The sequence below is a fragment of the Streptomyces africanus genome, from assembly GCF_030816955.1.
In the GTDB taxonomy this organism is placed as follows: Bacteria; Actinomycetota; Actinomycetes; order Streptomycetales; family Streptomycetaceae; genus Streptomyces; species Streptomyces africanus.
In genome coordinates this window covers 8,990,094-9,044,953 of record NZ_JAUSYP010000001.1, presented here as the reverse complement: position 1 = coordinate 9,044,953, position 54,860 = coordinate 8,990,094, and the positions used below count along the sequence as shown (strand labels likewise).

Here is a 54,860-nt window from a genome sequence, read left to right as displayed (position 1 = left end):
GGAGTTCCTTCCGCCGACCGGCGACGACCACCTTGTTGCCGGCCTCGTGCAGACGCAGGGCCAGACCGAGGCCGATGCCCGAGGTTCCGCCGGTGATCAGGATCGTGTTGCCGGTCATCTTCATGGGGGTCTTGCTCCTTCGGTACGGCGGGCCGGTGAGCGCCCGCGGTCTCGACCGTAGGGGCGCCCGCGCAGGGGCGGGAGAGGAAGGTTCATCCATGGATCGGCGGTCCCTGGCTGAGCCGTAGAGGACGCCACAGCCGGTCAGCGCCTCCAGACCAGGCGCAGCGAGCCGCCAGTAGGAGACCCTGGTGGCCAGAATCAAAGTGTGCAGTAACGGCGGATCCGTCGTTGACCCGCAGGAGCCGCGCGGACCCAGCCGGCTCCAGCGTCCGCGAGCCTCCGCAGCAGCACTGCTCCCGCGTGATCAGCCGGCGTCGTCCCATCGGGCCGCCACCGACAGCCCATGGCCCCACCCAGTACGCCTGACCACCAGAAAGGTCTCCTGACCCTGTACCGGATACGAACTCGACGCTCGGATCCCTTTCCGAGCAGGTACAGGCGAGATGACAGTCGGCACAAGCCGGGGCCCTGGAGACGACGCAGGAAGGACCGTTCGAGACGGTCGGCGTCGGCGGACGACGGCGAGGGCGTGACCGAACCGCCCAGCGCCTCCATCGTGGCCGTCAGCTGAACACCGCGTTGCCTGCCGCGGGGCTTCGAGCCGGATGGTCATCGAGTAGGAGACGCTGGGCGTGCTCACGGGAAGGGTCCTCATCTGTCCTGGTGCACGGCGGCCTGGAGGATGCCGCTGGTGGGTGAGGTGTATGCCGTCGAGGGGTGTCCGCACTCGACGGGCACGGCTACTTGCCGACGCCGACCTTGGCGGTGTCCGACTCGGCCTTCGGCGGCGTGGTGGTGCGGGATTGCAGAACCTTGCGGGCCTGTTCGGTGTCGAAGTCGTTCTCCCATTTGCCGATCACGATGGTGGCGACGGCGTTGCCGAGGACGTTGATGAAGACGCGGCCCTCGTTGAGGATGCGGTCGATGCCGACGATCAGGGAGAGGGCGGCGAGCGGGATGTGGCCGAGCGCGGTGACGGTGCTGGCGAGGACAATGAACGCGCCGCCCGCGATCCCGGCGGTGCCCTTGCTGGTGAGCATCATGACGCCGACCATGATCAGTTGCTGCTGCCAGGACAGGTCGATGCCCATGGCCTGGGCCAGGAAGAGGGAGGCCATCGTGAGGTAGACCGCGGAGCCGTCCAGGTTGAAGGAGAACCCGGAGGGGATGACGATGCCGACCACAGGTCGGCCGATGCCGAGGATCTCCAGTTTGCGTACCAGCTGGGGCAGGACGGCCTCGCTGGAACAGGTGCTGAGGGCGACGAGCAGTTCGGCCTTGAGGAAGCGGATGAGGCCGAACAGGCTCAGGCGACAGGCCCGCATGATGGCGCCGAGGACGACCAGGACGTAGACGATGCAGGTCGCGGTGAACAGGATGATGAGGTAGCCGAGCTGTTTGAGGCTCTCGGCGCCGTACGTGGCGACCACGGTGGCCAGGGCGCCGAAGGTGCCCAGGGGCGCGAGCCGCATCACCCAGCCCACGATGCGGAAGACGACGTCCGACAGCGCCTTGATGCCGCGGGTCAGCGGTGCCCCTTCTTCGCCGGCCATGTTCAGGGCCACACCGAAGACGATCGAGACCATCAGCGCGGCCAGGATCGCGTCCCCGGTGATCGCGCCCAGCAGGGAGGCAGGGATGAGGGAGGAGACGAAGCCGGTGAAGGTGGCGTGCTCGGTGGCGGTCTTGGGCACGTCGTCGGCGTTCAGTGACGAGGGGTCGACGTGCAGGCTGGAGCCGGGCTGGAAGATGTTGGCGACGACCAGCCCGATCAGCATGGACGCCAGGGACAGCACCAGGAAGTACCCGATCGCCTTCACACCGATCCGGCCGGCCTTGCGCAGGTTGTCCATGGAGGCGATGCCGGTGGTGACCACGCAGAAGACGACCGGGATCACGATCATCTTGACCAGCGCGATGAACCAGTCGTTGAGCGGCTTCAGGTCCTCACCCAGCCCGGGCGCGAGGATGCCGACGGCGATGCCGAGGACGGCGGCCACTACGACCTGGAACCACAGCTCACGTATGAGACGGCTCAGCCGTGACCGCTGCGGGCGGCCGGCGGTGTGGGTGCTTGTCATCGTTGGTGCTCCCTTGCACGACGATCGTGTGTAGCCCTGCCCCGTGGGGGTGCGGGGGACGCGACGCGGCTCGCGCCCCCTGTCTCGTGTGTGGCGCCTGTCTCGTGTGTGGCGCCTGTCTCGTGTGTGGCGCCCGTGTCCGGCGGTGCCGACCGACGGCGCCCGCCCGGTGACGGGCGCGTCTGCGGTGGGGTGGCGGTCAGCTGTGCAGGGCGCGCAGCACCTTGTAGAAGGCGGCCTTGCTCTCGAAGCCGATGCCGGGGGTGTCGGTCAGGCCGACGCGGCTCTTCTCGACGACGGCGTCGTCGGCGAAGCCGCCGGTGGGCTGGAACTCGCCGGGGTAGGACTCGTTGCCGCCGAGTTTGAGGGCGGCTGCGATGTGCAGGGAGAACTGGTGCCCGCCGTGCGGGATGCAGCGCCTCGATGACCAGCCGTGCTGGCGGAGCATGTCCTGGATGCGCAGGTACTCCACCAGACCGTAGGAGAGCGCGGGGTCGACCTGGATGGTGTCGCGGTCGGGGCGCAGGCCGCCGTAGCGGATCAGGTTGCGGGCGTCCTGGAGGGAGAAGAGGTTCTCGCCCGTGGCGATGGGGCCGGTGTAGTGCTCGGCGACGGTGGCGTTGAGGTGGTAGTCGAGCGGGTCGCCGATCTCCTCGTACCAGAACAGCCCATAGGGCTCGATGGCCCGCCCATACTCCAGGGCCGTGGTGAGGTCGAAGCGGCCGTTGACGTCGACGGCCAGCCGGGAGCCGTCGCCGTCCAGGACGTCGATGACGGCCTCGATACGGCGCAGGTCCTCCGCCAGGTCGGCGCCGCCGATCTTCATCTTGACGACGTCGTAGCCCAGGTCGAGGAAGCCGCGCATCTCGTCCTGAAGGTCGGTGAGGGTCTTGCCCGGGGCGTAGTAGCCGCCGGCGGCGTAGACGAAGACGGAGTCGTCGGGCTGCCCGTCGCCGTAGCGCTCGGACAGATACCGGTACAGCGGCTTGCCCTCGATCTTGGAGGCCAGGTCGAACAGGGCCATGTCCACCACACCGACCGCGACCGAGCGCTCGCCGTGCCCGCCGGGCTTCTCGTTGTTCATCATCACCTCCCACGCCTTGGCGTGGTCCAGGCCGCCCTGCTCGTCGAGCAGGCTGCCGGGCTCGGCCTCGAGGAGGCGGGGCAGGACTCGGCGGCGCAGGATCTCGCCGGCGCTGTAGCGGCCGTTGGAGTTGAAGCCGTAGCCCACCACGGGCTTGCCGTCCCGGATGACGTCGCTCTCGATCGCCACGATCGAACAGTCCATGGAACTGAAGTCGATCCAGGCGTTGCGGATCGAGGAGCTGATCGGAACGACGCCCTCATAGAGGTTGATGATCTTCACTACGGAAACCTTCCTAATATCTTATAAGATGCAACGCCTGTTAGACTGGGCCGGTCCGATGCGGGATGTCAAGGGGTGGGGAACCTCGGGAAGGGAACGGTCAGGGGGCTATGGCAGGACAGAACCTGTTCTTCAGCAAGAGCGACCTCGCCTACGCAGAACTTCGCGATCGGATCCTCTCCGGCACTCTCCCTGCCGGGTCACGGCTCGCGCAGTACGACCTCGCCGAGTCCCTCAACATGAGCATCACGCCCCTGCGCGAGGCCATCCGCCGCCTCAGCAGCGAAGGACTCGTCACCGTCGAAACCCACCGCGACGTCCGGGTCTCCGTCATGAACTCGAACGAAGCCCGCCAGCTTTTCGAGGTCCGCCTGTCCCTGGACCCCACCGCCGCCGAACTGGCCGCCCAGCGACGGACCGACGACGACATCGCCACCATGCAGGCCGCCGTCGACAAACTCCTCCCCGTCACCCGCCAATGGGGGGAAGAGGCACTCACGGCCCACCGCGCCTTCCACCAGGCGCTGTACCGGGCCTCCCACAACGACGTCCTCATCCGTCTCCTGGACGACCTGTGGGACAAATCCGACCGCTACCGGCGCCTCGGCCTCGAACTCCCGCCCGGTGACGAACCCCGCACCAGGGACCTACAGGAACACCACCAACTTGTCTCCCTGATCGTGGACGGCCGTGCCGCCGAAGCCGCCCAGCTGATGCGAGGTCACATCACCCACAGCCTCACCGCCACCGCCATCAGCGCCCTCGAAGACCGCGAGGGCCTTCGCGTGACGTGACGCGCGGCGACCGGCCCCTCTGACGTCACCGGGCCAGGTGCGTGTCCACTCGCCCTCCGGGCGAATACTGCAGCTCTCGAATACCGACACTCCACCAGTGAGTGCGCGAGACCACCGAGGCGATCGTCGGCGCGGTCACCGGCCCCCTGGCCGCGCCCAGCAGTCTGCTGCTCGGCAGGTACGACGATGGCCGCCTTCAGTACACCGGCCGCACCACCACCCTCGCCCAGGCGGCGAGCAGCACGGTCGCCGGGCTACTCGCCCCGGCGTGGCGCGGGCATTCGTGGACGGGCTGGTCGTTCTCCGCCGGGTGGGGCAGCCGGGAGACCCTGGACGTCACGCTGGTGGAACCCGAGCTGGTGATGGAAGTCGGCGTCGACGTCGCCCGCGACGCCTCCGGCCGGTGGCGCCACCCCGCACGCCTGCACCGCCCCCGCCCTGACCTCTCCCCCGCCGACGCCCCGCTCTGGACGTCACCGCCGCACTGACGGTGGCGCGGGCGTGGCGGCCCCGCCGACGCGCAACACCGTGAGCGCGCCCTGATCCCCGGCTGCATCCGCGCCGCCCATCCCGCCCTCCCTCCTCCTCAACTCCAGCCAAAGCATGGGCGAAGGGGGGCGCAACGGGGATGTCAGCGGCCCGACCATACCGAAACCGCGTGGTGACCTGCACGGATACTGGGACGGTCCGCCGGGGTGCGCAACAGTAGGCGCAACCTCTAGCGCAACCCTTGCCGCAACCCCGGCTCATGGCGGCGTGCGGCGTCCGGGCGCGGATGGTCGTGACAATCTGACTTATCGCTCGTCAGGGTGACGGTGCTCCCGGTTCCCGGGCGCGCCGCAGCGCAGGCTCGCTACGAAGCGTCACGACCTGCTCGTGCTCTTCGTCAAGGAGCCGCCGTGCGCCCTGCCCTCACCGTCCTGACCGCCGTCCTTCTCGCCGTCCTGCCCACCGCGATCGCTCCGGCCGCGCAGGCCGCCCCGGCCGCCGACACTCTGCCGCTGGCCGCAGCGGTGGCCCAGCTCCCCGTCGCCGCGGAGGCCCGCACCGGCTACGACCGCGAGCAGTCCTTCGGCGGCTGGATCGACGCCGACCGGCGGCCAGCCCTGGGTGCGGCGTGCCGTGGACGGCAGCGTGAAGGACCTGCCCTCCGCGATCCGTGACCGCGGCAGCTCGATCCGCAACAACTCCGACCGCACCGCCCGCGTGTATGAGAAGCGCAACCACAGCGGCCGGCACGTGTGCGTCACCCGCAGCGGCGGCTCCATCCACGACCTGCGCGGCTACAACCTCAACGATCAGACCCTCCCTGAAAATCAACCGCAACGACTGCGGCTGACCTGCCCCCGCCCACCGCCCCAAGGCGTGCACTGGCGCCCGGGGCGGTAGCTCAGGTAGCGAACGTGTGCGGTGTACTGAGCCTCCGCCAACTTGAAGTTGCAGGTCAAAGGGCTGGTGTGCCGGTCCTCCGGGGTCCTCACGCTGGTCGTGGGCGGCAGTCTGCGGAGTAGATCGTCTGTCAGCGGTTGACTTCGAGGTTCGTCAGGACGAGCAGGGCGCGCAGGAGGCGGGTCGCGCGGGCGGGGTCGGTGCGGAGTTTGGTGAGGGTCCGCCAGTTCTTGAGGTCGGCGAAGCCGTGCTCGACCGGTGCGCGTCCGACGGCGAGGACGCGGTTAACTTCCTTCTGGCCGGTGGTGAGCTTGTGGGCGCGGCTGGCTGTGAAGCCGGTGACGATCACGGGGTCGCGTACGTCGTTGTCCAGGCCGCGGAAGCCGAGGTCCGCCAGCGCCCCGAGGCCGGCGGCGCGCAGGTGGGTCAGGATGTGGTCGCGGCGGGCGGCGGTGATGTCATGGGTACGGCCGGGCCGGGCGGCAGATCAAACACAAGGCACAAGCAGCCAGCCAGAGTACGAGTCAGGCCACGGCCGGAACGACACGGCCATCATCCTCACAGCGGGAGTAGTTCCGCCGGTCGGCTCTTCCGGTGCGGCGCTGGGTGGGGATGAGGGTGCCGCCGATCAGGACCACCTCGCCGCCCCGCTTGGCGACCTTCTTCAGGGCGCGGTCCAGGCGCGGTGCCTGTGCGGCGAGCAGCGCGATCAGCTCGTCGCGCCAGCGGCGGACGCTCGGACACGTTGTTGCCGCCGGCCATGTCGGCCAGGACGATCACCGCGATCTTCCCGTGCGGCAGGATCCGCCACCGGGACCGTATCGCCTTCAGGCGGCGTCGCAGTAGATCGGCGAGGTGGTTGACGGTGTGCGTGGACAGCGGCAGACGGCACTGATAGACAGGCGGGCAGGTGTCTCGGCCCGTTCTTTGGTTTTCGTCACACAATTCCAACGGCCGCCGGGGGCACCATGGTTACGCCCACCCTGCACCGCCCCGAGACGGCTACGTCGCTGCTCACAGGCGGGTAGTGAACCGGCCGTCGGGCAGTTTGCGCAGCCAGCGCGGTCGGCCAGTCTGACCAGCTTTCCGCGCAGCGGTTCCAGCTTGGCACGCACGCTGACGTCCACTCCCAGCATCTCGCCGACCTCGCGGGCCATGACCGGTCCGGCGGCCTGCCGCACGGCGGTGAGGATGCGCTGGTAGTCCGGCGGAAGCTGCGTCTCCTCCACGTCCGGCGTGCGGTGCGGGATCAGCATCACCGCTCGTCCGGCCACATGTCCGGGCGTCGCGGCCGAGGCGCGTTCGTCGGCGAGCTGCTCGCTCATCCGCTCAGGGACTCGTTCGGCGACGGCGAGTTCGTCCCGTTCGGCCCGTACCTCCGCCAGCTGTTTGGCCAGCTGTTCTTCGAGTTCGTCCATTTCCGCGCGCCGCGCGGTGATTCGTTAAAGTAGCTCGGGGTCCATGTACGGGATCATAGAAGGCCGTTGGGTACCTCCTCCGGATCCTCCGGCCAAGTGCATGGGCCGGAGGATCGGTAGCCGCGTCAGAAGACCACGGTGATCTTGCCTGCCAGGCCGCCCTGAAGAAACCGCGCATGGGCGGCTTGGATCTCTTGGAGGCTGAAGGTGGAGTGCACACGCACCTGCAACGAGCCGCTGTCGACGAGCTTGGTCAGCTCGTGCAGCCCCGCGCCATCCTCACGCACCTGGTTGACCGTGGTACGCACACCGCGGGACGCCAGATCGGGGACTGGACCTGCTTGGGTGGCGATCGACGCGTACCGGCCGCCATCGACCACCGCCTCGGTCACGAACGCCCCGAAGGTGTCGAAGACAGCGTCATAAGCGTGCCCTTCGAGAGCACGGCGGTCGGTGGTGACGAGATCGGCACCACGATCGCGGGCGAAGGCGACCTGCGCATCCCGGGAGACCAGCGCATCGACCTTGGCTCCTCGTGCCCGCGCGATCTGCAGCGCGAGTCCGCCCACTGCACCAGCGGCACCAGCGATGAGCAGCCGCTCGCCGGCCTTGACCGCCAGCCAGTCCAGCGTCTGCCAGGCCGTCAGCCCGGGAAGCGGCAATGCGGCTGCCTCTACCAGACTCATCGAACGGGGTGCAGCGGCGACTGCTCGTGCGGGAAGCGCGACCAGATCGGCCCAGGTCCCCCGGCCGGAGCCGAGTTGGTGCGACATGGCGATCACGCGCTCACCGGCACGCAGTCCGCTGTCACCGCCGTCGACCACGATGCCAGCGAGGTCCCAGCCGAGGATCATCGGCAGGGGCGGCGTTCCTTCGCCGATGGCGCCTTCCCGCGTCTTGTCATCGACGGGATTGATACTGGTCGCCACGGTCCGGATCAGCACCTCTCCAGCGCCCGGCTCGGGCTCGGGAGCATCGACGATGCCAAGGACATCAGGGGTGCCGAAGCGATCGATCTGTATGGCGCGCACGAAAAGCCCTTCACAGTACGGATGCTGACAGCAGGGCCCAACACCGCTAATGATCTAGGGATTCCCATTGCGGCGACGGCTCGCGCATCGGGCCCGTCGGCGGTTGCTGTCGTTGTCCACGACAACCGAGTGAGGGCCCAAGAGCATCTTGACCGCTCCTCAAGGACCCCCCATACCCAGCAAGCAGGAACCGGCGAGCCGACCGCTCCGACAGACGATCTACTCCGCAGACTGCCGCCTACGACCAGCGTGAGCACCTAGGAGAACCGGCACACCAGCCCTTTGACCTGCAACTTCAAGTTGGCGGAGGCTCAATAACCCACGAGCCGCGGCTGGGCGCCCTTGCACATGCGCGGCTGCCGGTGCCCTCATAACCTGGTGTTGCTCGGGGTAGCTCCGGAGGTCTGCCATGCCCCGAAACATCTGGAGCGGCGCGATCAGCTTCGGGTTGTCACGAGACCGAACGAAATGGCGCCTGACCAGATGGTTCGGGGCATGGCAGACCTCCGCGACTACCCCGAGCAGCACCAGCCTACGAGCGGCACGCGGCTGGCGCACCACACCGTGCGTCCCACCCGGCGCGGCAGCAGGCTGAGGTCATGGCCAGCGCGCAGCCCGTCGTGATCTACTCGCCTGACGGGGAAGGCGGCCGTCGGGTTCGCATCGACGATGCGATCGTCGGCCGGAGGTTCTCCGCGCAGGACGTCGCCCGGTTCATGCAGGAGACCGGGTTGCAGGAGTTCGACGAGATGGACGTGGTCCGATCCGGACTGATCGAGTGGCGCGGTGGCGGACCGGACGTGTGGGCGCACTGAGCTGTCCTGCTGCTCTCTGGCTTCAGGAGCATTCCCCAGGCCGACAAGCGAACGTGCGTGGATTTTCGGGAACTCGATTTCGTGGATGTTCGATTCATCCGAGGCGCAGCCGGGTGACCGTAACTACGGCGTGCCGGGTCGTCCCGGCCAGGACCTCAACGACCAGCCCGAGAGCGGCGGGGATGTAGGTCTCCCCCGCCTGGGTGCGTGCGCTTTGCGGTGGATCGCTGGCCGCGAAGTGCACCGCGGCCTGGGCGGCGAGCGGCGCCTTCAGGGACTGAGTGAGCGCGATCCGGCCGTCCGGGAGACGGACCGCGAGTGCGCGGCCGCGCGGTCGACCCGGTGTAGCCGACGACGTCGGCGTCCACGGTTTCGGCATGTCGGATCTTCTTCCTTCTCTGCACCAAGTCAAGCCAGGCGAGCCGTGAAGGCGGAGGCTGAATGAGGGGGACCCGGGTGCTGCTGAAGACCAAGGTCGATCGAAGGCAGCATTGATCATCATGCGGTCGATCCGCTGGATCATGAACGCCCGCCGCAACGTGGGGGATCACGAACGGCTTCTCCAGCACGCCGAAGCACATCTGAACTGGGCGTTCATCACCCTCATGGCCCGGCGCCTGACCCGCACAGTCCCCTGCACCGACGGCGGGACGAAGAAAACCAGGCCCCCCGCCTGATCACGCGACGGGTAGTACCGAAGTGTTGGTGAGCAGCGCCAAAACGGCCATCAACGTGACTACACCCGCTTCGACCTCGACCTTTGCGGCAGCGAGCCTTCCGGCCTGTCCTGAGGAGAACCGGTACTGTCCATCTGCCTCCAGGCCGGGAAGATCATCGGGCACAGCGTGGCAAGCAGATACACACCGCCAACCGCCAGCAGCGTGAGAGACAAGCCGACCGAGTCCACGAGGAAGCCCGCGGCCAGTCCGCCCAGCGGAGTGACCAGCTGGACCGAGGCCGTTGTCGCGCTCAACACGCGGTTGCGCAGTTCCTCCGGCACCGTCTCATACGTCACGGTGGCCATGATGGGGTTGAGGACACCGAAGGCGAGGCCCTCAACCGCCATGATCACGGCCAGCGGGGTGAAGGTGTCGGTGAAGGCGGCCACCACGAAGCGCGGCAGGCCCCCGATGAGAAAAGCGATCGTGAACACGGGCCACCGCCGAAAGCGGCTCCCGACCGCCCCGTAGACCAGCGCCCCCGTGAGTGCGCAGATGCCGAATGCCGCGTTCAGCAGACCGAGACCGACGGCACCATCAAGCTCCGCACGGGCATGCACGGGCAGGAGCACGGCGCTCCACCCCTGGTCGAGGCCCCTGGTGACCAGTGTCATCAGGCACAGGCCCAGCAGCAGCGGCGTGGCTGCTACGAAGCGATACCCTTCCGCGAGTTCACGACGGTAGGCACGCAGCGACATCGGCTCGGCCCGTCGTTGAGCCTGCGCCTCTGGCAGGCCGCGCATCCCGAACGCGAACAGTGGCGCGGCCAGGGCGAAGGTCGCGGCATCCACCAGCAAGACGTTCTCGGCTTCGAGTACGGCGATCAGCACACCTCCGAGAGCGGATGCCGTCAGCGCCGCGCAGCGTGCCGCACCGTCGTACAGCCCCGCAGCCCGGGTCAGCGGCATTCCGGCGCGTTCGGCGAGCCTGGGCAACAGCACGCCGCGAGCGGTTTCACCCGGCGCACGGAACAGCCCTGTCAGCGCCATCAGCACGCACAGCATCCAGAACTGCAGGATGCCGGCGAACTGCAGCAGTGGGATCGCCGCAACGGCGACCCCGCAGGAGAGATCCGAGGCGACACTCACCCGCCGTCGCCCCATCCGGTCGATGACCGGACCGGTGACGAGCGCAGCGAGCACGGCCGGCAGCAGTGTGCAGAACGCGACGATCCCGGCCTTGGCGGCGCTGCCCGTGCTCTGCAGCACGAACCACGGCACGCCCATGTAGGTGAGGCAATTCCCTGCGATCGAAACGAGGTTGGCAGCAAGAACCATTGCCAGCGGACGGCGATCAACCGTCCCGAAGTCTTCGGACACTACGGTGGTCTCCCATAAGGGGAAGCGCCCACCGTGAACGAAGCAGGTCAGCCGGTGGGCGAAGCGAAGTGGTCAGCGTCTGGCGCGCACAGCGAGGCGCACCGCGATGCGGTGTTCACAAGCAGCGCCTCCAACACTTCGCCGGGATGACCACCCGGCACTTCCACGCATTGTCCCCTCGGGCACCGGCCCTCCGCAACGGCGATCCGTTCATTCGGGAGTGCCACTGCCGGCGTCCGACCCTGGTCGTCATCTGTTCGGGGAAGGGACGGCTGGGATGCCGAGGGTGACGGGGGTTCGGCGCGTGAGGCGGGACGCGTCGGCTTGCTTGGCGCGGACCAAGGTCAGGGTCAGGTCGATGCCGTCGATCTCGCCGAGCCACCGTTCCTCTCCGCTCGCTTGCGGCGGAGGAGCAGGTCCTTCTCGATCTCCGCGAGCCTGGGCAACAACTTCGGGTTGACCTGCAGCATCGGGCATCGGGCATCGGATGCAGGCGTGTTCATGCTGGCAGGGCGTCCCGTAGGGGCGAGCGCAGTTGCCTAGCTCGACCTTCCGCTTGTCGAAGTGTTCCTCGAACTCCGCCCATTCCTCGGAAGTGACGTCGCCGTACTCGTCCTCAGGACGCAGGGCCCGGCGGTGGTTCAGGAATTCCTGGTAGGGCTTGACGATGTCCTCGGCGAAGACCGCGACATACCCCTGAGTGGTCTGGAGATTCACGTGGCCGAGCAGGGCGGCGCCGATGTGGATCGGCAGGCCGCCGTTGACGATGTCGGTGGCGAAGAGCCTGCGGAAGTCGTGCGGGGTGAACGTCATGCCAGCGAAGGCGTCGTTCGTCTCAGCGATCTTCTTGCAGGTACGGCGGAGCATTCCCAGGACGGTGGCAGCCGCCATGACACCGCGAATGGTGCCGATCTTGCGTTGAAGCAGGAACGGCATGGGTTCTGACCAGGTCTTTTCGTGAGGGTCATGGCGGCTGACCAATGGGATCGGCTGTCCGCCAGGCGTCTGTCGGCGGACGATCTGCGCGACGGCGTGGAAGAGTTCGGCAGACATCGGGATCACCCGCTCTCGGTCGCTCTTGGACGGTGCCACCACCAGCAGAGCGATGGCCTCGCCGTTGGGCCGTTGGTACTGGCGGATGCTGAGGTGGGTCAGTTCTGTGAGCTCCTCGACCCGGATGCCGCTGTGCCGCAGGAGCTCGACGGTTGCCCACTCCCAGAAGGCGACGTCCTCGGCCATGGTGACGTCGATCGTCTTCCCCGTGCCGTGGTCGACGACTCTGACGGCGGGATCTTCGAGGAGCCGGGCCTTGCGCCGATCCGTTTCGGAGTGGGTGCGGTTATAACAGCGTCCGTCGAGGGTGAACGCGCCGCCCAGCGGGACGTTGCGGCCGGCGCGCAGGAGAGCGGCCAGGTGTTCGCGCCGTGCTTCGACATGCCGGTTCCCTTGAGGAACGGGTGTGAGTAGTTGCAGTACAGGAAATCCCGGTGAGAACGATCATGGTCATGAGCTGAGCGCCGCGGCGTCCGGTCGGCGCCGGGGGACGTCTGCGTTGCGGAGGTCGGCGAAGTCGGCGTGGGCCTGCTCGACGGCTTCGGGGTATGCCTCGCGCTTGGCGTGCTCGGCGAGCGCCCGGTAGATGCTGGCCACCGAGGGGTTCTGTCCCTTGCGCTTCCGGCCTGCGGTCGGGCGGGGTCGGCACCCTCAGCGCCTTCTTCAGGCGTGGGGCACCAGGGTGAAGCGGCGGGTGTGGTAGGCGGAGGTGACCACTCCTGAGCGCGAGCGGCACGGCGATCCGGGCTGCGTGTCGCACTTCGGGCAGGCGTGCCGCTCGACATCGTCCGCGTCCGACTGCTCGGACGGGGAAGGGGTTGGGGGGCCCGTCATGGACCCGGATTTTCGCACAATGCAAGTCTCAGAAGGGGGCCCATCCCGCTTTTGAGTGAGAACGGGTTGTGAGAACCAGTCGACGGTCGGGCGGGGTCTGGCGACCCGTTTTTGATCACGCTCGCGCAAAGGACCGTTTGTGAGAGTCGGGGTGACCGCTACGGCGACGATGACGGATCAGCACCCCGACTGCCCCGCCAATGGGACCGTGCCAACGTGAAGTAGCTGGTCAGCCTGGTGGCGGGGCAGGGTTCGCGGGTGCTCGTGCCGGTCGGGTGCGTCGGTCTGCGTTCATGATCGTCTGCCACCGGCCGGCTTCGAGGTTGGTGAGGACCAGCAGTGCGCGCAGCAGGTTCGTAGCCCGTGCCGGGTTGAGCCGGAGTCGGGTGAGGACGCGCCAGTTCTTCAGCGCGGCGAGGCCGTGCTCGACGGGGGCGCGGGCGGTGGCGATGATCTGGTTGGCCTGCTTCTGTCCGGCGTATCAGGTGACGGATGCTCAGCGATGCCTGAGCCCGTCGGTCAGTCGATGCCTTCGATGATGCGGAAGTCGCGCTCGACGCAGTCGGAGAGGACCACCAGCGCCTTCTGGTACGCCTCGCTCTCGTATGCCGCGACGGCCTGATCGAAGCTGTCGAACTCGATCAGAACGACGCGGTGCGTGTTTCCGGCTTCGTGGGCGACGACTCGGCCGCCACTGGACAGGACCCGCCCGCCCCCGGCTTGGACGGCCAGACCGGCCAGCTTGTCGTAGGCAGTCAGCCTCTCAGGGTCGGAAATGGCGCGGTAGACACTGACCCAGTAGCCCTTGGCCATGGAAACCTCCTGTGTTCGGCCGGACATGTCCGGCTGCGAATTGACGCTCAGATTGCTCGATCCCGGCGACAGAGCACCGGTCATTTGTGAGGACGTGCTGATCCGGCCTGGTTCGGCTCTGCCACCCACGGCTCTGCCGGTTCGCGTCCCGGCGAAGTCTTCCTCGGCGCCCGGCGCCTTCGGCGACGGGGCGGGAACATGCCGGAGACGGAAACGAGGGCCTCCCGGTCGACGGGGTCGGCCATGGCGGGCATTCCAGCCCGTCCACGCAGGAGGAGACACGGCCTCATCCGAACCTCGCCGGGTGTCCGCCACCCGCTGGTGCCGTCGGCGTCAGCAGCAGAGTGAGGTCGAACGCCGGCGCGCTGTGGGTGATGGCACCGACGGATATCGCGTCGACTCCGGTCTCCGCGACGGCCCTGACCGTGTCCAGCGTGATGGATCCAGACGCCTCGAGTCGGGGTCCGTCCGACCCTCGCAGTGTCACGATGTGCCGCATGTCTTCGACGGACAGGTTGTCCAGCATGATCCACTCGACCCCGGTGCGCAGAGCCTCAGCTGCCTGGGCCACCGACTCGACTTCGACCTCGACGGCGATGCCGGCGGCGTTGCGTGCGCGGATGGCTGCGACAGCGGCGCCGACCCCGCCCGCCACGGCGATGTGGTTCTCCTTGAGCAGCACCATTGCGGCCAGGTCGAGGCGGTGGTTGCTCGCCCCGGCGGTCGCGACCGCGTACTTGTCCAGGGCGCGAAGCCCGGGTGCCGTCTTGCGGGTGTCCAGGATTCGGACCGACAGTCCGGCCACCGCGTCCACGAACGCCGCGGCGTGGGTAGCGATGCCCGACATGCGCTGCAGGAAGTTCAATGCGGTGCGCTCCCCGGTGATGATCGCGCGCGACGGTCCGGTCAGTTCCGCCAGGCTCTGTCCTGCCTGAACACGTTCTCCGTCCTTTACGCGCACACTCACCTCGACGTCGTGGCCGAGCTGTCGGTAGACCTCACCGAGAAGCGGGAGGCCGGCGACCACGCCGTCCTGTCGGGCCAGGATGCGCGCGTGCGCACGCGCGTCGGCGGGCACCGCCCAGAGTGTGGTGACGTCGTCGCCGGCGCAGTCCTCAGCCAGCGCGGTTCGCACCGCCGACTCTCGGACCTGCGTATCGATTTCGTTCATCGGGAGCCTCCGGTAGGGAAAACGCGAAATTCGTGCATCCGGTGAAGTGGGTGCAGCGGTGTCCCGAGGCCGGCGACTGCCGCCACGACCAGGGCGATGAACATGAAGGAGGGGCTCAGCAGCCGCGCCTCGGAGTGTTCCCGGGTAGTGCTCATCGGCTGGTCCCGGTCGTGATGAGGAAGAAGTCGGCGAAGCGAGGCGCGCCGGGCTCGTGCGGCACGCGCGTGGCGCGCGCGGCGAAGCTGACGGCGTGGTACCACCCGCACAGCAGAAGCAGATCGAGCAGCTGGAGCTCGTCGAAGACCGACACGAGCTGTGTCCACAGCGCGTCATCGATGTCGGAACGCTCGTGCAGCGCGTCGACGGCGAGGATGAGCAGCCGTTCCCGTTCGGACGTCCAGCACTCGTCAGCGGGGCCGCCGTGCACCAGGGATGCCGCCTGTTCGCGGGTGAGCCCGACCCGTTCGGCGAACATCCGGAACAGCCCGATCGGCGGCACGTCCCCGGGCATCATGCGCGCGAGCAGCGCGTCGGCCTGGTCGGCGTACGGCGGTTCCAGCAGGGCTAATCGCGACATCGGCGCTTCCGTTGCTAGTGCTTCTGTTTTCGAATCACTATGCTGCTTCGAGAAGCGAAGCGCAAGGAGGAGAGGGGAACATGGGAGGCGGAACACCGCGGCCCGGCGTACCGGTGCGGGGGTCCTCATCGGGACGCCCGGTCATGGCCGCACTCGATCTGCTGGGACGGCGCTGGACGCTGCTCATCCTGTGGGAGCTGAGTCAAGCCCCGGGCGGTTTCCGTGAGTTGCAGCGCCGGTGCGAGCGCATGTCCTCCAGTGTGCTCAGTACCCGGCTCGGCGAGCTGACCGATGTCCGCCTGATCACTCTGCGCGAGGACGGATATCACCTCACCCAGCTCGGTGGGGACCTTGTCGACGCCCTCCAACCGCTGTTCGCGTGGAGCCGGCGGTGGGCGGAGGAAGCGGACGCCGGTCCGGCACAAGGATCCCGGCACTGCGATGAGTAGATACGGTCTGCCCGTCACGATCGTCCGCGCGTGTCTGCGCGACGGCCACGGCGGTAGTCCCACCGCGGTGCTGGTCGAGGAGCCGTTGAGTGACGATGAGCGTCGTCGTGTGCCGGTTCTGATGGGAACGTCGCATGCCGTCTTCGTGTCGGTGCACGACAGCCGACGGGGCGGTCCGGTCGTGTCCCTCCGCTTCTTCACCGCCGAGGGAGAACTGCCTGCGTGCGGTCATGGGACGGTTGCCGCTCTGGCCTTCATGGCCGAGCGCGCCGGGGGCCGGGAGTATCGAGCCACCGTCCATGCGGCAGGGCGTGTCTTCCCTGGTTGGTCCGTACGGGAGAAGACGCATGTCCATGCCGCCTTCGACCCCGGTCCTGTAGACCTCCGCAGGCCCACAGCGATCGAGTGCGACCTTGTCCTGCCCGCACTCGGTGTCACCTCGGGCACACTCGCTCCCGGTGCCCGCGTCGCCTCAGTGGGGCGGTCGCGGTTGCTGGTTCCCCTTACTACGCGGTCCGCTCTCACCACCCTCAGCCCGGACTTCGAACGGCTCCGTGCCGCCTGCGACCGTCTCGGTTTCCTGGGCTGCTACGCCTACTCGGTGCCGACGCCCACCGGCCGCGTCGCGGCCCGCATGTTCGCCCCGTCGATCGGCGTCGCGGAAGACATCGCCAACGCCAACAGCACCGCCTGCCTCGCTGCGCACCTGGCCGGCCAGGGCATCAGCGACATCGCAGTCGACATGGGTGACTCCCTCGGCAGTCCCTCCACGATCACCGCCACCGCACAACCCGACGCGTCGGGGCTGCGGGTCCTCTTGGGCGGCGCCGCGGATGTCATACGCAGCATCCGCATGCCATAGCCGGTCCGAAGCTCATCAGCGGCCGGCACGTCAGACGATCTCCACCGTGGACACCGGCCGACGACCAGCCCGAGCATCCCGCCCGCCACCACATCAACCCTCGTGGCCTGCAAGCTTCACGACGCACACGGCTCACTGGTCAACCGTCGCGGTGGCCCACGGACTGACCCACTTCGGCACCGCAGCCGGGAACCCGCCTCACTCGGCGTCATCGTCCTCGTCCGGCTCGGTGGCGTCCGGATCACGCAGGGGGCGCAGCCCCCGGCCGGGGCCGCTGGCGGTGATGTTGAACAGGTAGCGGCCCAGGAAGTTGATGTGCCGGTCCTTGAGCGGGGAGATGCGGGCGACGTCCTCGTCCTTGATGTCGTGGCCCTCGGCGCGGAGTTGGGCGACGGCGGCGTCGAGGTAGCGGGTGTTCCACAGGACGACGGCGTTGAGGACCAGGCCGAGCGCGGCGAGCTGGTCCTCCTGGCCCTCGCGGTATGCCTGACGGATCTGCCCGCGCCCGCTGTGGCAGATCGCGCGGGCGAGCCGGTGGCGGGACTCCTGCACGGTGAGCTGCCGGTTCATCAGTCGCCGGTAGGTGTCGTCGACCGGGTCGACCACGGCGAGCAGGTGCATGGTCTTGTCGATCCGGCCGTACTCGGCGAACGCGGCGCCCAGCGGGGTGGGGTGTCCCTCGCGGCCGAACATCCGCAGCAGGTCGTACGCGCGCACCTGGTTGGTGATCAGCGATCCGGCGACGCGGAGCATGTCCGGCCAGTGCGTGACGATCCGCTTGAGGTTGACCTTGTTGCAGGCCACCGCATCCAGCGGCCCGTACCCCGACGACTCGTCGCCGTCGGGGTAGTCCGCGCGCCAGAACCGCTGGTCGTTCAGGTCGCGGAAGCGCGGGGCGAAGCGGAAGCCGAGCATCTTGTACAGCCGAACGCCGTGTCGGAGTATGAGGCGTTGTCGGTGGCGACCATCTCCGGCTTCACCCCGCCGTCCAGGTTCAGCAGAGTGTCCAGGGTGTAGAGGCTGTCGCGCGGGGTGCCGCGTACGACCATCGCGCCGATCCCGGCGACCTGGTCATTTACTGCGTTGAGCCAGGTCACGCCCCTCTTGTAGCCGTAATACTTGGGCGAGGGGCCGGTGTTGATGCTCTTGACGGGGACGACGAAACGCAGGCCGTCGACGGAGGCGAGCAGCCCGCCGCCCCACATCTGGGCCAGCTCGATGCGGGACTGGGCGGCAATCAGCGCGGCGTTCGCCGCGGCGATGGTGTCGGCCCGTACGTAGTTCTGGTCGACGTGGGACAGGCGCGAGCGGGTCAGGGCCTTGTTGTCCGGGTCGATGACCGGGGTCAGGCCGATGTTGCAGCTCTGCGCCACCAGCAGCGCGACCAGGGAGACGAGCAGGCCCTCCATGCGGGTGCACCGGTCGGAGACGTGGCCGAACGCGTCGAGGAACCCGGTCCAGGAGTGCACCTCGAAGAGCAAGTCGGGTATGTCGATCCTGGGGAGCATCGCCTCCGTGGTGTTCTTCAGCCAGGTCAGCGACTCCGGCTCGCCCACCGCGCCGAGCTTGTCCACCGACAGCGTGGCGCGTCCGCCGCCCTCGGGGACGACGATCTCGACCTTCGCGTCGTCGCCCGCCTCCTCCATGCGGTCGGCCATCTGCCGCCACGCCACATCCAGCCCGCGTACGAGGTCGGCGAGGTGTGCGGCGGCCTCCTCGGTCAGGGACAGGCCCGCGAGCACGTCCGGGCGCATCGCCTCCCACCGCGCCCCGTCCAGCAGCCTCGCGCGCGGATCGGCCCACCGGTTCGACGGGGCGGCGAACACGTCGCGCCGGTTCAGTGCGCGGTGCAGCTGCTCCAGGACGCACACCACGTACGCATCCCGGTCCACGGAGCCCTGGGGCAGCTTGGCGTTGGAGAACACCGCCCGCTTCCACATCGCGGGCACCGGTTCGGCGTCGACCTCGCGGGGCAGCAGCGGCCGGTCCTTGACCCTTCGGCGCGAGAGCGCGGGGAGCCGGCGCACCGCCTTGAGCAGGCGCCGCCCAGCGGGGGCCGCGCCCAAGGCGTCCGACTCACCGAGCAGGGCGAGGAAGGGGCGCACTGTGTTGTAGCGCAGGGCCAGCTTCTCGCGCATCGCCGCCTCGGCCGACCCGTCGTCCTCCGGGACCAGGGCCTCCACGGTCGCGACCGCGGAGGAGACCGCCGTCCGCGGCACCGCCTCCTCCACGGCCGCCCACGGCGCGGCGACGTCCAGGTCCGCGTCGTGCTCGACGACCAAGTCCAGCTCCTCGGTGAGGATCTTCGACGCCTTCGCCAGGACCCGGGCCGCCTTCTCCAACTGCGGCAGCATCGCCAGGCGTTCCCGGTCCGAGGCCCGCCGCGCGGGGCTGATCAGCCGGTTCGCCATCAGCACCGCGAACAGGTCGAGCGCGTCGTCGACCGCCTGCGCCTCCAGCTGCCGCACCACCGCCGTGAGCAGCGCGGTGCGCCGCGGCTCCGGCGCCCGCTCGATCGTCTGCGCCTTGCTCAACTGCCCGTACCGGGCCAACGCCGAGAGCCGGTTCACCGGCACCCGGGACACGCCGCGGGTCCGGACGCGGATCGCCGACCCCCTGCTCCTGGCCGGCAGCGCCGTCGTGGTCGGCGGCGGGTTCGCCCTGTTCGCGGCGGCCCGGTCGGACCTGGCCGAACTGTTCGCGGCGATGGGCGTGCTCGGCTTCGGCGTCGGCGGCTTCTCGGCCGCGATGCCCGGCGTCATCCTGGCCGTCACCCCCAAGAGCGAGACGTCGAGCGCCATGAGCTTCAACTACGTCGTCCGCAGCGTCGGGTACTCCCTGGGCAGCGCCATCGGCGGCCTGATCCTCGCCGCGGGCACCGGCCCCGGCCACCTCTTCCCCGACGACAGCGCCTATACCACCGCGGCGCTGGTCGGCATCGGCGCCATGGCGATCCCGACGCTGACAGGCCTCGCTCTCGCCCGCCGACGCTCGTCCGAGACCAACTCGTAAGTCAGATGCACTCATCCCAACACTGGAGGTTCCATGCCCAAGGGCTACTGGGTCAGTGTCTACCGCACCATTTCAGACCCTGAGAAGCTGGCTGCTTACAACAAGCTGGCCGCTCCGGCCGTCAAGGCCGGGGGCGGTCGGACCTTCGCCCGTGGCGGTCGGGTCGTGGCGCATGACGCCGGAATCGCCGAGCGCACCGTCCTGATCGAGTTCGACAGCTTCGAGCAGGCCGTCGCGGCGCACGAGAGTGCGGCCTACCAGGAGGCGCTGGTCGCCCTCTCCGACGGCGTCGAGCGCGACTTCCGCATCGTCGAAGGCATCGACTGACCGAGGTCCAGTCGGATCTTCACTGAAGATCCACCATCTTGGTTTTCGCTGGTGCGGCTGCTGGTGTGGCGGGGTTCGTGGGTGCTCGTGCTGGTCGTGGGCGGCTGTCTTCGGTCTTGATCGTCTGTCAGCGGTCGAGTTCGAGGTTCGTCAGGACGAGCAGGGCGCGGAGCAGGTTGGTGGCGCGGGCGGGGCTCGCCTCGATCACGCTTATGACCTGCAGGCTCACCTGGCCCGCCGTCCAGCCCAACGCATCCATGCCCCGATCTGCCGAACCCGTCCACGCTGCTTGAGGCGTCCCAGGCATGACGCCGACCAAGCTTGGTGCCAGCATGTTTGCCTGGGTCATGCCCCCAGATGCTCCGTCACGGGCAGGCACTCGGCGAGCAGGTCGACGACGTCGCGCCAGGCTCGCTGCGCGTGCCGCGGGTGGTAGCCGACGCCGGGGACAACGGGGTGGTCGACCGGCGGATGGTGGAAGGCGTGCAATGCGCCGCCGTAGACCGCGAGGCGCCAGTCGACGCCCGCGGCCTGCATCTCAGCGGTGAACGCCTTGCGTTGTGCGGGCGGCATGATCGGGTCTTCCGACCCGACCCCGGCCCACACTGGGCAGCGAATGCGCGCTGCCTCGCCCGGTCGGCCCGTGGTCAGTGCGTTGACTGTCCCGATCGCGCGCAGGTTGACGCCGTCGCGCCCGAGTTCCAGCCCGACGGCGCCCCCGGTGCCGTAGCCGACGGCGGCGATCCGGTCGGGGTCGGTCCGCGGTTCGTTGCGCAACACGTCGAGCGCTGCATGGCCGATGCTCCGCATCCGGTCGGGATCAGCGAGCAGTGGCATGCAACGGGCCAGCATCTCTTCGGGGTCGCTCAAATAGCGCCCGCCGTGGAGGTCGAAGGCCAGCGCTATGTATCCCAGCTCGGCGAGAGCATCGGCCCGGCGGCGTTCGACGTCGCTGAGCCCCGTGCCCTCTGGTCCGAGCAGTACTGCGGGCCGGCGGTCGACACCGGCCGGGAGCGCGAGGTGCCCGATCATCGTCAGACCGTCGGCCGGGTACTCGACCGTACGCGTCGTAATCGTCGTCATGAGACTGGACTGTAGTGATCGTCGAGCCCGGTCCGGCCGCTGTTCTGCCGCTGGCAGAGCAGCGCGGGTATCCCCCTGAAATACGACGAGGGCTCACAAGAACCGTCACAAACCTCGTCCCCACGGCAGCTATCCATCCCGTTGCCCCTTTGACCCGTATCTCGGTCAGAGCTCTCACCGGTTTGAAGATGGGTTCTCAACCCGCCCCGGTGACCGGCCGGTCGGCTGCCCCCGAAGAAGGAACCGCTCGTGTGTGAAACCGTCTCCGGCAAGCCGTCCGTGCTGTTCGTGTGCGTGCACAACGCCGGACGCTCCCAGACGCCGCCGCCTTCCTCACGCACCTGTCCGCCGGCCGGGTGGAGGTCCGTTCGGCCGGGTCCGCCCCGGCCGAGACCGTGAACCCGGCGGTCATCGAGGCGAGCCGAGGCCGGGATCGATCTGTCCGCCGAGGTGCCCAAGGTGCTGACCATCGAGGCGGTCCAGGCGTCCGACGTGGTGATCACGATGGGGTGCGGGGATGCCTGCCCGGTCTTCCCGGGCAAGCAGTATCGGGACTGGAAGCTCGACGACCCGGCTGGTCAGGACGTCGAGGCGGTCCGCTCGATCCGGGACGAGATCGAGGCGCGCGTCCGCACTCTGCTCGCCGATCTCCTTCCCGTGCAGTGACGCCTCGCCGGTACGTCAGCTGCAGGAGCCGATGGTCTGGCCGCCGCGGGGAACAGCAGCGAGGCGGGCCCCAGTTGGCGTGCCGGTAGCGGCCTGAGGACTGCGCTGCCGGATGATCTCTTCGTGCTGGGCGGCGATGCGGGACAGCGCGAGGATCTTGAACTCGCTCAGTTTCTCGATCGCCTCGCTCTGACGAGCCGCACGTTCCCGCAGGGCGTCGATCTCGGCTTTCAGACGGGCGATCTGGGCATCCCGGGGGTCCGGGGGGGGGTGCCCGCCTCGTGCAGTGCCTTCAGGCGGCGTACGAAGTCCTCGGCAAGATGCTGGTACGGGCCCTCCCGCACAGTGCCGTTGGGGTTCTTCTTCGAGTAGAACCCGGTGCGGTTGATCCCGGCCTCCGCGGCCAGCGTCTTGAGGTCGCAGCGTCCGCCGGGCGGAAGCTCGCCGCGCAGGAAGCGGTCCATGGCGGCCCGGATCGCTTCCTCGTTGCGCCGGCGTTCGCTGCTACTGATCTGTCCCATGCATCTCTCCGTGGTCCGCGGCGTCGATCCCGGCGACGATGCGTTCGGCGTGCTCGGCCTCGACGACCAGCCGGGCTCGCTCGGTCTTCTGGCCGCGTCCGATCTTGCTGATGAAGGCCCGGCTGGTGGCTGCCGAGTTCGCCCATACCTCACGGTGGCAGGAGTGATGGGTGGCCTGCGGGCAGCGGGCCGAGTCGCTCATCCCGGCCAGCGGCCGGTCTCGCTCGGCGCTGCGGGCGAGGGTGAGACACACGGCCTTGCCCGGGTCGAGGAACCAGCAGTAGTTCGCCAGCCCCAGGTGCAGGGCGCCGACCCGTCTGGCCAGCAGGTTGAGCAGGCCTGTGCTCCGCCGGGACGGTTCGTATACCCCTCGGTGGTGGTGACGGACAGGTGCTTGAGCTGCAGCTTCGCCGCGAACAAGCCCCCGGGCCGGTGGGCGAGCTCGACCGCCAGGGTGCGTCGCAGGATGCGCGGGGTCAGGACATCGTCAGGCAGATGGGGCAGCCCCAGGCGCTGTCCCTCGCCGCCGTTGGCCCACTCCCGCAGCTCCCGGTGGCGGCGGCACAGATCCAGGTGGGCGGGGAACGTGTGCGCGGCGCCCGGGTCGGCGAGCTCGCGCGCGATGCCGGCAGCCTCGTACGCCTCGGGCACCACCACCCACTCGTCCCGACTCCCGCCGTGGCCACGGTGCTTGATGACCTTGCTCTTGAGGCGGTGCCGCACCCGGTTCGGACCGTAGGAGCAAGGCGCGAGCCGGCAGTCGAGGGGGAGTTCGATCAGCTCGCTGGTGCGCATGCCGCTCAGCGCCGCGATCGTGAGGATGCAGGCCGTACGGACGTGGCTGAGCAGTCGCGCCAGGTGTTGTCGGCGCTCATTGCAAGGTGGCCGGCCCCTCGGGCTGTGGGCGCGCATCACTCCCGGGTGGCGACTGCCCGGTCAAGCGGGAGGGGGATGACTGCGGCGCTGTTCGTGGTGTGCTCGCGGAGTGCGGCGTTCTCCGAGAGGAGGGTCATGATGACGGTCGCGGCGGCGTCGACCTGATCTTGGAGTTGACGGCACTGTTCGCGGCTTTTGCGGAGCTTGCTGCGCAGCTCTGTGAGTTCGGCGTCGCGTTGTTGTTCCCGAAGGCCGGCGGGGCTGGTCCCGACGCGACTGTCCCAGTCCGATAGCACATCAGTGGCCCGGTTCATCGTTGCCCGGCTGACCTGACCCTCGCGGCAGAGATTGTTCTTCGTCAGCTTGCCGTCGGTGCGTTCTGGGGTGCTGGCGAGGAGACGCTCCATCGCCTCGCGAAGAGCCCGTTCGGTCTTGGGGGAAACGGTCACTGCTCGACCTTCTTGATCATGAGGTTGACCTCGTGGAGCTGTGCGTCGAGGTGAGCCCGGCGGTTCCCGGGCAGGGATGTGTCGTCTCGCAGGCGGTTCAGGGACGCTCGCTCGGCCTTCCAGATCGGCAGGTGCTCAGGGGCAAGGATGCTGTTGGCGCATCGGGAGGGCTGGCAGCGGTCCAGCAGCGGGCCTCGATGTCCTTCGGGGACGATGGTGTTTTCGACGCACTTGGCGCCGGAGGGATCGTCGTCGTTCATGGTGCAGTGGTTGAGCTTGCCGAAGCGGATCGAACGTCTTCATCTACTCCCAGCTCAAGAACTGTTCCTCCTCCGAGGTCGCGGCCATGATCGAGGTCCTGCTGCGGCACTGCACGGACGCCGAGATCGAGTCGAACTACGTCGACACGCACGGCGCCTCCGTGGTCGGGTTCGCGTTCACCGAGCTGCTCAACTTCCGCCTGCTGCCGAGGCTGAAGAACATCGGCAGCATCCGCCTGTACCGGCCCGACGACGACCCGCCCGGCTGGCCAGCGCTTGCCAGCTCCCTGACCCGCTCGATCCGCTGGGACCTGATCGCCCAGCAGTACGACCAGATGGCCAAGTACGCCACCGCCCTGCGCCTGGGCACCGCCGAGGCGGAACAGGTGCTGCGGCGCTTCACCCGCGGCGGCCCCAAGCACCCGACCTACCAGGCCCTCGAAGAACTGGGACGCGCGGTGCGCACGATCTTCGCGTGTGACTACCTGGCCGGCCCCGGCCTGCGCCGGGAGGTCCACGGCGGGCTCCAGGTCGTGGAGAACTGGAACAGCGCGAACACCGTCCTGCACTACGGCAAGGACGGCGCCCTGACCGGTCCGGACAAGGAACACGCCGGGACCTCGATGCTCGGCCTGCACCTGCTCCAGAGCAGTCTCGTACATATCAACACCCTGCTGCTTCAGCGGGTACTCGCCGAGCCGGCCTGGGCGAAGAAGCTGAGCGACGAGGACCGGCGTGGGCTGACCGCGCTGTTCTGGTCGAACATCAGCTGTACGGCACGTTCCGCCTCGACATGAACAAGCGCCTCGACCTATCGGGCGTGACCATTCCCGGTCAGCGTGCCGCCGTGAGCGAGCGAGCCGAGGCGGACCCCGCCACCCGCTAAGCAGAATGATCACTCACCCAATGAGTAGACAGTGTCTACGAATGCACGGTAGACACTGTCTATGACTGATGAGAGCTCCCTTCGGGAGCGGTTGATCGATGTCGGGGTCGACCTTGTGCTGACCGAGGGCTCCGCGTCCGTGGGCCTGCGGGAAATAGCCCGTCGAGCGGGGGTGTCGCACGGGGCGCCGCGTCGGTACTTCCCCACGCACCACGCGCTGCTCTCGGCTATCGGCCGTCGCGGCTTCGAGGATCTCGCAGCCATGTTCGCGGCCGCGGTCGCCGGCACGACCACACCGCGCGGCCAGTTGGAGGCTCTCGCGCGGGCGTACGTCGGGTACGCACTGGAACGCCGCGGCATGTTCGAACTCATGTGGCGGCACGACCTGCTCGACGGCGCGGCGCAGGCATCGGACCAACCGAGGCTGCGCGAGTCGACCCTCCCGCTGTTCGGACACTTCACCGGACTCGTCGCCCGATGCCGATCGGAGCGGGATGCCGCGCGACGCGCCGACGGGCCGAACGTGGCCGGACCGCCGCCTGCGGTGACCGCCGCCGCCCTGTGGTCAAACCTGCACGGCATCGCCCAGCTGTGGGCCTGGGGCAGCTTGCAACTCGCCCTCGGCGCCCCACCGCTGGACGGCGACCCCGACGACAACCAACGCGACCGGCTCATCGCGGCAGTTCTGGACGCCCACCTCGGCCCGGTGACCTCATGACCGCACCCGCACAGCGGCATATTGCACTTCTGGTCAGCGTGGTCGGCGCGGTGATCGTCGCACTGGACGGAACCATCCTGCTCATGGCGCAGCCCGGCATGCAGCGTGATCTCGGCGCGAGCGTGGCGCAGATCCAGTGGACGAGCACCGGCTATCTGGTCGCCGTGGCCGCGTTACTCGTGATCGCCGGGCGCCTCGGGGATCGGTACGGGCACCCACGCCTGCTGTTCGTCGGCGTCCTCGGTTTCGGGGCTGCCTCGGCCGGGATCGCGCTCGCGCCGACCGTCGGCTGGGTGATCGTCCTGCGCGCGGTGCAGGGCGGGTTCGCCGCGTTCCTCCAACCTGCGACGCTCGCGCTGCTACGGCTGTCGTATCCCGCGGGCCGGCTCGGCAAGCCGATCGCCATCCGCACCAGTGCGATCGCGGTAGCGGCAGGGTCCGGTCCGCTCCTGGGCGGTGTTCTCGTGGCTCATCTGGGATGGCGCGCCGTCTTCTGGGTCAACGTGCCCCTCGCGTTCGTCATCGCCGTCCTCGCCCTCGCCGTACGGAGGCCGGCACCTCAACGTGCCAACTCTCCACGGCTCAACCTCACCAGCGCGGGCCTGCTAGCGGTCGCGCTCGCAATCCTGGTCCACGCCTTGGCCGACGTACCCGCGCGGGGGTGGACCGCCGCGCCGACGCTGCTCGAATGCCTCGCCGTCATCGGCATCGCAACGGTGATCACCTGCCACGAACGCCGCACCACGCACCCGATCGTTCCGCCGGCCGTAGCGCGGTCCGTACCGGTGACCGCGTCGATGGCGATCCTGCTGGTCACCACCGCCAGCCTGTTCGGCGCACTGTTCAGGGCCACCTTCTACCTCCAGGACGTACTTCGACTCGACCCACTCGCCAGCGGTCTGCGCGTACTCCCGCTGACCGTGCTCATGGTCCTCGGCTCACCCGCCGCGGTTGCCGCACTGCGCCGGTACGGTGCGCGCCGCACCGCGATCGCCGGTACGGTCCTCGTCGTGGTCGGCATCGCAGGGCTGTCCCGGCTCGGTCCCGCCAGCACATGGATGGCCATGGCTGCAGCCTTTGCCGCCATCGGTGCCGGGTTCGCCACCGTGATGGTCACCGCCACCGGGACCGTCGTCGGTGACGCGCCGCCCGGGTACGCCGGGGTCGTCAGCGGACTCAAGCAGACCGCCATGAATATCGGGCCGACCCTCGGCGTCGCCGTCGCGGCCAGCGCGACCGGCACGGCTGCTTCAACCATGAGCTCCACTCTGCTGATCCTGGCCGCACTCGCCGCTCTCGGTCTGCTGCCCGCGTCGCGGCTGCCCCGGCACCCGGCCCACCAAGAAGGAGACGACACGACCGCCTCACGCCCGGCGCACGCACCAACACCACAGGCAGCACCCGCTCAACACTCAAACAGTTGAGCAACCGCCGAACACACCCAGGCTGATCCGGTCATGTATCAGACCGATCTTCAGTGTCGGCAGACGATCGTCTGCCGACACTTGGGGACGTGATCACGAACCCGCAGGTGGGCACTGTCGGAAACTCGCGTCGGAAAACAACGTCGGTGAACGGTGCGGGTCCGAGCGCGTGATCGGCGGGCTCGCCGGAGTGGGCCGCCCCCTTTCGAGTGCTCCAGCAGCGTGCTGGTGGGCCGGCACGGCCGTGGAGTCCACCGAAATCGTCCAGTCGATGTCGTCATCGGCGTCCGCCGCCAGGACGGCGGCGAGGATCATCTCCCAGGTGCCGTCGACGGCCCATCTGATCAGCCGCTTGTGAAAGGTCTGGAATGAGCCGAGCTCGTCGGGAGGGCCCCGCCAGGGCGAGTTGGTGCGGTACTTCCACGCGAGGGCTGAAGAGTGCGGCGGTGGTCGGCCCATCGCCGCCCGCGAATCGGATCCGCCCGGCATCTGCGGCTCGATCCTGCTCCACATCGCATCAGTGATCACCAATCGAACGGACACGTCCGATCAACCGGTCAACCCATCGCAGAGACCGGCGCTAGAGGCCGACCCCGGCTCGGGGACGGTTCCGGGGGCGGACGGTCATCCGCAGGGTGCGCGGCCGTACGGTGAGCCGGGCGACCTGGCGAATGGCCTGGCCCTCGGCGAGTTCCAGCCGTACCGAACGCAGCATCGTCGCGATCGCCGTGACCATCTCGGTGAGGGCGAGACGGTCCCCCATGCACTTGTGCTTGCCGTCCCCGAAGGGCAGGAACGCGCCCGGCGGAGGCTCCTGCGCGGGGTCGGTCCACCGGTCCGGGTCGAAGGTGAGCGGGTCGGGGAAGCGCTCGGGGTCGCGGTGCAGGGCGTGCTGGCAGTAGGCCAGTTCAGTGCCGGCGGGCAGCGTCCACTCGCCGAGCCGGGTCTCCTGGGTGGTGCGGCGGGTGACCAGCCAGCCGGGGTGGTGCAGCCGCAGGGTCTCGGTGATCACCTGGTTCAGGTACGGCAGCCGGGTCATGTGGTCGAGGGCGACCGGCCGTTCGCCGAGGACCTCGTCCAGCTCGGCCAGGACCCGGGCCTCGATGCCGGGGTGGCGGGCGAGTTCGTACAGGGCCCAGGACAGCACCGAAGCGGTGGTCTCGGTGCCCGCCACGGCCAAGGTGAGGATCTCGGAGCAGATCTGATGCCCGGTCAGCGGCTCGCCGGTCTCCTCGTCGACGGCGCGCAGCAGCATGGAGAGCATGTCCCCGGTGTCATGCCCGGAGGCCTGCAGTTCGTCGACGGCGGTGTTGATGGTGGCGCGTACGCCGGCCCGGGCCCGGTCGAAGCGACGGTTGAAGGGCAGCGGCAGGCGCTCGGCCCAGTCGGGCAGCATGACGCGCACACCGACGTCGTTCAACACCACCGACAGGTCGCTGCGCAGCCGGCGGAAGACGGCGTCGTCCAGGCTGCCGGCGAACACCGTCTTGGCCAGCATGTCGAGGCTGAGCCCGACCATCGCCTCGCGTACGTCGAGGGTCCGCCCGGGCTCCCAGCCGGCGACCGTGGCCGTCACCTCGGCGCGCATGAGGTCGACGTACCGGCTGATCTCGGTGTGGGCGAACGCCGGTTGCAGCTGGCGGCGTTTGCGTACGTGGTTCCGGCCGATGGCGGTGACGACACTGTCGCCCAGCAGCTGGCCCAGCTTGTCGTAGAGCCGGCCCTTGTCGAGGGTGGGCCCCAGGGCCTTGAGCATCTGGTGGATCAGGGCCGGGTCCTGGACCACGATGGTGCGCGTCCCGGGTTGCAGGACGATCTCCACGAGTGGTTCCCGTGTCTCGCGCAGCGAGTCGATGAAGCCGAGGTTGTCGCGCATTTTCAAGGCGTGGCCGATGAACGGAAGCGATCCTGCGGCTCGGGGTATCGGAGGAGGCGCAGTGGAGGTCACGGGTCATCCCTTCACAGCAGTCACGGGCGCCCCTATGACTTCCCTGAGCTTCCCCCAGCGCAATCCTGTCATGAACGTGTCCTGCGCCACGTGGGACGAGCTGGTTGGAGGAGGGGGGAGAAGTTCCTCCCCTCCTCTTTCGGATGGCCGGGGTCCCAGAGCGAGCCTCAGGGCTGCGACAGCGTCGGCGATCACCCTCCCGGTGCCGTCCGCCACGGCTGCCAGCAGCGGGGGCGTGCGAGCCGACATCCGCGGCGATGTGAACCGTGACGGTACGGTCGATGTCACCAGTGATTCCGCTGCCGTGGGCAAACCCGTCTTTGAACCTGCTTGCGGGCAGCAGCGTTTGCTGCGGGTTGCCATGGGTCTCGTGCGGCAGGATGGGTTCTTCAGCCGGTGGCGCGCGGCCGGCATCTTCAACCTCATCCGCGACCCGCTCCGGCGCCAGGTCCGCCGCGCCCTGGGGCCTCCCCGCATCCCGCGGCCGTGTGATCGATTCGCAGTCCGTCAAGGTTGCCGCGACCGTCCCGAGATCCACTTCCGGATTCGACCCGGGCAAGAAAATCCCGGGCCGGAAGAGACATATCGTCTGTGGCATAAAGGGCTGCTGCTGTTCGTCATGGTGACGCCAGCCGACACCGGATCTCGGGATCCCCCTCGTGCCACTGACCAGCGGAGATGAGCCGATCGACGACCTCGCGCAGCTGGACGGTGGTGACGAGGTCGGCGCCCGGCTGAAGACGGATCGCGTCGAGCACCGCGGTCCAGGAGGTGCGGCCGGTCTCCAGCGCGGCCACGACCGAGTACGGCCAGCCCGGAATCATCTGGTGCTTGGCCTCGCCCCGGCCGTAGGTGTGGCAGAACGAGCGGCCCGGGCCGGTCTCGGCGTCCGGCCGCAGCCACGGCGAGACGTCGACCGCCAGGACCAGGCGGCCGTCGGCGGCCCTGGGCAGCGGCAGCCCCGTGATTCTCCGCAGTCGGCCGAGATCCACATGCCCCTTGTTCAAGCCGCCGTACAAGACACCGTGCCCACTGCGGTGTCCGGCGCCAGAGCGAGGTCGACCAGTGTCCTGACCGGCCCGTCCGTGCACAACAGGGCGTCGGTGAGCTCCAACAGCGCGTCAGCCCGTCCGTTCAGGCAGTCGTAGAAGTCGCCACGGAAGCGTGACAGCGTCGCGAACGCCTCATGCCGGTTCCCCTGTTGCAGGACACTCTTCTCCACGGCCTCGGTCTGGTCAGGTGTGTCCTGGTCGGAGCACATGATCAGGCCGAGGCCGCCCGCGCGTCCCGCGAATGCCCAGGCGAGCGACCCAGTTCGAGGCACGTTTCGACCTCGTCAGATAAACGACAAGGTGAGAAGCTGCGTCAGAACCGGTGATCTGTGACGTTCTGTAATTGGTGGGCCTGTTGATGTCCGCAGTCGCGTGCACGGATGAGTTGAGGGTTCATCGCCGAGGGCGGGCAGTGTCGACTCTCCAGACACTTGAAGCCGCCTGGTCTACGGTTAGTTTGGCTGTAGTCGAGGGCACCCCAGGGCTTCCGGATGGCCGATGGAGCGGAACAGATGCGCGATCTCCTGTACCTGTCCGAGAACAAGATGCGGGTCCTGAGCCCGCAGGTCCCGCGACAGCTGTGGAAGAAGGCCGGCTTCGAGGCAGGGGTCAACGTCGGGATCGCGTCCGTCAAGACGACGCTCCCCAACGACGTTCCCCAGTCGTCGGTCGCCATGCTTGACCCAGTCATCGAGATGATCGAGCAGCAAAGGACGGTCAAGGGGGCTACGCACGAAGGCGTGCGGGTGGGTGACTGGGTCCAGTTCCAGGACAAGTTCTTCTACGGCGACGCGGCGCCCGGCGGGACGGGGCGTGAAATTGAGGAGGTGACGGCCACTGACGTGGTGTACTTCGCTGCCCAGCGTAGGGTCAGGGAAACACCTTTCGTCCTGATCGGCTCGTCGGCGAACGTGGTGGACCGCTGGCAGTCGCCGGACTCGCACGTCAAGGTAGTGGGCACCTACTACATGGAGGCCGTGCGCGCGTACGCGGCGCGTCTCGCCCGACTGCCGGACGAAGGAGCGGAAAGCGAACTCACCGCTCCGCGCTCCAGCGACCACAACCTCGCGCAAGCGCTCAACTACCTGACTCCGATTTCCAGGTCGGTCGAACCGCATTCCGGGTGGGCGGCGGGGCCGGTGACGCTCAGGGGGCACGCTCGGGTCCTGGCAGCGCCGGGGGACGACACCTGGGGGCGTGCCGTCCTCGCCACGCCCCTCTACATCGAATACACGCCCGACCACGAGTGACCTATCTGAAACAGCTTCTCCGACGTTTCTCCGGGGCTCCGCGAGCATGCGGTTCGAGTTCACGCAGCTCAGAAGCGGTCGGTATGAATATAGCGGGTGCAACACCTGCGGTGCATGGAGCCTGGGTCAAGATTCACTCGGTGATCTGCTCGGGAAGACCTCACTGCCTACGCTGGTGACACCGGGGCGCAGGCGCCAGCGTCCCGCTGACCTCGGCGGGGGTCATCCTGAACCTGAGGGCTCCCTCCCCGTTCGGCAGGGCGACGCCGATCCCCGGTGCCACCTCATTGTGCCGTCGGCGCCGACGGGCCGGTCAGCGGGGTGTCGGCGGATTAGGAAGCGCCGCGATCTTCTCGCTGTTGTCGGCGGCCAGACGTACCAGGCGCTCGTACTCCTTCAGGGTGAGTGCGCGGTCGGAGGTGTGGATCTCGCCATGGTACTGGCCCCGGGTCGCCCCGGACCCGACGGACGACCCGGTCGCGGTGCACGACAGGTCCTCCGACTCGCCCGGCTTGATCAGGAGGGCACCCGAGCACTCCGGGTCCAGCTCCACCGGCGTCCCGTCCCGGTCGATGGCCCACGAGTAGGTCACCGGGACGGCCTTGGAGGCGTCCGGGTCCGAGGTGGACCCGAGGTACGTAACGGTCACCCGCGCGGTGAAGACGCAGGCGGTGGGGGCGCATTCACCCTTGTAGTCGCGCAGGATCTGGGTGGTCACGTTGATCCGGGGGTCCACCGAGTCGCGGATCAGAGGGAGCTTCGACCGGAAGTCGGTGGAGAACCGCTCCACCTCCTGCCTGGACATCGCCTTGATGTCGAGCACGACCGTCCCCCCGGAGAAGCTGATCCGGTCGACGACCCGGGCGCCGCCCACCCGCTCGTCGCTCAGGCAGATGGTGGTGTCGTCGGCGTGGATCGGGGTGCAGGTGTGGTCGCCCACAGTGACGGGCTTGCCGACGGTGATCTTCTCGTCGGGGACGTCCTCCGCCAGCACGGTCTTCGCCAGCGCCGGAGGCGCCAGGGCCGTGGCGAGGTCCTGGGAGAAGAACATTCCCGGCTGCACCATCGAGGGGTGCTCCGCGAGCACCTTCGACTTCTCGGCCATGCCGAGCGACCGCCACGCCTCGGTCTTCCCACCCAGGAATGACTTGCCGTCGATGCCCACGTAGTCCAGTGCCGGACTGTCGGGCATGCTCAACGTGCCGAGCGCGTCGGCGGGGTTGCTGACGATCAGGTCCACTCGGGCGTCCTCGCCTCCCTGGGCGCCTGTGATGCCCATTGTGCCCGTGTAGTGCAGCGCCGGGGCGTCACGCAGCAGGGCGGCGGCGCGCGTCAGGTCGGCGCGCGGCGACGAGTTGCGGTCGTCGTCCGCCCCGTTGGCCCCGTTGTCGCTGCCGGGCCCGTTGAAGATCCACAGGAGCAGGCCGGCGACGATGAGGAGGAGAAGGAGAAGCAGGGCGAGCAGGAAGGCCCGCCGCCGTGAGCGACGGCGCGCGTCCGGGTCCGGGCCCGGACTTGGGGTCGGACCCGACGCCGGACCCGGCGTCAGGGACGAGGAGTCGTCGGTCATCGTCCCTCACCGGCCTTCCCCTTGAGCGGAGTGAGACAGGTCACCGGGATGACCGTGGGCCAGGTGTACGACTTCTCCGCGACGACCTTGCCGTCGATGGTGATACGGCAAGTGGTCGTCCCGGTCCCCTCGATGTCCTCGCGGCTCGGGATGGCCCCGGTCTCGCAGGAGTCGCCTCCGGTCGCCCGGCCGAGACAGCCGGTCCCGTTGGCCATCAGGCTGACCCACACGTCCTTGCCGTCCACCGTGAGCGTGGTCTTCCATGGCGATTCGGCTGACAGTTCCCCGTCCTTCTCCCCGAGCACCTTCATGCCGTCGGGGCCATCGGCGTGCCCGAAGTAGTTGATCGCGACCGGTCGGCCGTAGTCGGAAGTGACCTCCAGGACGACGGCGTGGCGCTCGCCCGGTTCCTTGCTCGGGGCGGTGGCGCCTCTGCCCTTGTCGCTGCCTTCGCCGTCTTCGTTGCCTCCGCCGCACGCGGTCAGCGCGAGCGCGCCGCTCAGCAGCAGAACCGTGATGCGTCGCCTCGACAAGCTGGGGGTGATCGTCATGTGTCCGTTCTCCGGCGGGGTCGGGTCGGTTGGGTCAGTGCCTGGGTATTCACTATGACTTCGGCCGGATCGCCCCCTTTTCGGCGAGCCAGTAGAGCATCGCGTCCACCGAGTCGATGGCGTTCCGACGGGCGGTGCCCGCCGCCTTGGCTGTTGTGGTGCTCGGCCGCGTGGCGAGGGCCCGGCATGTGCCGACCATCGCCCGGTGCCGGGTCAGCACACGCGCCCACATTCGCTGTCCCGCCGCGCTGGGCACGCTGAAGTACGTGTTCGCCCGCCGCGTCGCCCGGTCCATCTCCCCGCAGGTGCTCTTCATCCGGTCCATCACCTGGAGGAATTCGGCGTCGGTGGTGGACTTTCCTCCGGCCGTGAAGGCGGCGCTGTACGTGCGTTCCGCGGCCCGCAGCGCCTGGATCCGTTCCAGCCCTCCGGCCGCTGCCCACGCCTGGTGCTGGAGCCGGGACACCGCCGCCGAGGGCGCGGGCGTCGACTGGTCCAGCATCAGCGCCGCCGGCCGGGAGGACCGTCCGTGCGACTCGGATACATCCACACTGAGCGCCGTGGCGCCGACCCCGGCCACGACGGCTCCGATCGCCGCCACGCGGACAGCGCGGCGCCACACCGGACGGAGTGGACGCTCCCCGACAGGCGCGAGCCGCGCCGCCGATCGCGGCCCGGCCCGGCGCCCGGTGATTAGCCACCGCCAGAGCAGCCCGGTGCCCCGGCCCACGAAGGCGGCCAGGCCCGCCACCAGCGTGCCCAGGGCCACCGCGTAGGGAAGTTGGACGTCCTGCGACAGCGACCACGACACCGTGTCCGGCCCGGCACTCGCGTCCGCCCGCATTATGGCGTACGTGGCTCCCACGCCCAGTAACGCGGTGATCCCCGCCGCCCCAAGCCCGGCCGTCAGCCATCCCGAGTCCGTCAGTGCGGCGACGACGGCGGCAGTCAGGGCCATCGCGGCGCAGATCACCAGGACGGGCCCCATGATGTGCGCGAGTCGGAGCGGTCCCGTCGTGCCCACGGCTCCCAGGTCCGCCGTACGCAGCCGGGCCAGCGCCACGGCCAGCCCGGCCGAGCAGACGACTCCGCCTGCCAGCCCGGCGGCCAGCAACCGCCCCGGCCCGTACGGAGCCGGAGCCGACGCCATCGCGCCCGCGCCTGGCAGCGTACGAGCGAGCCACCTCGGGCGTTCCACACCCAAGCCGCCGCCCAACCTGACGCCCGAGCGGGAGGCGACGACCAGAGCGAGCAACGGCAGCGCCCACAGCAGCACCTGCGCCCACCACAGAGTCCCGGCACGCGAGAGCGTGCCCGGCAGGAGGCCCACCACCGCGACGACATGCCACAGCAGCCCGATGTCCGAGGGCGGGGGCGGCAGTCCGGGCAGGTTGTACGAGGCCAGTACCCCGGCCGTCGTGAACGGCCAGCCGTCCGTGAGGACCTCGCCCAGGAACCACCACCAGTACAGGACGGAGGCGTACGCGAGCACGGGCACCGTCAGGCCCGCGAGCATGACCGGACCCAGCGAACGCCCTCGCCAGGCCCGCAGCCACCACTCGGCGTTCTGCGCGGTCCACGTCATCACCAGGACCAGCGCGGCCACGAGGATCAGCAGTGCCTCGGGGTGCGCGGGCAGCCACTGGTTCATCGCGGCGCGCGGCCCGGTCAGTTCCCCCACCACGACGCCGAGCCCGAGCCACAGTCCGACGGACCACCCCGAAGGGACCGGCCGCCCTGCCAGGAGCGCATATAACACGGCACGCCACAGCGCGACGCCGCCGATGCCCACGACTAGGCCCGCGACGAGAACCGCCTTGAGCCACAGGAGTTCGTACGGCAGCGCGCCCAGGTGCCAGACGAGGATGTCCGCCGCCAGCCCGGCGAGGAGAAGAGGCAGCGCCTTCAGCGCGAACAACACCTTCGGGTCGGTCAGGGAGGCCCGGCGCAGCGCCTGCGACGGGTGCGTGTGCCATAGCCCGGCGAACCGGACGAACAGTTCCCGCCACCCTCCCTCGGAGCGCTGCCGGGCAGCGCCGCCTTCCCACGGCTCCGCGCTCGCGCCCCAGCGGGCGGCCATGAGGTCGGCGTAGATCTCGCGGTGGCGCACGATCTCCAGGCGGGAGAGATAGACCGCCAGTACGAGCAGACCGCCGAGCACCTGGGCGTGCGTGTTGAACGGGGCGAACATGCCGCGGACGTCCGCCGTCCCACGGAAGAAGAGGATGTCCATGCCCACGGCCACCCACGGCAGCAGCACCAGCACGAGGAACACCCGCCACAGCGCGACGGTGGCGTAGGTGATGCCGATGTCCTTGTTGTGCAGATGCGCCAGCTCGTGCAGCACCACGGCACGGAACCGTGCCCGCTCGGTGTCGGCGGTGACCACCAGACCGCCGTCCAGGCGGATCACGGGCCGGCGCGGGCGGCCGAACGCGATGGCGCCGGTCGTCCGCGACGCCGGATCGACGACGAAGCTGGGCGTACGGTCGAGCCCGGTGACGGTCACCAGCTCGTTCAGCAGCGGTCGAAGTCCGCCGTGTACGTCTATCACGTCCAGCGGTACGACCTTGGTGCGCCGCGTCCGCCACACCGGTAGCAGCCAGTAGACGGCGAAGGCTGCGGCGAGCGCCACGGTCCCGACACCGAGCGCGACCCCGGTGAAGTCCTGCGCGAACCGCGCCGTGCACTCTGCCAAGGCGGCCAGCTGGTGCCTGGACTGGACGAAGCTAGTGTTCATCGACACGCTGGGATCGATCCCCGCAGCCAGGGAACAGGCCGCCGCCATGTCGGCCTTCTCCGAAGACGCGAGGAGGTGCCAGACGGTCCGGGGAATCATGCTCGAGCCGGCCGCCGCCAACAAAGCCAGCAGCAGGACGAAGCGCAGGGTCGTACCGGCCGCGAGGACCCGCTCGTCGAACGGGGCGGAGGCGGCGGGCGGCTCCGCGGTTCCGGGAGCGGTATCCGTGGGTACGACGCTCATCAGAGCTCGTCCGGCCTGTCCGGCCGTTCCGGTCCGTCCGGCGTATCCGAGCCGGGCAGTTCGGGTGTCCCATCGGCCTCCGTCTCGACCAGCACCAGCCTGGTCACCACCGCGTCGGCGATCACCGCCGCGCGCTCCGCCTCCAGCCCGCGCTGCGCGGCCATCGTCAGCACCGACTCCCGTACGAGCGCGAGCTGTTCACGCGTCAGCGGCGGAATCACCACCGGCTCGGACACTGGCCTGCGGAACAGCCTGCGCAGGGCGGTACCCGTCCTGGTGATCCCGTTGTCCATCCAGGTCCCCACGATCCGCTGCGCGGCCTGGTCGACCGCCAGCCACACCACCGGGGTCACCAGCGCGGCGGCCTCCCCGAGCCCGAATCCCAGGGTCTCCCGCCGCCGGTCCCTGCCGCCCAGCCGCCGTACGGCCCCGGCGTCGTCGAACCCGGCAAGACCCGCCACCAGCGGCAGTTCCTCCGGAGCCACCTCGGTCACCACATCCCGGACCAGGTCGCGTACACGAATCGCTTCGACGTCCATGACACCTCCGGGGTCGGGAACCGAACCTTGGACCTGCTGAGGCCGTCGCATGGGGAGGGGAGGTCGGGTTTCGGCGGCCGCGCGGCGCAGCCGCTCCTCCGGACAGCCGGAGCCGGCCCGGCGCGACGCCATCAGTCGGCCCGTACGAAGCTGAGCAGCACGCCGGTGCCGAGCCACGGCTCGACTCCACAGCATTCCCAGCCTGCGCCCTCTACGGCCTGGATCACTTCGTCGACTCCGCGGTCCACCCGCCTTACGGCCCGTTTTCCGTACGCCGGCCGATTGAGGTAGAGCTGCATCGTGTGCGTCATCTCCCCCGCTTCCCGCGCCCTGCGGGCCTCTCGGGCCAGGCTCCACAGGTGGCGCCGCTTCATGCTCGTCATGTGGTACCTCTGTGTCGTCTCGGCGGGCTGGATCCGTGCGGGGTCCTCCCATTCGGCGTGATCGGCGACCGCGCACACCGCCGCGTTCCGGCTGGGCAGGTCGGTGGCGACCAGGACCTGACACCCGTCGTGCCGCCGCGCCCAGGCGCTCCAGGCTCCCGCGCTGCCTTCGACCCGGCCGACGACCGAGCCGCCGGCAACGCAGATCCGGCAGCTGCCGTCGTCCAGGCCATACAGAACGAGGCCGCAGCGGCCCAGGAGCAGTGCAACCTCAGGGGTCATGGCACCTCCATGGGTCGGGCGCGCGCGGCGACGCCGGGTTGCAGGCGGCGGTGCCTGTGCCGTCCCCCGTACGGCACCACAACGACCGCGCTTCCTGCTCTGACTTGCCAACCGTGGGGGACGCCGCTGCAATAGCGATGAAATTCTGGTGATCCGTGATGACGGGGGGCCTGATGGCAATGGGGGCGTCGGAGGAGCTGCACGTCGCGTTACTCGGCCCCGTGCAGGCATGGCGAGGCGGCCGGGAGGCGGCTATCGGCCCGGCCCGCCGACAGGCGGTGCTGGCGGCGCTGGTGCTGCGCGGCGGCCGGCTGGTCAGCTACGAGCAGCTGATCGACGGAGTGTGGGGCGACCAGCCGCCACCGACGGGCCGGCGCGTCCTGCCCAGCTACGTATACGCGCTGCGGCAGGCCCTGGACATGCCGGGTGCGGGGCAGGACAGATCGGTGATCCGCGGCGGGTCGGGCGGTTACCGTTTCGCCGCGCCGGTCCGCCTCGACACAGCACGCCTCGCCGAACTTTCCGTGGGTACAGACGGGCTGCTGGCTGCCGGTGACGTCTCGGGGGCACTGGCCGCCGCTGAGCAGGGCCTGCGCCTGTTCCGCGGGGAACCGCTGGCGGGGCTGCCCGGCCCGTATGCGCTCGGGGAACGGCAGCGGATGCTGATCGAGCGCCAGTCCTTGCAGCAGAAGCGGCTGGAGTGTCTGCTGCAGCTCGGCCGCGGCAGCGAGGTCCTCGCGGACCTGGCCTCCCCGGAGGCCGCCCATCCGCTGGACGAGCCGGTACTGGCGCTGAGGATCCGGGCACTGTACGGCACGGGCCGGCAGGGCGAGGCGCTCGCCGTGTACGAGGGGCTGCGGCGGCGGCTGCGAGAGGAGTTGGGGGCCGCACCGTCTGCGGCCCTGCGGGATCTGCACGCGGCAGTGCTCCGTCATGACGACACGGCCGTCCTCGGCGGCTCGGCCGCCGCCGGCGGCTCTGTCTTCCCGGACGCAGTGCCCGCCTCGAAGGCCCCCACGGCAGCTGCCTCGCGGCGTCCCAGGGCATCGTTGCCGCCGGTGTCGGCGCAGGCCCGGCCGCGTCGCGCGGTAAACGAACTGCCCGGAAACGCAGGTAAGTTGATCGGCCGCGTCGCGGAAGTCGCCACACTGACCGCGCCCGCCCCCCACGATGCCGTCACCGTCGCGACGGTGGACGGGCCTGCCGGTGTCGGGAAGACATCGCTGCTGGTGCACGCGGCGTGGACGCTTCGCCCGCAGCACCCGGACGGCGTTCTCTTCCTCGATCTGCTCACGCACCGCTCCCCGGTGGGCGAACGCCCTTTGATGAAGCGGCTGCTCCAGCGGCTGCTGCGCACGCTCGGCACGGCCGACGCGGACGTTCCCCAGGACCGCGACGACCTGATCGCCGCATGGCGCAACGCCACCAGCGGGCTGCGGCTGCTGCTCGTTCTCGACGACGTGGGAAGCGCCGCGCAGGTGCGGCCACTGCTGCCTGCCGGTCCGGGCAGCCACGTGCTGGTGGCGGGACGGCGCAGGCTGACCGGACTGGACGCGGACCGGTGCGTGACCCTGGAGCCGCTGCCGACCGCCGACTCGATTGGTCTGCTGCGCCGCCTGATCGGCGAGGCGCGCACTGACGCCGACCTCAAGGCGGTCACCGACCTGGCGCGGCTGTGCGGGGGTCTGCCGCTGGCATTGCGGATCGCCGGCGCGCGGTTGCAGCACCGGCTGTCGTGGTCGCCGGCTCACCTAGCGGCGCGGATGGCGCGGGAGGAGCGGCGACTGGGCGAGCTGAGCGCCGGGGACCGCAGCGTGGAGGCCGCCTTCCACATGTCCTACGAGCAGTTGAGTGAGGCTCAGCAGCGGGCGTTCCGGCTGTTGGGCCATGCGCCGACGCCGGAGTTCGACGCGTGGACGCCGGCGGTGATGCTCGGGGTGGGCGTCGATGAGGCGGAGATCATGTTGGAGGAGCTGTACGACGCAAGCCTGGTGCTGCAGCCAGACCCGGGGCGGTACCGCCTCCACGACCTCGTGCGGGTCCACGCCCGGAAGCTGGCCGACGCCCGGCCCGAGGAGACGGCGCAAGCCCGCCGTAGGGTATTGCAGCTGTACGTCCATGCGGGCCGGCTCACCGGTGACGACGGCCGGGCATCGGACGGGGATCCACAGCGGTTCGACTCCGCGCGGGACGCGGCGCGGTGGCTGGACGAGGCGGGGGCGGACCTGGCGGATGTACCGAGGTACGCGGCGGAGCACGGCGAGGACGTCCTGACGGCGCAGCTGGGTGTTGCGCTGCGGGACTACTTCCTCCACCACGATCGCTACGACGAGGGCCGCGCGGCGTTGACGACGGCGCTGCAAGCCGCGGAGCGGAGCGGAGACCCGGCGCTGCGGGTCCTGGTGGCGGCGTCCTTCGGGTTACTGGACTACCAGCAGGGCCGGCTCGCGCAGGGTGGCGACTGGTTCCGGCAGGCGCTGAAGTCCGCCCGCGAGAACGGCGACGAGACGATGGCGGCGCTGCCTGTGACCGGTCTGGCCATCCAGGACTTCTTGCAGGGGCGGTACGACACGGTGACGGCCACCATGGATGAGGTGCTGCCGGTCCTGAAACGGGCCGACGACGAGTGGGGAGTGTCGCTGGCATTGGCGCTGCGGTCGATGAGCCGGTTCATGCAGGGTGAGGTGCGCACAGCGTTCGCCGACGCGCGGGCGGCGCTCGCCGCGGCAGAGCGCAACGGCCGCCCCATTCCGGTCAGCCAGCGCCTCATCTCCCTTGCGGACGGGCATGCGGGGCTCGGCGAACGGGCGGAGGCACGGGCGGTGCTACTGCGCGCTGAGACGCTGCTGCGGGAGGCCGGTGACACGATGCTGCTGGCGTTGACGTTGACACGGCTGGGGTCGGTCGCGGAGGACCTTGCAGAGGCGCAACGCCGCCATCGCCAGGCGTTGGCGCTGCACGCAGGCATCTCGCAGCGTTCGGAGCCGCACCGCACGCGGCTCGAGATGGAGATCCGGCGCCGCCTGGGTCAGTCGTACGCGGCGGCAGGTGCGCGGGCGCGGGCACGAGGCGAATTCCGTGCGGCACTGGCCCTGGAACGAGCAGCTGAACACCCGGACCTACAGGAGACGTTGCGGGCTTCGCTGGCGGAGGTGGACAGGGAGTGAGTCGGCGTCACCGGCCGGGCGCCGGGCGTCACCAACCGGGAACTTCGACGGTGCGCATTCACGCGTCACTTCCTCGGTTGATCTGGGTCATGAGCTCACGGTTGTCGCCGGCCTGGTCGATCCGAGCCTTCATGAGCATGCACTCACCCTCGTCCTGGTCGGCGTCGACAGCCCCGGCTCCGGCCTGCTGCGCGAAGGCTGCCGCGACGCCGCCACCGGCCGGTGGACCCTGCCGCCCGCCTCCCCGCGCCAGGTGAACGGCCTGGAGGCCACCACCCAGACCGAACGGCGCTTCGTGATCAGGTTCTGGCCCTCCAGCCAGTTCAGGAGATAGACGGCCGCCCGCAGATGTTGCCGGGCGACCGTGAGCTGGCTGTGCGTGATGTCCTTGCCGCGGCTGCGTCGGTGAAGCCGGCGCAGGAGGTGCCACGTCGCGTATCGGTGCAGGATTTTCCGTCCCTCAGCCGTCGCATGGGAGGTGACGAGGTCCTTCACGTGTCGTTCGAGGCGGACCATCTGCTCGTCCCGTTTCGGCAGGGCGCCGGTGGCGACGAGGACGCTGCGGATGTGTTCGACGACATTGCGTTCCGGGAGCTCGTCCAGGGCCTCGTGGGTGAGAGGGCGGCGGCCGGAGCCGAGATCGGACAGGACGGTGGAGACGATGCCCTTGGAGAGCCAGCGCATCGCGGTGCCGGCCCGTTCGGTGCCGACCAGGGCGTTGTGGAGGGGGTGCAGCTTCGGGGGGGACGGCGCCGGTGCCATCGGCGAGGAGTTCGTGGAGCCGCTGCTGGAGGGTGCAGGGCGGGCACGGTCGGAGCGGGCGGGGCCGGCGGGACGGGCGCTTGGTCGGGCTGGGCGCTCATGGCTCGTCCAGGCGGGGTCTCATCCTCACGGTAAGCGGAGCGCGCGGCGGCGGGGACAGGCATGTGGTGATCCCTTTTCCGGTTCATCGGGTCTCACACGACGACGGCCTCGCGTCGTTGCTTCAAGCCGGGGACAGGTGACGACCTGCGGAGACGATCAGTTCGTCGGTCTTGGCGACGACGCTCTCGCGGCGGCGCTGCGGCTTCAATCGGCGGGGCTCGCCAGTGGAAGCGGTCAGCCTTGACTCGGTCTGCGTCGCGCCGGGCGGAGTCGCCGTGCATCTGTTCTGATCCGTTCGGATAATGGAACTGTCTCCCGGGGGGGCAGGTGGTTAGGAGGCAGCATGACCACTGACTACAGGAGGCGTCGCGTTGTCTGCGTAACCGGCGTCTTGATGCTCGCCCTCGCTGCTCCGACCACTGCAGACGCCGTTTCGGCGGAGTCGCAACCCAGTCGGGGGTCGACGAGGGCCCCGGCCACCTGCGCGACGGCCACTACAGGCGTCCCTATCGCGCCCGGTTACGAAGGGCTGTACACCCACTACGCCGACATGATGTCCGGGTGCTCAGTGGTCAAGAACGTCGGTAGCCTGCCTCTCCAGTTCTGGAGCGACAACGGCAGCCTGATCGATGCGCCTGTGCATTCTGCGACCCCGGAGGGATGGGCTGCCGAAACCACCGCCCAGCAGATCAAGCGATGGATCCCGCCGGGCAGGGTGGTGGTCCTGCCGGGAGAATCCGCCGTGATGTACCAGCCGCCCCCCTCGTACACCGTAGATGTGGTCCCCGTCCACGTTGCCCGACAGGCCGAGTTCGCGGCGCAGTACACCAGATTGGCCCAGGCTGCGTACGACGCAGGCCAATCTGTACCGCTGAACAACCGCTTGGGGATTTCTATCAACGATTGCGCGGAAGCAGCGAGCGATACCTTGAATGAGCTGGGGCAGGGCACAGGGGTGGAGTCGCTCGCGGATACCTTCGACCGGGCGAAGGGGTTCAACTCATGCAAGAAGGCCTACGACATCATCGATCCCAGTTCCGCAAGCCCTGACAAACCCCCGGGCTGGGAGCGATGGCGCCAAAGGGCCACCGGCTTCAATGTCGAGTGGAACAAGCAGCTGACAGAAAAGATCGTCGCGCGCGCCGCCAGGATCCTGGGAACGGTCCGATAGCGGCCGCGTCAGCGGCCCAACGGGCACAGCGATAGCAACGACACGGCCACGTCAACGCGCAGCACCCCAGGCGTCGGCAACCTCCGCATGCGCCGGGAGCATCATGGCTCGTTCAACTCATTTATGACTGCGCTCGACGAGCACGTGCGCGTGGGCGACGAGTTCCTCGATGAGCCGGCGCCCTTCCGTAATGGCGGGGTCCGCCGGCGGATCGGCGGCCGGTGGAGGCGGTGCAGTACGGACGTCGCGGACAGCCTGGCGGACCACCGCGCGCACCGGGGCCTCATCGAGCGCCTGGAGGCCGCTGTGGGCGAGCGTGGCGGGATCCCTCCGCGACGTCGCCGCTGCGGCTGGAGACGGCGATCAAGGCGTGCTGGGACAGGCCGCAGTCGAGCACGGCCGCGGTGGCCGGGCCGGTGTCTCGCGTGCGGGACGTCTCGGTGCCCGCGACGACGGCGGCGTGGATCGCGGCGAGGGAGCGGGCGACGTCCAGGAGCCGGTACACCTGCCTACGGGATGCTGAACTCCGCGTCGCAGTACGACTCCCAGATGCTGTGCCCGAGGGGTGCCCAGACACGGGCGGCCCTCCTGGCCCCGCATCGCCAGTGCCGTCCGCGACGACCTCCGGCGGGTCCCGGCCGGCAGCCCCGTCACGTTGGTGGCACACAGCAACGCAGGCTTGTTTCTCCCGGCGATTCGCTCGGGCCTCGACCATCCGGTGGCCATTATCTGGCTCGATGCATGATCGACAAGACGCTACCTAAGGGCTGTCCCGTAATCGATCTTGAGGTGGAGAGCGGTCCGACCGCGGCGACCTGCTCCGAATGGCTGCTTCGATGTGCCCGGCCGACCTGACCTGCTTAGCGTCGTACTGCCGTGCCGCACAGGCTGCGGCGGACCGAGGCGATGGAGAGGAACTCCCATGGCAGTCGTGATGACCTTTGTGTGGCCCGAGCTCACGCCAGAGGCGTACGACGCGGCGCGTGACCGGGTGGGCTGGGAAGACGACGCTCCGGACGGGTTCGTGATGCACATGGGCTGGTTCGCCGACGACGGCTTCCACGCGGCCGACGTCTGGGAGACGGAGGATCACTTCACACGGTTCATCGCCGACAGGGTCGCACCCGTGGTCAAGGGGGAACTGGGCATCACGACCGAGCCCCAGGTGACGTTCGCCCCCCTCTACCGACGCTTCATCGCCCCGGACGCCAGCGGCGCCGCCTGAACTGACCTCGAACTTGTCCGGGCGATCACGTTCGGAGCCAGATGACGAGGGTTTGCGGCGGTTGCGGTGCCGAGGTAGACGTAACGACGCTTGTCGTAACGGGTGGCCACGGCCCGGTACTGTTGCTCCACAACCTCACCGCCGTGCCCCAGCAGTTTTGTGTGCTCCCGTCGGCTGATTCTCACTCCTCCTGAGTGATGACATGGATGCGCCCGGCGGTTGACGCCCGTGGGAGAAGTAGCGAATGAGACTTGAACTCCGTTGTTTGAATTGGGAGTTCAAGTGGATCGATGGGATCGGGCTGGGCGGGTCGCGGCGTATGGGGCAGCGCTGGCGCTGACGCCCTACTTGCTGATCAAGGTGTCGTGGGTGGTCGGTTCGCTCTTGGGGCTGCTGCCGGTCGGGACCGGATTCGGCAAGGCGGAGTGGGTGGTGCTCAACAGCGCCACGATCGGTATGGCAGGGATCGGGATCGCGGTGGCGCTCGCGCTGGTGCGGCCGTGGGGGATGCGCATACCGGCAGCGCCGTTGGCTTTCTGCGCTTGGGTTGGGACGGGGTTCCTCGTCCCGGTGCTGCCGTACGCCGTTCTCAGTTCGCTGCTGGGCTCGGAAGATGGCAATCCGAAGAGCGGGAGTGACGCAGGCCCGTCGATGCCGGTCTGGGAGGCCGCGCTGGTTCAGATCGGGTTTGTAGGCATGGGGCTGGGTCTGGCCATCGCGCTGCCCACGTACTTGCGGCGGCGCTGGCCGGACGCGTTCGCGGGTCGGCTCGGCGACCGTGGGGAAGGCTCGCTAAAGGCGCTGCCATGGATGACGGTGGTCGGCGCCGCAGTCGGTCTCATCTGGCTGTACTGGGCGGTGGGCGGCACCGCAGGGGTCGCCCACCGCGGCGAGCGGGACCTCGCTTGGCAGGTGCTGTCCGGCGTCTTCGGGCTCTGGGCCTTCGTGGCGTCCGCCGCCACCTGGGCTGCTGTCCGAGGCCGGCCCGCACGAGCCCCCCGATGGGGCCCGATGGTGTTCGGCTGGCTCGGCTCGGGCTCGTTGTTCGCCTGGAGCGGCTGGAAGCTTCCGTTCACCCTGTACCTGGCGGTCGCGCAGCCGGCCGATGCCGCCCTGCCGGAAAACCTCGCGCTCGCGGCGGTCCTGCACCTTGCAGCGGTGGGGACGGGCGCCGCGATGCTGCGAGCGCTCGTTCGTACGCGGCTGGTGTCATCGAGCTCGTAGCCGACCCGCCCAAGATCGTTGTGTGACGAACAACCTGGACACCCTCGCGGCAGCACTGTATGTGAGCGTCTGCTCCAGGAAGTTGGTCCATAGCAGGACCTCTTCCCGGATGCGGCGAACCCCCGAGCCAGTCAGGACTTGACGGCGTGCAGGACCCGCAGGCCGCGGGGGCCCGTTTCGTCGTGGCGGATGTCGAGGCCGGCCATGCGGCACTGGTCGGTCAACCACTGAGGAGACAGTCGGAGTTTGGGGTAGCTGCTGGTCTTCAGGTGCCAGGCGCCGTCATGGCGGGTGTGCAGCAGGTCGTGGACCAGGACCGTGTCCTGGTCGAGGTATTCGAGGAAGCAGGTGAGGATCCGGTCGGCGGTGCTGCGGACGGGGATGAAACGGTCCGGGCCGTGGAGTTCGCGTGTCAGGTCGCGGTAGCTGGCGACGAAACTCCCGCCCGGGCGCAGGCTCTTGGTGACGTCCGCGATCAACTGCTGCACGTCCGCCCGAGCAGGCAGGTGCGGCAAGGTGTCACCCATGCACACGACGGCCGCGACCGAGCCCGCAGCGGTGAGGCGGGGCAGAACACCGCGGATGTCCTCGCGGACGGGATGGACTGTCTGCCCGACCCCGGAGCGCCTGGCATGCTCCATGAGTTCGTCGAGAAGTAGGGCACTTGAGTCGATCGCCGTCACCGATGCGAAGCCGAGGCGGGCGAGGGCCAGGGTCTGCGGACCGGGGCCGCAGCCGAGGTCGACGGCAGCGGCTTGCTCTTCCGGGCCGGCAGTCAGTCCCAGCCCATGGAGGAGTTCGGCCTGTGCCGCTGCCACCGTCTCGATGTCCCCACCGAGCATCCAGGTGTAGTGCTCAGCGAGCAGGCGGTCGTAATGGTCGGCAGCAGCGGTCACAAAGGTTCCTTCGGCAGCAGTGGTCACGCACGTTCCTTTCGCGAGGTTGGTGGCACAGGCTCGTCAGGGAGTCAGTCCCGCAGGGCCAGCGCGGTGCCCAGGCCGAGCAGTCCCACGCCCGACACCCCGGCGATGCCCAGTCGGAAACCGGGGCGGCGCAGCAGGGCTTCGATGCGGGCGAGGAGCAGGAGCACCAGCACGTACCAGAGCAGAGCGAGGAACCAGAACAGCCCGGCGAGCACGGTGTGCTCCGCGGCGGGAGCCAGGCCCGGCAAGGTGAACTGGGGGAAGAGTGACAGGTAGAAGGCCGCCACCTTCGGGTTCAGAAGGTTGCTGACCAGCCCCTGCTGGAAGGAGACACGTGCGCCGCGCGCTCCGGCAGGAGCATGGCGGTGCGCCCCGGCATCCGAGACACCGTTTCGGCGCAGGCGGACGAAGTCGGCCAAGGCCTGTACGCCGAGGTAGATGAGATATACGGCCCCCGCGATGCGCAGGGCCACATAGCCGAGTTCCGAGGCAGTCAGTAGCGCCGTCAGACCGGCTACCGCGGCGGCCGCCAGCACCGCGTTCCCCAGCATGATTCCCGCCGCGGTGGCGATGCCCGCACGCCGCCCCGAGCGGGCCGTATTGGCCAGCAACAGGGCCAGATCCGGGCCGGGCACCATGATGATGACCAGGGACACGACAACGAAACCGGTCAATTCAGACACTGTTGGTTCCCCCAAGGGAGTGGATGAGGCTGGTCTATGCCCTGGCGGGCAGCCCCTGGGCCGTAGCACCGCTCACCGCGGACTCGCCCGTACGCACCCAGGCGGCGAGATCGGCGAGGTACACATTTGTCAGAGCACTCTCCAGGGCGTCCCCGAGAGCCGCCCGATATGTGGGTGTCGCCTCCACGTAGCGTCGCCGTCCGGCTGACGTGATGGTCGCGGCCACGGCACGTCCGTCACCGGCAGCGGAAGCCCGCTCGGCCAGTTCCTGGGCCTCCAAGCGCGCCACCAGACGGGTGACCGTGCTGTCTTTGAGGCCGATCCGACCTGCCAGCTCCCCCATCCGCAGTGCCGCACCGCTGTCGGGCCGGGCAAGTGCGCACAGGGCCCGGTACTCGGAAAGTGGCAGACCGTGCCGACGCTGGAGTGTCTCGTCCAGATGCTTTTCCACGCGACCCAGGAGCCGTACGGCCATGCACCAGCGGTCGTCTTGCGCGTCGTCGGCGGGCCGAGGTGTCTCTTCAGGCGTCGCAGCTGCACTCACACCACCAAAGTACCTGCTTGTACATGCAAAGATCTACCCCTGATGCGCTTCTACATAGCAACCCAGCCGGGCGCTTGGCTGGACGGCGCTCACAGATGCGCGGGCGCGGACGCCACCGCTGCCCGTCGGCGCGTGGAGTGTGGCGGTGCGGGAGTTGCTGCCGAGCGCCATGACGCACGCGGCGGATCTGGTTACTGCTGCTCGGCGACCGCAAGAACAACCACCAAGCGGTCGTGAAGTTGCAAGTCACGGGGCTGGCGTGAATCGAGGCTGGACCGCTCCAACCGCTCGGGGGACGTCTCATCTCATCCGTGACCAGCAGTTACGGGACAGCGCTACGGGGGTGTCCCGCCCGAGCAGTCCCAGCTGGGGTTGCCGTTGCCGTCCTCCCCGCCGACGCGGGGGTGTTCCGAGTGGCTTCGTTCATCTTTGGGAGCACGCCGCCGCAGGTGTCCTCTCGGCCGCGGAACGGCGTTTCCAGTACGCGACGGTCAGCACGCCCAGTAGCGGCCCCCACAGGGTCAGCGGCGCATAGCAGAAATAGAACCAGGCAGCTTCCCAGCCGCCTGCTTGGCCGGGGGAGTCGGCCGGCAGGTCGCCACCTCGGATCGTGGTACCCCTGATCTCGGAGGCGATGAACAAAAGGGTGAACAGGAGGGTGAGGCTCGCGGCTCCGATGGTGGCCGGGAGGACGGCTGCCCTTCTCGGAACCCGGCGGCCGCGAAGGATCGGGATCCAGCGCGGGAACACCTCACCCCAGCGGGCGATCAATCCGATCGCAGTAAACGCGAAGACTTCGGACAGAACCGAGAGGAAGACGATGTAGGTCCGTTCGCCGAGTCCGAGACCGTCACTGAACGCGGCCGGGAGCCGCCAGATACTGGAAGGAAGGACTGTCAACGGCACGGCGTACGCCACGAGTCGAATCCGTCGTGACACTCCGGCAACGGGCTCGTGAGCCGCCCGCCATGCGACGCGTAATCGTCCAGGACGGACGGTAGTGGGTTCTTTGGCGTGCAGGAGCTGCTGCATTGGCGATCCTCGGCTTCGGTGAACTGCTGTTCGGCCCGTTCAGTACTGAAGATCCCAGTCACGGGGGCTCCGAGCATCGCTCTGAGGGCTTGATACGGCTCCGTCTGACGGCCGACGAAGTGGTGCGACCAGCGGATGACGGCAGTGCCCGTTTGCCGCATGACCAGTACGTTTCACCATGAGCATCCCGACGCTGCCCGGGCAAGAGACCCAGTGCCTCCCAAACTCATCGACAAGCGACGTCACTACTGCCTGATAAAGCCATCCGAGTGAAGTCCTCCCCGAGACCCAGGAGGGCGAGTCCTCCCCGCCGACGCGGGGGTGTTGCGCGCGTGTGCCGGGATCGTTGGCGAGGGACTCGAAGGTTGCCTGCATGATCTCGTTGGCGGTGCCAGGGCGTTTGGCGCAGACGTCAAGCAGGTCAGCGAGCAGCCACAGGACGACACTGTGCGTGAGGACTTCCGCGCGGGGAAGCGGGCCGAACTGGTCGCGCCAGGCGGCGGCGCCGGGCCGCACTGGAGTCGCTGTTCGCCGCGCGACGGCTGACGGCGCCATGGGCGCTGTGCCCATCGACCAGCGACCCGGACACCGTTCGCGAGTGGCTGACATGGGCGGCGTCCGGACCGCTCCGGCCGACTGTCCTTGCATGCCTCATCGGGCAACGAAGTGCTCTCGCTCCGGCCGCGCCAGCAGGCGCGAGGGCGGTCAGTGCAGGGCGTCGAGGGTGGCGATGATGTCGGCCGGTTCGGCGCGGGTGGTGTAGTCGGTGTCGACGAAGGCCCAGCGGATCGCGCCGATGCGGTCGATGACGTAGGTGGCGGGCAGCGGGAGGGTGCGCGGGTGGCCGTCATTGACGCGCTGGAGGTCGAAGCCGAGCTTGTCGTAGACGGCGGCGAGGTCGTCGGGGAGGTCGAAGGCAAGGCCGTACTGTTTGGCGGTGTCGGAGCCGATGTCGCTGAGGACGTCGAAGGCGAGGTCGTGCTTTTCGGTGAGGGTGAGGGACTCGTCGGGGATCTGCGGTGAAACGGCCACCAGGCGGGCGCCGCGGGCGGTAATCGCCTCGTGGTGCTGCTGGAGGGAGCGCAGAGCGATATTGCAGTACGGACACCAGGCGCCGCGGTAGAAGGTCAGCACGACCGGGCCGTCGTTGAGCAGGTCGTCCAGGGCCAAGGTCTGCCCGGTCGCGGAGGGAAGGTTGAAGCGCGGCGCCTGCGCGCCGACGGGCAGTGCGCGGTCGGCCTGGCCGGAGTCGGCGAGTTCCTGGCTGGCCCGCTGCATGATCTGTCGGATCTCGGCGGGGATCTGCTGCTGGCGGGCTTCGTAGAAGGTGCGCAGTTCGGCGTTGAGGCTGGTCATGGTGCTCGTTCCTCCTGGTCGGCGACTGGAGCGGGGCCAAACAATCTTGAAATGACCGTTCCAAGATACGGGTATGCGTGGTCCCGCGCCAGCCATGCGGAAGTGCCGATGAGTCAGAGGCTCATGAAGGGGCGATGGTCGGCCAGGGCGAGCGCTTTGATGAACGCGGCGAGATGGACCGCGCGACGGGCGAGGTAGCGGCGGAGGCGGGGGGTCTGTGACCCGTATGCGGCCGCCCAGAGGGCTGGCATGCGATTCATGGGGGCATGGTCGCGGCGCGCGGGCCCCTGGGGATCGATCGTGGACGAAGCTGGACGCCTTGGCGCTGAGGGGGTGCCTGTCCCGCTCTGTACCTGTCGGCACCTTTGCGGCGTGCTGAACTGGGAGTATCTTGGAATCCTCATTTCAGGATGGTGGGTGAAACATGCCGGACATCAAGCACTTCGACCCCGATGCCACCCTGGAGACCGTGGTGCGGCTGTTCTGGCGGCAGGGCGTGGCCTCGACCGGGATCCAGGACGTGGTGACCGCGACCGGGCTCAACCGCTCCAGCCTCTACGCCACGTTCGGCGGCAAGCAGGAGCTCTACCTTGCCGCGCTGCGCCGCTACCTGGAGCAGCGATCCCAGCCGATGTTCCGGCGTCTGGCCGAGGACGAGCGGGGACTGCCCGCCATCTCCGAATTCTTCGGCGGCCTGATCGAGGCCCGCTGCTCGGGCGAGTACGCTCGCTGGGGCTGCATGGTCTCCAACGCGCACGCCGGGGCCGAGAACAGCGACCCGGAGGTACGCGCCGTCCTGGACCAGCACCACCAGGAGCTGCGCGAGGCAATGTATTCCGCCCTCGTCACCGCCGAGCACCAGGGCCAGCTGCCCTCCGGCGCCGACCCGGGCGCTTCCGCGGATCTGCTGGCGCTGCTCGCCTATGGCGTCAACCTGCGCTCCCGTGCCGGTGCTGACGCTGCGTCACTGCGCAAGACGGTGACCGCCGCCCTGGACTCGATCGGAGTCCGGGCGGCGGCATAGACAGAGGTTGGATCTGGCTCTCCACTGGGGTTGGGTGCGGGTGAAGTGCCCGGACGCAAGGTGGGAGCCGCCTTCGCTTCCGCTTCTGGCGCATCCGCCGTGTAGTCCCCAGGCGATGTGACGTCGATGCCCTCGGGGGCCTTCGCCGCCTTCAGTACGAAGGAGAAGACCACCGTGGCCAGAACGTTGATCACGAACGCGGTCAGGCCGATGTAGCCGATCTGGCCGATGCCCGGGATCTCCTTGGCCGAGCCGCCGAAGTGCTGCTGGGTCGGGGAGGCGACGCCTTAGGCGGCGAGGGTGCCGTAGATCATGCCGACCGCCCAGCCGGCGAGCAGGGCTGAGCGGTGGAACCAGCGGGTGAAGAGGCCACCGACCAGGGCCGGGAAGGTCTGAAGGATCCAGATACCGCCCAGCAGCTGGGAGTCTGCCTGGGTGCCTGCCTCGCTCAAGTGGCTCTGGAGGAGGCCCTCAGGACTCTCATCAGCCAGCGCGAGCCTGCCGAACTCGATATCGACGCCGTCGAGCGGATCCCGGCGCTCGCCGCATCCGTTTACCGCGATGGTTCTTCGCACCCTTTCCGGACATTGAGTGATATCCAACTAGATACATGTATAAATTCTCGTCGCTGCTGACCGTGATCTATGGAACTGTGACGCGCATGGCTCACGATTCGATCGACCAAGCACGACGCATCGTGCACGACCGTTTTCCCGACGCGCGCGGCGCGGTACTGGCGGGCTCGGTTGCCGCCGGGCAGGCGACCGCCAGCAGCGACCTCGACATCGCAATCCTCATCGGCAGCGGTGGCGAAACACGCCGGGAGACCCTGCGTTTCGAGGGACGTGTCGTGGAGCTCTTCATCCACACCCGCGCCGGCCTGAGCGACCTCTTCGCCGCGGATGTCGCCACGCGCCGTGCGGTCCTGCAGAGCATGTACGCCACCGGCCTCACCCTGATCGACGTGGAAGGGGAGGTCGAACGTGCCCGAGCCCTTGCAGACGCCGACCTCCGCAAGGGCCCGCCCGCACTGGACCGGGAAACGGTGGAGACCAAGCGCTACGGGTTGACCGACGCCCTGGACGACCTGGGCGACGCGACCGACCCCGTCGAGCGCCTTGTCGTGGCCGGATTCGTCCTCAACGCTGCCGCCGACCTGCTGTGCGACCACCACCGGGCGTGGACGGGCAGCGGAAAGTGGCTACCGCGGCGCCTGCTGGAGGCAGACCCCGAACGTGGAGCTGCCCTGCTCGGCGGGCACCTCCACCTGTGCGACACCAGGGACCCGGCCCGCCTCATCGAGGCCGCCTCGGAGATCCTCGATCTCGCCGGCGGGCCCCTCCGTGAGGGGTATAGCAGGGCCTGGCACGGAGTCATCGAGTCCGTCGCCACCGGCGTCGGACGCTGAAGTGCACCGCCCTACGGTGCTATGCACGTGTCTCTTCGATCAGGTAGCTCGTTGTTCTGATCATGCTCAGCAGGGGGGATCTGACTGACGACGAGTGGGCAGTGTTGGAGCCGCTGCTCCGGTGAGCAACAACCGGTGCGGCCGGTGGCGGGACCACCGGCAGGTGATCAACGGAATCATTCACCGGCTCAGCACCGGGGTGCAGTGGCGGGAACTTCCCGAGCGCTTCGGCCCGTGGAAAACCGTCCACAAGCGGCACTTGCTGTGGTCAGCCGACTGTATCTGGGACGCCTCGCAACCTGCGGCGAAGGCACCGATGGAGCGGGGGTGCAGCCTGCCGCCCGCCCCGCCCCTGGCGGATCATCCCGTCGGCAGGCGCAGCTCCGTCTCCGCGCCCCCCTCCGGGCGGTTGCGGAAGGTCAGGCGGGCGCCGAGCAGGCGGGCCTGGCCGGTGGCGATGGTCAGGCCGAGGCCGGTGCCGCCGGTCCGGGAGCCCGTGCGGAAGCGCTGGGGGCCGGAGGTGTGCAGCACCGCGAGCAGATCGGGCGGGAAACCGGGGCCGTGGTCGCAGACCCGGACCACGGGGCCGTCGACCTCCACCTCCACGGGTGGGGCACCGTGCCGCAGGGCGTTGGCGGCCAGGTTGGCCAGGACCCTCTCGACACGGCGCGGGTCGGTGGCCACGACCGCGTCCGCCACGACTTTCACGCGCACGCCGTCGAGCCCGGCGACCGCACGCCGGGTCATCGCGCTCACCTCGCGCTCCTCGGTCTCCACCACCGCCACCTGGGAGTCCAGGCGGGCGACTTCCAGCACGTCCTCCACCAGCCCGCGCAGCTTCTGTACGCTGCCCGCCACCAGGTCGGACGCCCGGCCGGGCGGCAGCAGGCCGACCGCTGTCGACATGCCGGCAACCGGCGTGCGCAGTTCGTGTGCGATGTCGGCGGTCACCCGGCGCTCGGCCTCCAGACGGGCGCCGAGCGCGTCCGCCATGGTGTTGACGGAGGCGGCGAGCCGGGCGATCTCGTCATGGCCGTGGGGGCGGACCCGGGCGTCGAGGTCGCCGTCGGCGATGCGTTCCGCCGTACGCGCGGCGGCCGTGGCCCGCCGTCCCATCCGCACCCCCAGCAGGAGTCCGGCCAGGGATACCAGGACGGTGACGGCCGCGCCCGTGGCGAGCAGCGTCCGGTCGAGCCGGGCCAGGTCCTCCTCCTCGTGGGCGTACGAACGGCGGATCGCGAGCACCTTCCGGTCCGAGACCCGGGTCGCCGCCCACAGCACCGGATGCTCACCGCCCTCCTGCAGGTAGGTCACCCGGACGTCGTCGCGCACGGCCCTCGCCACCGGGCCGGGCAGACCAGGGGGGTCGAGCCTGGCGTCCGACCTGCGTCCGTCGGCGTGGTCGCCGGCGGCGCTCAGCAACTCCTGGTCCAGGCCGGAGCGGGCGGTGGCCAGTTGGTCGGCGGCGGTGGTCCGGTGCACCAGCACCCCGATCGCCCCCGCCACGCACATGGCCGCGGCGGCGACGGCCAGGGCGACCTTCGCTCCCACGTTCAACGCGGGCCGTCTCATGGGCGCAGCTTGTAGCCGAAGCCGCGCACCGTCTCGATCCGCTCCCGGCCGACCTTGGAGCGCAGGCGCTGCACATGGACGTCCACCACCCGGGTGTCACCGGACCAGGCGTAGTCCCAGACCCGCTCCAGGAGCAGGTCCCGGGAGAGCACGGTCCCCGGCGCGGCGGCGAACTCACTCAGCAGCTTCAGCTCGGTCGTGGTCAGCGCGAGCGGCTTTCCGTCCCGGCGCGCGGCCAGGGACGCCGGGCAGAACTCCAGGTCCCCGAAGCGCAGGCGCGGGCTCCGACCCGGCTCCCCGGCGGGTGACGCACGGCGCAGCAGAGAGCGGATGCGGGCCACGAGGACCGGGCCGTCGAAGGGCTTGGTGACGTAGTCGTCGGCGCCCGCCTCCAGGCCCATCACCACGTCCACCGGGTCGTTGCGGGCCGAGATCAGCAGCACGGGCACCCCCGACTCCTCGCGGATGCGTCCGGCCAGGCTCACCCCGTTGAGGCCCGGCAGCATGATGTCGAGGACGGCCACGTCCGGATGGCGTTCCCGGAAGAGCGCGAGCCCGGTCAGGCCGTCGGCCGCGGTGCGGACGCGGTAGCCGCGCTCCTCCAGCGTGAGCCGCGTGGCCTCCCGGATCAACTCGTCGTCCTCGACCAGCAGCACATCCTGACCAGCGTGCATCGCGTTCCCTCTCCGACGGTCCTCTCCCGTGCCGTTCTCAGGCATCCGGTACGTCCAGGTCCGTACTGTCCCTGCCTTGCATCCAGAACGGCGCGGGGGGATGTACGGGGGTAAGCGTCGCATGGCTGTAGAACGCCACGTTCCCGCGCCTGACAGACCGCTGAGGACGACATCGACCCGGTAGCTCGGCGGGTTGCCGTCGGGGCAGCCGGACAGGCAGGTGTCGTCCGTGGCGACCCCGGTGGCCCGCGCCCGGGGCGAGCCCCAGTCCCGCCACGTCAGCTGGGTCAGGGAGACGCGCCCGGTCGCGTAGACCTCCTTGGGGTGCTGCCGGGCCCGGCCGAGCCAGTCCGTCATGTACACCGGCCCCGTCCAGGGGATCGTCGTCGCCGCCCGGCC

At 69.1% G+C, this 54,860-nt stretch carries 58 protein-coding genes and 6 pseudogenes (1 of these 64 only partly in view); 22 read left to right on the top strand and 42 right to left on the bottom strand.

Annotated elements, in window-relative coordinates:
- The 3 genes from QF034_RS41230 to QF034_RS41220 form a co-directional block, all read right to left on the bottom strand.
- Window positions 1-124: the 5' portion of an SDR family oxidoreductase gene (locus QF034_RS41230; protein WP_307179748.1), read on the bottom strand. 626 nt of this gene lie to the left of the window's left edge; only the first 124 of its 750 coding nucleotides appear in the window; it begins with the start codon at window positions 122-124; its stop codon lies beyond the left edge, outside the window.
- 739 nt (window positions 125-863) lie between these two features.
- Window positions 864-2,204 carry a cation:dicarboxylate symporter family transporter gene (locus tag QF034_RS41225; protein ID WP_307179747.1) on the bottom strand — a complete coding sequence of 447 codons (1,341 nt, stop codon included), beginning with the start codon at window positions 2,202-2,204 and terminating at the stop codon, window positions 864-866.
- Between the two features lie 199 nt (window positions 2,205-2,403).
- On the bottom strand, window positions 2,404-3,570 hold the full coding sequence (locus tag QF034_RS41220; protein WP_307179746.1) for a mandelate racemase/muconate lactonizing enzyme family protein: 1,167 nt from the start codon (window positions 3,568-3,570) through the stop codon (window positions 2,404-2,406).
- A gap of 110 nt (window positions 3,571-3,680) precedes the next feature.
- Here QF034_RS41220 and QF034_RS41215 point away from each other — a divergent pair, with 110 nt between their 5' ends.
- From QF034_RS41215 to QF034_RS41200, 4 genes are all read left to right on the top strand, one after another.
- Entirely contained in the window at window positions 3,681-4,364 is a 684-nt protein-coding gene (locus QF034_RS41215) for a GntR family transcriptional regulator (RefSeq protein ID WP_307179745.1), read from the top strand.
- A gap of 101 nt (window positions 4,365-4,465) precedes the next feature.
- The gene (locus QF034_RS41210) at window positions 4,466-4,852 is read left to right on the top strand and encodes an ATP dependent DNA ligase (protein ID WP_307179744.1); all 387 of its coding nucleotides are present in this window, start codon (window positions 4,466-4,468) and stop codon (window positions 4,850-4,852) included.
- Window positions 4,853-5,263: 411 nt separating this feature from the next.
- Entirely contained in the window at window positions 5,264-5,527 is a 264-nt protein-coding gene (locus QF034_RS41205) for a hypothetical protein (protein ID WP_307179743.1), read from the top strand.
- Window positions 5,499-5,753, top strand: a complete 255-nt coding sequence (locus tag QF034_RS41200) for a peptidase inhibitor family I36 protein (protein WP_307179742.1) — start codon at window positions 5,499-5,501, stop codon at window positions 5,751-5,753. The genes QF034_RS41205 and QF034_RS41200 overlap by 29 nt, the downstream gene beginning before the upstream one ends.
- Before the next feature lie 130 nt (window positions 5,754-5,883).
- Here the strand turns inward: QF034_RS41200 and QF034_RS41195 are convergent, their stop codons facing one another.
- From QF034_RS41195 to QF034_RS41185, 3 genes are all read right to left on the bottom strand, one after another.
- On the bottom strand, window positions 5,884-6,183 hold the full coding sequence (locus QF034_RS41195) for a transposase family protein (RefSeq protein ID WP_307180106.1): 300 nt from the start codon (window positions 6,181-6,183) through the stop codon (window positions 5,884-5,886).
- A 397-nt stretch (window positions 6,184-6,580) separates the two neighbouring features.
- Window positions 6,581-7,171: a hypothetical protein gene (locus QF034_RS41190; protein ID WP_307179741.1), complete on the bottom strand. Its 591-nt coding sequence runs from the start codon at window positions 7,169-7,171 to the stop codon at window positions 6,581-6,583.
- Between the two features lie 125 nt (window positions 7,172-7,296).
- Complete coding sequence (locus QF034_RS41185; protein WP_307179740.1) at window positions 7,297-8,202, bottom strand: NADP-dependent oxidoreductase; 906 nt, start codon at window positions 8,200-8,202, stop codon at window positions 7,297-7,299.
- 599 nt (window positions 8,203-8,801) lie between these two features.
- Here QF034_RS41185 and QF034_RS41180 point away from each other — a divergent pair.
- Window positions 8,802-9,017, top strand: a complete 216-nt coding sequence (locus QF034_RS41180) for a hypothetical protein (protein ID WP_307179739.1) — start codon at window positions 8,802-8,804, stop codon at window positions 9,015-9,017.
- A gap of 94 nt (window positions 9,018-9,111) precedes the next feature.
- Here QF034_RS41180 and QF034_RS41175 read toward each other — a convergent pair whose 3' ends face one another.
- Window positions 9,112-9,396, bottom strand: coding sequence for a hypothetical protein (locus QF034_RS41175; RefSeq protein WP_307179738.1), 285 nt, complete (start codon window positions 9,394-9,396; stop codon window positions 9,112-9,114).
- A gap of 121 nt (window positions 9,397-9,517) precedes the next feature.
- Here QF034_RS41175 and QF034_RS41170 point away from each other — a divergent pair, with 121 nt between their 5' ends.
- Window positions 9,518-9,694 carry a hypothetical protein gene (locus tag QF034_RS41170; RefSeq protein WP_307179737.1) on the top strand — a complete coding sequence of 59 codons (177 nt, stop codon included), beginning with the start codon at window positions 9,518-9,520 and terminating at the stop codon, window positions 9,692-9,694.
- A gap of 59 nt (window positions 9,695-9,753) precedes the next feature.
- On the opposite strand, the gene QF034_RS41165 is transcribed toward QF034_RS41170, so the two are convergent.
- From QF034_RS41165 to QF034_RS41130, 8 genes and pseudogenes are all read right to left on the bottom strand, one after another.
- On the bottom strand, window positions 9,754-11,013 hold the full coding sequence (locus tag QF034_RS41165) for an MFS transporter (protein ID WP_307180105.1): 1,260 nt from the start codon (window positions 11,011-11,013) through the stop codon (window positions 9,754-9,756).
- Window positions 11,014-11,304: 291 nt separating this feature from the next.
- Entirely contained in the window at window positions 11,305-12,294 is a 990-nt protein-coding gene (locus QF034_RS41160; RefSeq protein ID WP_307179736.1) for a tyrosine-type recombinase/integrase, read from the bottom strand.
- A gap of 264 nt (window positions 12,295-12,558) precedes the next feature.
- Window positions 12,559-12,705, bottom strand: a complete 147-nt coding sequence (locus tag QF034_RS41155; protein WP_307179735.1) for a hypothetical protein — start codon at window positions 12,703-12,705, stop codon at window positions 12,559-12,561.
- 66 nt (window positions 12,706-12,771) lie between these two features.
- The gene (locus QF034_RS41150; protein ID WP_307179734.1) at window positions 12,772-12,942 is read right to left on the bottom strand and encodes a zinc finger domain-containing protein; all 171 of its coding nucleotides are present in this window, start codon (window positions 12,940-12,942) and stop codon (window positions 12,772-12,774) included.
- Window positions 12,943-13,171: 229 nt separating this feature from the next.
- A pseudogene (locus tag QF034_RS41145) lies at window positions 13,172-13,402 on the bottom strand (hypothetical protein); the annotation flags it as partial.
- A gap of 59 nt (window positions 13,403-13,461) precedes the next feature.
- Window positions 13,462-13,755, bottom strand: a complete 294-nt coding sequence (locus tag QF034_RS41140) for a DUF1330 domain-containing protein (protein ID WP_307179733.1) — start codon at window positions 13,753-13,755, stop codon at window positions 13,462-13,464.
- A gap of 286 nt (window positions 13,756-14,041) precedes the next feature.
- Window positions 14,042-14,890 (bottom strand): carboxylating nicotinate-nucleotide diphosphorylase, encoded by an 849-nt coding sequence (gene nadC / locus QF034_RS41135; protein ID WP_307179732.1) that lies wholly within the window; start codon window positions 14,888-14,890, stop codon window positions 14,042-14,044.
- A 187-nt stretch (window positions 14,891-15,077) separates the two neighbouring features.
- Entirely contained in the window at window positions 15,078-15,503 is a 426-nt protein-coding gene (locus QF034_RS41130) for a carboxymuconolactone decarboxylase family protein (protein WP_307179731.1), read from the bottom strand.
- A gap of 80 nt (window positions 15,504-15,583) precedes the next feature.
- On the opposite strand from QF034_RS41130, the gene QF034_RS41125 reads away from it, so the two are divergent.
- Window positions 15,584-15,952 carry a winged helix-turn-helix transcriptional regulator gene (locus QF034_RS41125; protein ID WP_307179730.1) on the top strand — a complete coding sequence of 123 codons (369 nt, stop codon included), beginning with the start codon at window positions 15,584-15,586 and terminating at the stop codon, window positions 15,950-15,952.
- Complete coding sequence (locus QF034_RS41120; RefSeq protein WP_307179729.1) at window positions 15,945-16,814, top strand: PhzF family phenazine biosynthesis protein; 870 nt, start codon at window positions 15,945-15,947, stop codon at window positions 16,812-16,814. Before QF034_RS41125 ends, QF034_RS41120 begins: the two co-directional genes overlap by 8 nt.
- Before the next feature lie 198 nt (window positions 16,815-17,012).
- Here QF034_RS41120 and QF034_RS41700 read toward each other — a convergent pair.
- Window positions 17,013-19,390, bottom strand: a pseudogene (locus QF034_RS41700) (Tn3 family transposase); the annotation flags it as partial.
- On the opposite strand from QF034_RS41700, the gene QF034_RS41110 reads away from it, so the two are divergent.
- Together QF034_RS41110 and QF034_RS41105 are read left to right on the top strand one after the other, a co-directional pair.
- The gene (locus QF034_RS41110) at window positions 19,341-19,826 is read left to right on the top strand and encodes an MFS transporter (RefSeq protein WP_307179728.1); all 486 of its coding nucleotides are present in this window, start codon (window positions 19,341-19,343) and stop codon (window positions 19,824-19,826) included. The pseudogene QF034_RS41700 and the gene QF034_RS41110 overlap by 50 nt on opposite strands.
- Before the next feature lie 33 nt (window positions 19,827-19,859).
- A complete protein-coding gene (locus QF034_RS41105; RefSeq protein WP_307179727.1) occupies window positions 19,860-20,153 on the top strand; it encodes a DUF1330 domain-containing protein in 294 nt (97 codons plus the stop codon).
- A gap of 127 nt (window positions 20,154-20,280) precedes the next feature.
- On the opposite strand, the gene QF034_RS41100 is transcribed toward QF034_RS41105, so the two are convergent.
- Window positions 20,281-20,412 carry a hypothetical protein gene (locus tag QF034_RS41100; RefSeq protein WP_307179726.1) on the bottom strand — a complete coding sequence of 44 codons (132 nt, stop codon included), beginning with the start codon at window positions 20,410-20,412 and terminating at the stop codon, window positions 20,281-20,283.
- Window positions 20,413-20,498: 86 nt separating this feature from the next.
- Entirely contained in the window at window positions 20,499-21,236 is a 738-nt protein-coding gene (locus QF034_RS41095; protein WP_307179725.1) for a dienelactone hydrolase family protein, read from the bottom strand.
- 249 nt (window positions 21,237-21,485) lie between these two features.
- Here QF034_RS41095 and QF034_RS41090 point away from each other — a divergent pair.
- Window positions 21,486-21,902 (top strand): annotated as a pseudogene (locus tag QF034_RS41090) (arsenate reductase ArsC).
- A 230-nt stretch (window positions 21,903-22,132) separates the two neighbouring features.
- Here QF034_RS41090 and QF034_RS41085 read toward each other — a convergent pair.
- The 5 genes from QF034_RS41085 to QF034_RS41065 all read right to left on the bottom strand — a co-directional run bounded on the left by QF034_RS41085 (window position 22,133) and on the right by QF034_RS41065 (window position 24,008).
- Window positions 22,133-22,423: a hypothetical protein gene (locus QF034_RS41085; RefSeq protein WP_307179724.1), complete on the bottom strand. Its 291-nt coding sequence runs from the start codon at window positions 22,421-22,423 to the stop codon at window positions 22,133-22,135.
- Complete coding sequence (locus QF034_RS41080; protein WP_307179723.1) at window positions 22,407-22,625, bottom strand: hypothetical protein; 219 nt, start codon at window positions 22,623-22,625, stop codon at window positions 22,407-22,409. The genes QF034_RS41085 and QF034_RS41080 overlap by 17 nt, the downstream gene beginning before the upstream one ends.
- Window positions 22,622-23,218, bottom strand: a complete 597-nt coding sequence (locus QF034_RS41075) for a hypothetical protein (RefSeq protein WP_307179722.1) — start codon at window positions 23,216-23,218, stop codon at window positions 22,622-22,624. Before QF034_RS41075 ends, QF034_RS41080 begins: the two co-directional genes overlap by 4 nt.
- Before the next feature lie 116 nt (window positions 23,219-23,334).
- Window positions 23,335-23,748, bottom strand: a complete 414-nt coding sequence (locus QF034_RS41070; protein WP_307179721.1) for a hypothetical protein — start codon at window positions 23,746-23,748, stop codon at window positions 23,335-23,337.
- Window positions 23,745-24,008, bottom strand: a complete 264-nt coding sequence (locus QF034_RS41065) for a hypothetical protein (RefSeq protein ID WP_307179720.1) — start codon at window positions 24,006-24,008, stop codon at window positions 23,745-23,747. The genes QF034_RS41070 and QF034_RS41065 overlap by 4 nt, the downstream gene beginning before the upstream one ends.
- 86 nt (window positions 24,009-24,094) lie before the next feature.
- Between QF034_RS41065 and QF034_RS41060 the strand changes: the two genes are divergently transcribed.
- From QF034_RS41060 to QF034_RS41050, 3 genes are all read left to right on the top strand, one after another.
- A complete protein-coding gene (locus QF034_RS41060) occupies window positions 24,095-24,805 on the top strand; it encodes a Tn3 family transposase (RefSeq protein ID WP_307179719.1) in 711 nt (236 codons plus the stop codon).
- 150 nt (window positions 24,806-24,955) lie between these two features.
- Window positions 24,956-25,612, top strand: coding sequence for a TetR/AcrR family transcriptional regulator (locus QF034_RS41055; RefSeq protein WP_307179718.1), 657 nt, complete (start codon window positions 24,956-24,958; stop codon window positions 25,610-25,612).
- Window positions 25,609-27,036, top strand: coding sequence for an MFS transporter (locus tag QF034_RS41050; RefSeq protein ID WP_307179717.1), 1,428 nt, complete (start codon window positions 25,609-25,611; stop codon window positions 27,034-27,036). The genes QF034_RS41055 and QF034_RS41050 overlap by 4 nt, the downstream gene beginning before the upstream one ends.
- Window positions 27,037-27,129: 93 nt before the next feature.
- On the opposite strand, the gene QF034_RS41045 is transcribed toward QF034_RS41050, so the two are convergent.
- The 3 genes and pseudogenes from QF034_RS41045 to QF034_RS41030 all read right to left on the bottom strand — a co-directional run.
- Entirely contained in the window at window positions 27,130-27,525 is a 396-nt protein-coding gene (locus QF034_RS41045) for a transposase (RefSeq protein ID WP_370880993.1), read from the bottom strand.
- A gap of 91 nt (window positions 27,526-27,616) precedes the next feature.
- Window positions 27,617-28,984: a cytochrome P450 gene (locus QF034_RS41040; protein WP_307179716.1), complete on the bottom strand. Its 1,368-nt coding sequence runs from the start codon at window positions 28,982-28,984 to the stop codon at window positions 27,617-27,619.
- Between the two features lie 641 nt (window positions 28,985-29,625).
- A pseudogene (locus QF034_RS41030) lies at window positions 29,626-30,245 on the bottom strand (transposase); the annotation flags it as partial.
- Window positions 30,246-30,548: 303 nt separating this feature from the next.
- Between QF034_RS41030 and QF034_RS41025 the strand changes: the two are divergent.
- Complete coding sequence (locus QF034_RS41025) at window positions 30,549-31,286, top strand: SAVMC3_10250 family protein (RefSeq protein WP_307179715.1); 738 nt, start codon at window positions 30,549-30,551, stop codon at window positions 31,284-31,286.
- A 313-nt stretch (window positions 31,287-31,599) separates the two neighbouring features.
- Here the strand turns inward: QF034_RS41025 and QF034_RS41020 are convergent, their stop codons facing one another.
- The 5 genes from QF034_RS41020 to QF034_RS41000 form a co-directional block, all read right to left on the bottom strand.
- Complete coding sequence (locus QF034_RS41020; protein WP_307179714.1) at window positions 31,600-32,856, bottom strand: immunoglobulin domain-containing protein; 1,257 nt, start codon at window positions 32,854-32,856, stop codon at window positions 31,600-31,602.
- Window positions 32,853-33,407 (bottom strand): hypothetical protein, encoded by a 555-nt coding sequence (locus QF034_RS41015; protein ID WP_307179713.1) that lies wholly within the window; start codon window positions 33,405-33,407, stop codon window positions 32,853-32,855. The genes QF034_RS41020 and QF034_RS41015 overlap by 4 nt, the downstream gene beginning before the upstream one ends.
- Before the next feature lie 52 nt (window positions 33,408-33,459).
- Window positions 33,460-36,390, bottom strand: coding sequence for a M48 family metalloprotease (locus QF034_RS41010; RefSeq protein ID WP_307179712.1), 2,931 nt, complete (start codon window positions 36,388-36,390; stop codon window positions 33,460-33,462).
- Entirely contained in the window at window positions 36,390-36,929 is a 540-nt protein-coding gene (locus QF034_RS41005; RefSeq protein ID WP_307179711.1) for a hypothetical protein, read from the bottom strand. The genes QF034_RS41010 and QF034_RS41005 overlap by 1 nt, the downstream gene beginning before the upstream one ends.
- A 131-nt stretch (window positions 36,930-37,060) precedes the next feature.
- A complete protein-coding gene (locus QF034_RS41000; RefSeq protein ID WP_307179710.1) occupies window positions 37,061-37,594 on the bottom strand; it encodes a hypothetical protein in 534 nt (177 codons plus the stop codon).
- Window positions 37,595-37,752: 158 nt separating this feature from the next.
- Here QF034_RS41000 and QF034_RS40995 point away from each other — a divergent pair, with 158 nt between their 5' ends.
- The gene (locus QF034_RS40995; protein ID WP_307179709.1) at window positions 37,753-40,761 is read left to right on the top strand and encodes an AfsR/SARP family transcriptional regulator; all 3,009 of its coding nucleotides are present in this window, start codon (window positions 37,753-37,755) and stop codon (window positions 40,759-40,761) included.
- Between the two features lie 129 nt (window positions 40,762-40,890).
- On the opposite strand, the gene QF034_RS40990 is transcribed toward QF034_RS40995, so the two are convergent.
- Window positions 40,891-41,523, bottom strand: a complete 633-nt coding sequence (locus QF034_RS40990; protein WP_307179708.1) for a hypothetical protein — start codon at window positions 41,521-41,523, stop codon at window positions 40,891-40,893.
- A gap of 445 nt (window positions 41,524-41,968) precedes the next feature.
- On the opposite strand from QF034_RS40990, the gene QF034_RS40985 reads away from it, so the two are divergent.
- Window positions 41,969-42,796, top strand: coding sequence for a hypothetical protein (locus tag QF034_RS40985; RefSeq protein WP_307179707.1), 828 nt, complete (start codon window positions 41,969-41,971; stop codon window positions 42,794-42,796).
- A gap of 283 nt (window positions 42,797-43,079) precedes the next feature.
- On the opposite strand, the gene QF034_RS40980 is transcribed toward QF034_RS40985, so the two are convergent.
- Window positions 43,080-43,301, bottom strand: coding sequence for a hypothetical protein (locus QF034_RS40980; protein ID WP_307179706.1), 222 nt, complete (start codon window positions 43,299-43,301; stop codon window positions 43,080-43,082).
- A 417-nt stretch (window positions 43,302-43,718) separates the two neighbouring features.
- On the opposite strand from QF034_RS40980, the gene QF034_RS40975 reads away from it, so the two are divergent.
- Both QF034_RS40975 and QF034_RS40970 read left to right on the top strand, forming a co-directional pair.
- Window positions 43,719-44,021: a hypothetical protein gene (locus QF034_RS40975; protein WP_307179705.1), complete on the top strand. Its 303-nt coding sequence runs from the start codon at window positions 43,719-43,721 to the stop codon at window positions 44,019-44,021.
- 282 nt (window positions 44,022-44,303) lie between these two features.
- Window positions 44,304-45,245, top strand: a complete 942-nt coding sequence (locus tag QF034_RS40970) for a hypothetical protein (protein ID WP_307179704.1) — start codon at window positions 44,304-44,306, stop codon at window positions 45,243-45,245.
- Window positions 45,246-45,376: 131 nt separating this feature from the next.
- Here the strand turns inward: QF034_RS40970 and QF034_RS40965 are convergent, their stop codons facing one another.
- The 6 genes from QF034_RS40965 to QF034_RS40935 form a co-directional block, all read right to left on the bottom strand.
- Window positions 45,377-46,141, bottom strand: coding sequence for a class I SAM-dependent methyltransferase (locus QF034_RS40965; RefSeq protein ID WP_307179703.1), 765 nt, complete (start codon window positions 46,139-46,141; stop codon window positions 45,377-45,379).
- 71 nt (window positions 46,142-46,212) lie between these two features.
- Window positions 46,213-46,842, bottom strand: a complete 630-nt coding sequence (locus QF034_RS40960) for a LysE family translocator (RefSeq protein ID WP_307179702.1) — start codon at window positions 46,840-46,842, stop codon at window positions 46,213-46,215.
- A 43-nt stretch (window positions 46,843-46,885) separates the two neighbouring features.
- Window positions 46,886-47,302 (bottom strand): MarR family winged helix-turn-helix transcriptional regulator, encoded by a 417-nt coding sequence (locus QF034_RS40955; RefSeq protein ID WP_307179701.1) that lies wholly within the window; start codon window positions 47,300-47,302, stop codon window positions 46,886-46,888.
- A gap of 516 nt (window positions 47,303-47,818) precedes the next feature.
- Window positions 47,819-48,427, bottom strand: coding sequence for a hypothetical protein (locus QF034_RS40950; RefSeq protein ID WP_307179700.1), 609 nt, complete (start codon window positions 48,425-48,427; stop codon window positions 47,819-47,821).
- Window positions 48,428-49,132: 705 nt separating this feature from the next.
- Complete coding sequence (locus QF034_RS40940; protein WP_307179699.1) at window positions 49,133-49,783, bottom strand: peroxiredoxin-like family protein; 651 nt, start codon at window positions 49,781-49,783, stop codon at window positions 49,133-49,135.
- Between the two features lie 113 nt (window positions 49,784-49,896).
- The gene (locus tag QF034_RS40935; protein ID WP_307179698.1) at window positions 49,897-50,043 is read right to left on the bottom strand and encodes a hypothetical protein; all 147 of its coding nucleotides are present in this window, start codon (window positions 50,041-50,043) and stop codon (window positions 49,897-49,899) included.
- 164 nt (window positions 50,044-50,207) lie between these two features.
- Between QF034_RS40935 and QF034_RS40930 the strand changes: the two genes are divergently transcribed.
- Window positions 50,208-50,807 carry a TetR/AcrR family transcriptional regulator gene (locus tag QF034_RS40930; protein ID WP_307179697.1) on the top strand — a complete coding sequence of 200 codons (600 nt, stop codon included), beginning with the start codon at window positions 50,208-50,210 and terminating at the stop codon, window positions 50,805-50,807.
- Here the strand turns inward: QF034_RS40930 and QF034_RS40925 are convergent.
- A pseudogene (locus QF034_RS40925) lies at window positions 50,705-51,229 on the bottom strand (hypothetical protein); the annotation flags it as partial. The gene QF034_RS40930 and the pseudogene QF034_RS40925 overlap by 103 nt on opposite strands.
- Window positions 51,230-51,468: 239 nt before the next feature.
- On the opposite strand from QF034_RS40925, the gene QF034_RS40920 reads away from it, so the two are divergent.
- Both QF034_RS40920 and QF034_RS41695 read left to right on the top strand, forming a co-directional pair.
- Window positions 51,469-52,215 (top strand): nucleotidyltransferase domain-containing protein, encoded by a 747-nt coding sequence (locus QF034_RS40920; RefSeq protein ID WP_307179696.1) that lies wholly within the window; start codon window positions 51,469-51,471, stop codon window positions 52,213-52,215.
- A gap of 94 nt (window positions 52,216-52,309) precedes the next feature.
- A pseudogene (locus tag QF034_RS41695) lies at window positions 52,310-52,495 on the top strand (transposase); the annotation flags it as partial.
- Between the two features lie 80 nt (window positions 52,496-52,575).
- Here the strand turns inward: QF034_RS41695 and QF034_RS40915 are convergent.
- The gene (locus tag QF034_RS40915) at window positions 52,576-53,787 is read right to left on the bottom strand and encodes an ATP-binding protein (RefSeq protein ID WP_307179695.1); all 1,212 of its coding nucleotides are present in this window, start codon (window positions 53,785-53,787) and stop codon (window positions 52,576-52,578) included.
- On the bottom strand, window positions 53,784-54,461 hold the full coding sequence (gene cseB / locus QF034_RS40910) for a two-component system response regulator CseB (RefSeq protein WP_307180103.1): 678 nt from the start codon (window positions 54,459-54,461) through the stop codon (window positions 53,784-53,786). The genes QF034_RS40915 and cseB overlap by 4 nt, the downstream gene beginning before the upstream one ends.
- Window positions 54,462-54,860 lie beyond the last annotated feature (399 nt).

Coding starts and splice junctions, on each gene's coding strand:
- QF034_RS41085 (WP_307179724.1), bottom strand. CDS start 22,423: ATGGGACAGATCAGTAGCAGCGAACGCCGGCGCAACGAGGAAGCGATC.
- QF034_RS41100 (WP_307179726.1), bottom strand. CDS start 20,412: ATGGATGCGTTGGGCTGGACGGCGGGCCAGGTGAGCCTGCAGGTCATA.
- cseB (WP_307180103.1), bottom strand. CDS start 54,461: ATGCACGCTGGTCAGGATGTGCTGCTGGTCGAGGACGACGAGTTGATC.
- QF034_RS41095 (WP_307179725.1), bottom strand. CDS start 21,236: ATGACGACGATTACGACGCGTACGGTCGAGTACCCGGCCGACGGTCTG.
- QF034_RS41080 (WP_307179723.1), bottom strand. CDS start 22,625: ATGAGCGACTCGGCCCGCTGCCCGCAGGCCACCCATCACTCCTGCCAC.
- QF034_RS41000 (WP_307179710.1), bottom strand. CDS start 37,594: ATGACCCCTGAGGTTGCACTGCTCCTGGGCCGCTGCGGCCTCGTTCTG.
- QF034_RS41045 (WP_370880993.1), bottom strand. CDS start 27,525: ATGCCGGGCGGATCCGATTCGCGGGCGGCGATGGGCCGACCACCGCCG.
- QF034_RS41160 (WP_307179736.1), bottom strand. CDS start 12,294: ATGGCCGAGGACGTCGCCTTCTGGGAGTGGGCAACCGTCGAGCTCCTG.
- QF034_RS40915 (WP_307179695.1), bottom strand. CDS start 53,787: ATGAGACGGCCCGCGTTGAACGTGGGAGCGAAGGTCGCCCTGGCCGTC.
- QF034_RS41055 (WP_307179718.1), top strand. CDS start 24,956: ATGACTGATGAGAGCTCCCTTCGGGAGCGGTTGATCGATGTCGGGGTC.
- QF034_RS41225 (WP_307179747.1), bottom strand. CDS start 2,204: ATGACAAGCACCCACACCGCCGGCCGCCCGCAGCGGTCACGGCTGAGC.
- QF034_RS41015 (WP_307179713.1), bottom strand. CDS start 33,407: ATGACGATCACCCCCAGCTTGTCGAGGCGACGCATCACGGTTCTGCTG.
- QF034_RS40995 (WP_307179709.1), top strand. CDS start 37,753: ATGACGGGGGGCCTGATGGCAATGGGGGCGTCGGAGGAGCTGCACGTC.
- QF034_RS40935 (WP_307179698.1), bottom strand. CDS start 50,043: ATGAATCGCATGCCAGCCCTCTGGGCGGCCGCATACGGGTCACAGACC.
- QF034_RS41020 (WP_307179714.1), bottom strand. CDS start 32,856: ATGACCGACGACTCCTCGTCCCTGACGCCGGGTCCGGCGTCGGGTCCG.
- QF034_RS41010 (WP_307179712.1), bottom strand. CDS start 36,390: ATGAGCGTCGTACCCACGGATACCGCTCCCGGAACCGCGGAGCCGCCC.
- QF034_RS41105 (WP_307179727.1), top strand. CDS start 19,860: ATGCCCAAGGGCTACTGGGTCAGTGTCTACCGCACCATTTCAGACCCT.
- QF034_RS40975 (WP_307179705.1), top strand. CDS start 43,719: ATGGCAGTCGTGATGACCTTTGTGTGGCCCGAGCTCACGCCAGAGGCG.
- QF034_RS40930 (WP_307179697.1), top strand. CDS start 50,208: ATGCCGGACATCAAGCACTTCGACCCCGATGCCACCCTGGAGACCGTG.
- QF034_RS41060 (WP_307179719.1), top strand. CDS start 24,095: ATGATCGAGGTCCTGCTGCGGCACTGCACGGACGCCGAGATCGAGTCG.
- QF034_RS41005 (WP_307179711.1), bottom strand. CDS start 36,929: ATGGACGTCGAAGCGATTCGTGTACGCGACCTGGTCCGGGATGTGGTG.
- QF034_RS41190 (WP_307179741.1), bottom strand. CDS start 7,171: ATGGACGAACTCGAAGAACAGCTGGCCAAACAGCTGGCGGAGGTACGG.
- QF034_RS41065 (WP_307179720.1), bottom strand. CDS start 24,008: ATGAACGACGACGATCCCTCCGGCGCCAAGTGCGTCGAAAACACCATC.
- QF034_RS40990 (WP_307179708.1), bottom strand. CDS start 41,523: ATGGCACCGGCGCCGTCCCCCCCGAAGCTGCACCCCCTCCACAACGCC.
- QF034_RS40950 (WP_307179700.1), bottom strand. CDS start 48,427: ATGCAGCAGCTCCTGCACGCCAAAGAACCCACTACCGTCCGTCCTGGA.
- QF034_RS41175 (WP_307179738.1), bottom strand. CDS start 9,396: ATGCCGAAACCGTGGACGCCGACGTCGTCGGCTACACCGGGTCGACCG.
- QF034_RS41215 (WP_307179745.1), top strand. CDS start 3,681: ATGGCAGGACAGAACCTGTTCTTCAGCAAGAGCGACCTCGCCTACGCA.
- QF034_RS41130 (WP_307179731.1), bottom strand. CDS start 15,503: ATGTCGCGATTAGCCCTGCTGGAACCGCCGTACGCCGACCAGGCCGAC.
- QF034_RS41050 (WP_307179717.1), top strand. CDS start 25,609: ATGACCGCACCCGCACAGCGGCATATTGCACTTCTGGTCAGCGTGGTC.
- QF034_RS41140 (WP_307179733.1), bottom strand. CDS start 13,755: ATGGCCAAGGGCTACTGGGTCAGTGTCTACCGCGCCATTTCCGACCCT.
- QF034_RS41120 (WP_307179729.1), top strand. CDS start 15,945: ATGAGTAGATACGGTCTGCCCGTCACGATCGTCCGCGCGTGTCTGCGC.
- QF034_RS41075 (WP_307179722.1), bottom strand. CDS start 23,218: ATGCGCACCAGCGAGCTGATCGAACTCCCCCTCGACTGCCGGCTCGCG.
- QF034_RS41165 (WP_307180105.1), bottom strand. CDS start 11,013: ATGGTTCTTGCTGCCAACCTCGTTTCGATCGCAGGGAATTGCCTCACC.
- QF034_RS40985 (WP_307179707.1), top strand. CDS start 41,969: ATGACCACTGACTACAGGAGGCGTCGCGTTGTCTGCGTAACCGGCGTC.
- QF034_RS41025 (WP_307179715.1), top strand. CDS start 30,549: ATGCGCGATCTCCTGTACCTGTCCGAGAACAAGATGCGGGTCCTGAGC.
- QF034_RS41125 (WP_307179730.1), top strand. CDS start 15,584: ATGGGAGGCGGAACACCGCGGCCCGGCGTACCGGTGCGGGGGTCCTCA.
- QF034_RS41150 (WP_307179734.1), bottom strand. CDS start 12,942: ATGACGGGCCCCCCAACCCCTTCCCCGTCCGAGCAGTCGGACGCGGAC.
- QF034_RS41180 (WP_307179739.1), top strand. CDS start 8,802: ATGGCCAGCGCGCAGCCCGTCGTGATCTACTCGCCTGACGGGGAAGGC.
- QF034_RS41170 (WP_307179737.1), top strand. CDS start 9,518: ATGCGGTCGATCCGCTGGATCATGAACGCCCGCCGCAACGTGGGGGAT.
- QF034_RS40940 (WP_307179699.1), bottom strand. CDS start 49,783: ATGACCAGCCTCAACGCCGAACTGCGCACCTTCTACGAAGCCCGCCAG.
- QF034_RS40920 (WP_307179696.1), top strand. CDS start 51,469: ATGGCTCACGATTCGATCGACCAAGCACGACGCATCGTGCACGACCGT.